Genomic DNA, 43961 nt, shown 5'->3' with positions numbered 1-43961 from the left:
GGTCAACTCCGCATAATGCGCCCCGCAACGCCGATGAAGGTAACGCGAAAAAAAGATGGCTACGTAGCTCAGCTGGTTAGAGCACAGCACTCATAATGCTGGGGTCACAGGTTCGATTCCCGTCGTAGCCACCATCTTTTTTGCGGGAGTGGCGAAATTGGTAGACGCACCAGATTTAGGTTCTGGCGCCGCAAGGTGTGCGAGTTCAAGTCTCGCCTCCCGCACCATTTCCAAAACGGTTTTGCACGGATGGGGTATCGCCAAGCGGTAAGGCACCGGTTTTTGATACCGGCATTCCCTGGTTCGAATCCAGGTACCCCAGCCAGTTTTTTCTGATGGTTTTTGTGCTTTGAAACGGACATTGGGATATCGCCAAGCGGTAAGGCACCGGTTTTTGATACCGGCATTCCCTGGTTCGAATCCAGGTATCCCAGCCAGACTGAAAGAACAAAATGTACAGTTAGACGCAGTAAAATTAGGCTACTTAGCTCAGCTGGTTAGAGCACAGCACTCATAATGCTGGGGTCACAGGTTCGATTCCCGTAGTAGCCACCAATTTTATTGGGGTGTCGCCAAGCGGTAAGGCACTGGTTTCTGATACCAGCATTCCGGGGTTCGAATCCCTGCACCCCAGCCATAAAAAAGACGATTTGCAGCGCAGATCGCAACACCACAATTGGGGTGTCGCCAAGCGGTAAGGCACTGGTTTCTGATACCAGCATTCCGGGGTTCGAATCCCTGCACCCCAGCCAGTAAGTGAAGAAGCCCGCTAACGCGGGCTTTTTTACGTCTGGAGTTTGTAGATCTTCAGCGGAAGCTTACCTGCACAATGTGATGATGGGGTGACAAGCTGCCACCCCATTCCGTTTCATCCCGCCTGATACTTACAACCCTAGTGCGTACTTCAGCGCCTGACGCTTCAATACGCCTGATCGCTCCGCAACCATCAGTCCCAGATTGCGCACAATCCGCAATGGCGCTACGGGTGTACTGAAGGCGAAATAGAACAAATCCATGCCGCTTTGCATCAGCAGATTATCTTTCTGACGCTTGCGTTGATAACGCTGCAGCACCCCTTCAGAAGCCCAGTCTTCAGCCCGGTCACGCGCTGCCACTAACGTATCAATCAGCGCATCCACATCCCGGTATCCCAGATTGACGCCCTGCCCTGCAAGCGGGTTGATGGTATGAGCAGCGTCACCTACCAGCGCCAGACCCGGCTGCACATAACGGGTGGCATGGCGGCGAACTAAGGGGAAAGAACCAGCAGAAACCGGTGTTACCTGTCCCAGACGCTCAGGAAAATGCGCAGTAATCTGCTGGGCGAGTTGCGCCATCGTCATTGCCTGAAGCTGGCGGATCCTTGCCGGGCTGTCGTACCAGACCAGCGATGCCCAGCGATCGAACAACGGAAGAAAAGCTCTTGGGCCATCGGGCGTGAACTGTTGCCAGGTACAATCGCCAGCATCCTGTTCACAGCGTACGCTGATCAACATACAGGACTGGGCGTAATTCCAGCCCCGAATGCCCATTCCAGCCAGCTGGCGAACCTGAGAGTTTGCCCCGTCAGCCCCTACAACCAACCTCGTCGACAGCGTCTGGCCGTTTTCTAAGGTTAATTGCCAGGCGCCGTTGCAAGACTGCATGGTCTGCAATTTGGCCGGAGAAATCAACGCCACACCTTGCTGCTGCAAACGCTGCCATAAAGCCCGCTGCAGGACGCTGTTCTCAACCATATAGCCCAGCTCTGGCAGACCAAGTGACTGCGCATCAAAACTCACTTGCGCCCTGTGCCACTCCCAGGTTTCCAGCTTGCGGTAAGGCGTACACCGCATCGCCTGAACTAACGGCCAGACTTCCAGCTGTTTTAACAGTGCTACAGAGGCTGCACCAATGGCGGAGATCCTCACATCTGGCTGACTGTTGGCATCAAACTCAGCGGGCTCCTGTTGCTCCAGCACCGCTACTTTAAATCCCTGCGCTGCCAGCCCGCTGGCTAAGGCTGCCCCAACCATACCGCCACCAACCACGGTGACATCCCATTTCTCTGTTATTTCTGTCATAAAATTCCTGTCGTTTAGGCCATCCCTACGCCCTTCGCCTGGCCTTGCCTGGCCTAATTCTGTTACCCTTAGTGTACCGGATTTTTCCAGGCCTATTAGCGGTTACGAGCAGATGACAAAAAAACTTCTTATTAAAACCTGGGGCTGCCAGATGAATGAATATGATTCATCAAAAATGGCGGACCTGTTAAACAGCACGCATGGCTATACCCTGACAGAGGTTGCTGAAGAGGCCGATGTCCTGCTGCTCAATACCTGCTCGATTCGTGAAAAAGCTCAGGAAAAAGTGTTCCATCAGCTTGGCCGCTGGAAACTGCTGAAAGAGAAAAACCCTGAGTTGGTGATCGGCGTTGGTGGCTGCGTGGCTTCGCAGGAAGGCGATCTGATTCGCCAGCGTGCGCCTTGTGTAGATATCGTCTTTGGTCCCCAGACGCTTCATCGTTTGCCAGAGATGATCAACACCGTGAAGGGCACCAAAAGTCCGGTAGTTGACATCAGTTTCCCGGAAATTGAGAAATTTGATCGCCTGCCAGAGCCGCGTGCAGATGGCCCTTCCGCCTTTGTCTCGATCATGGAAGGCTGCAACAAATATTGTACGTTCTGCGTGGTGCCCTACACCCGTGGCGAAGAAGTCAGCCGTCCAAGTGATGATATCCTGTATGAAATCGCTCAACTGGCGTCTCAGGGCGTGCGTGAGGTCAACCTGCTTGGTCAGAACGTGAATGCCTATCGTGGGGACACCTTTGACGGCGGCGTCTGCTCTTTCGCCGATCTGCTGCGCCTGGTGGCGGCGATTGATGGCATCGACCGCATTCGCTTCACCACCAGCCACCCGATTGAGTTCACAGACGACATTATTGCCGTTTACCGTGATACGCCTGAACTGGTGAGCTTCCTGCATTTGCCGGTGCAAAGTGGGTCAGACCGCATTCTGACCTTGATGAAGCGCTCCCATACGGCGCTGGAATACAAGTCCACTATCCGTAAGCTGCTTGCCGCACGCCCGGCAATGCAGATGAGCTCCGACTTTATCATCGGCTTCCCAGGTGAAACCCAGCAGGACTTTGAGCAGACCATGAAGCTGATTGGCGAAATCAACTTCGATACCAGCTTCAGCTTTATCTACTCTGCCCGTCCAGGCACCCCGGCTGCGGATTTACCGGACGACGTCAGCGAGGCCGAGAAAAAAGAGCGTCTGTGGTTGCTGCAACAGCGCATTAACCAGCAGGTGATGAACTGGAGCCGCAGCAAGCTGGGTACGGTTCAGCGCATCCTGGTGGAAAGACTCTCCCGCAGAAACGTGATGGAGCTTGCCGGGCGTACCGAATGCAACCGTGTGGTTAACTTCGAAGGAACGCCGGAAATGATTGGTAAATTCGTCGATGTGGAAATCGTCGAGGTCCACACTAATTCGATGCGCGGCGTGGTGGTGTTGAAAGAAGAACAGATGACCCTGCGTTCGGTTGAAGCCCCTGCCGCCGTTATTGCCCGCACCCGCAAAGAAAATGAGCTTGGCGTCGGGACTTTCCAGCCTTGAATCCGCGAATAATTGCGGCGGGCCTCGCAGGTTCGCCGCAACAAATCATCGGCTTACCCTTGCTTTCCGCAAGCGGAGCCCAAATATGTTCTTCAGTGCTTGCGCCTTTTGGCTGCGCCATAAATACTTTCGTTATGGTCCGAAACCTGAAGACGTTGATAGCGCCTGATTATCCTCCTCAACTGGCCCTGCGCGACCCAAAGGATTAGTTTGAATATTGAAACACGCGAAATTACGTTAGAGCCAACAGACAACACCCGTCTGCTGAGCCTGTGTGGCCCTTTTGACGACAACATCAAACAGCTTGAGCGACGTCTGGGGATTGAGATCAACCGTCGTGACAGTGCCTTTAAGCTGGTTGGCAAAGCACTGATTGTTGATGCGGCTGCGCGTATCCTGCGAGATTTATATGTGGATACCGCGCCGGTGCGGGGTCATATCCCGGATATCGATCCTGAGCAAATTCATCTGGCGATCAAAGAAAGCCGCGTGCTTGAGCAAACTGCAGAGAGCATTCCGGAGTTTGGCAAAGCGGTCAATATCAAGACCAAGCGCGGTGTGATTAAGCCTCGTACGCAGAACCAGGCTCAGTATGTAGCCAGTGTCCTCGACCACGATATCACCTTCGGCGTGGGCCCAGCGGGAACAGGGAAAACCTATCTGGCGGTGGCTGCGGCGGTAGATGCGCTGGAGCGCCAGGAAGTTCGCCGTATCATGCTGACTCGTCCAGCGGTTGAAGCGGGTGAGAAACTGGGCTTCCTGCCTGGCGATCTGAGCCAAAAAGTCGATCCTTATTTGCGCCCGCTTTATGATGCCCTGTTTGAAATGTTGGGCTTCGAGCGCGTAGAGAAATTGATCGAGCGAAACGTGATTGAGGTCGCCCCGCTGGCTTATATGCGTGGCCGTACGCTGAACGATGCCTTCATCATTCTGGATGAGGCTCAGAACACCACCATTGAACAAATGAAGATGTTCCTGACCCGTATTGGGTTCAATTCCAAAGCGGTCATCACCGGTGATGTCACCCAGATTGACCTTCCACGTAATCTGAAGTCTGGCCTGCGTCATGCCATTGAAGTGCTTTCTGATGTAGAAGATATCAGCTTTAACTTCTTCCACAGTGAAGACGTGGTCCGTCACCCCGTGGTGGCGAAAGTGGTTATTGCTTATGAAGCCTGGGAAGCCGCCGATCAAAAACGGCGTGATGCGCAGGCCGAAGAGCGAAAACGTGAAGCGCTGGCCCTGCAACAGGCTGCGCAGGAGCAGAAATGAGCACCGTAATTCTCGATTTACAACTAGCCTGCGAGAAACCCGCAGGCTTACCGGCAGAATCTGATTTTCGCCGCTGGCTGGAAGCGGTTTTGCCGCAGTTCCAGGAAGAGAGTGAGGTTACCGTTCGCGTAGTGGATGAAGCCGAAAGCCATGAGCTGAATCACACCTATCGCGGCAAAGATAAACCGACCAATGTGCTCTCTTTTCCGTTCGAAGCCCCGCCGGGTATTGAGCTTCCGCTGCTGGGCGACCTGATTATTTGTCGCCAGGTTGTGGAGAAAGAAGCCGCCGAGCAGGAGAAGCCCGTGCTGGCGCATTGGGCCCATATGGTGGTGCATGGCAGTCTGCATTTGCTGGGCTATGACCACATTGAAGATGACGAAGCTGACGAGATGGAATCGATCGAGACCGAGATAATGCTTGCTCTTGGTTATGACGATCCGTACATTTCGGAGAAAGAGTTACCCTAAGCAGGCCCCTGGCCTGATATGTCCCTGGCCTGTGCAACCGGCAGGCAGGGATATCCCATCACACGACAAGAGTGACCAAACCAAAACGCCATGAGCGATGACCATTCACAGAACAACGACAGTCCCAGTACTAAAAAGGGATTTTTCACCCTTATCCTCAACCAGCTGTTCCACGGTGAGCCCAAAAACCGCGACGAACTGCTGGAGCTGATCCGCGATTCTGAACAGAACGATCTGATCGATCCGGACACCCGCGACATGCTTGAAGGCGTGATGGATATTGCCGATCAGCGCGTGCGTGACATCATGATCCCTCGCTCGCAGATGGTTACCCTGAAGCGCAACCAGTCACTTGAAGAGTGCCTGGACGTGATCATTGAATCCGCTCACTCCCGTTACCCGGTGATCAGCGAAGATAAAGATCATGTTGAAGGGATTCTGATGGCCAAAGATTTGCTGCCTTTTATGAGCAGCGGATCTTCTCCCTTCAGCGTGGAAAAAGTGCTTCGTCCGGCTGTAGTTGTGCCAGAGAGCAAGCGCGTTGACCGTATGCTGAAAGAGTTCCGTTCGCAGCGCTACCATATGGCGATTGTGATCGATGAATTTGGTGGCGTCTCAGGACTGGTCACCATTGAAGATATTCTGGAACTGATCGTTGGCGAAATCGAAGATGAGTATGACGATGAAGAAGATCGTGATATCCGTCAGCTGAGTCGTCATACCTATACCCTTCGTGCGCTCACCCCCATTGAAGACTTCAATGACGTGTTTGAAACCAACTTCAGCGATGATGAGGTCGACACTATAGGCGGTCTGGTGATGCAGGCCTTTGGTCATTTGCCTGCCCGTGGGGAGAGCATTGAGATCGAAGGTTATCAGTTCAAGGTCGCTATGGCCGACAGCCGCCGGATCATCCAGGTCCACGTCAGAATTCCGGAAAACTCGCCGCAACCGATACTGGAAGAATAATTTTCTTATGGCTATTGCCTCACTGTACCAGCGCCAGCGGGTCCGCCTGCTTTTAGCGCTGATAACGGGTGCCCTTGGCACCCTGTCGTTTTCGCCTTATGATTTTTGGCCTGCCGCGCTGGTCTCCCTGGCTGGTTTGCTGGCGTTGACCCTTGACCGCTCTACTCGTCAGGCAACGGCGATTGGTTTTGTCTGGGGAATGGGGCTGTTTGGCAGCGGTATAAACTGGGTGTATGTCAGTATCGCCACCTTTGGCGGTATGCCTGGCCCGGTAAATGTGTTCCTGGTCGTGCTGCTGGCGGCGTATCTGTCGCTGTTCACCCTGCTCTTTGCCGCCCTGCTCAACCGGTTGTTCCCTAAAACATCACTGGTGCGTCTGGTCGTAGCGGCGCCCGTTTTATGGCAAATCACCGAGTTCCTGCGTGGATGGATCCTGACTGGCTTCCCCTGGTTGCAGTTTGGCTACAGCCAGATTGATGGGCCGCTGAAAGGTCTGGGCCCGTTATTTGGCGTTGAAGGCATTACCTTCGTGCTGATGATCGTCTCCGGACTGGCGGTCTATGCGGCGGTAAAACGTCACTGGGTTGCCGGTATTATCGCGCTGGCGTTGCTGCTGCTTCCGTGGCCGCTGCGTCAGATCAGCTGGTATCAGGCAATGCCCGATCGTGAAGTGAATATCGCGCTGGTGCAGGGCAATATTCCGCAGTCGATGAAGTGGGATCCGAATCAGCTGATTAACTCGCTGAAAACCTATACTTCACTCAGCCGTCCTTACGTGGGTAAAGCGCCGATCATTATCTGGCCTGAATCCGCCATTTCCGATCTGGAGTCCAACCAGCAGCCGTTCCTCAAATCCATTGATCAAGAGTTGCGGGAAAATGGCAGCAGTCTGATTACCGGTATTGTGGACTCTCGTCTGGAGAATAATCGCTACCACGACTACAACTCGATCATTGTGCTCGGCGGGGAGACACCTTACGACTACAACAGTACTAACCGTTACCAGAAAAACCATCTGGTGCCGTTTGGCGAGTTTGTGCCGCTGGAAACGTTGCTGCGCCCGCTGGCACCGTTCTTCGATTTGCCGATGTCCTCTTTCAGCCGTGGCTCTTATATCCAGCCCCAGCTGAAGGTGGCTGGCTACAATCTGACAGCCGCTATCTGCTATGAGATTGTTCTGGGCCAGCAGGTCAGGGATAACTTCCGGCCGGACACGGATTTCCTGCTGACAATCTCTAACGATGCCTGGTTTGGCCACTCGATTGGTCCATGGCAGCACTTCCAGATGGCGAGAATGCGTGCCCTGGAATTGGGCAGACCTTTGCTGCGCGACACCAACAACGGCGTGACCGCAGTGGTTAATGCCGATGGCGATGCGGTAGAGATGATCCCGCAATTCCAGTCAGGGGTGCTTTCAACGAAGATCACGCCAACCCAGGGACTGACGCCGTATGCACGCTATGGTAACTGGCCTGTCTGGATCATCACCCTGCTCTTCGGGGCGGGTGCGGTGATTACAGGATTCAGAAACCGCCGTTAATCTCCTGTCAGATGTGACACCAGAACGCTGAACCTTCGGGTTTGGCGTTTTTTTTGCTCCCTTTCCGGCTGCTACCCTCAAGCAGATCCTGCTGGTAAATGATTCGCTACAAACATTTTGGCACGACGATTGCAAAACATTACGGCGAACTCGCTGATTAGTCTGCATAAAGCTTTGCATAAGCGTTCCCGCACCATTGTGGCTCAATGATTGCCCCAGGGCGGAGCATTGTTTTTAACAATGCCTTTATTTGGTGCGGCACGCTTCGCAAAAAAGAAACTTTCTTGTTTCATCGTTTTAACATTCGGCTATGTTATGACTATTCAGGGGGCGATTACGTCCTGGGATAAAAAGAAAAGCAGCAGTTAATAAACATAACATCACAATCGGCGCAATTTTATGACGCCCTTAAACGAAGGAGTTGGAGATGAAATTACGGAAATTAGGCTTGTGCCTGGCACTGGCTGGCCTTGCATCCGGTATCGCCCATGCAGAAGATGCACCACAATCTCCCACCTTAGACAAAATCGCTAAAAATGGCGTCATTGTCGTGGGACACCGTGAGTCTTCTGTTCCTTTCTCTTACTACGATAATCAGCAAAAAGTTGTCGGCTACTCGCAGGACTATTCCAATGCCATCGTGGCAGCGATTAAAGCCAAACTGAACAAACCCGATTTGCAGGTAAAAATGCTGCCGATCACCTCTCAAAACCGTATCCCGCTGTTGCAAAACGGCACCTATGATTTTGAGTGTGGGTCAACCACCAACAACGTTGAGCGCCAGAAACAGGCAGCCTTCTCGGACACTATCTTTGTTATCGGCACCCGTTTGCTGGTGAAGAAAGGCGGTCCAGTTAAGGACTTCGCGGACCTGAAAGGGAAAACCGTTGTCGTGACTTCAGGCACCACGTCCGAAATTCTGCTGAACAAGCTGAATGACGAGAAGAAAATGGAGATGCGCATCATTAGCGCCAAAGACCACGGTGACTCCTTCCGTACGCTGGAAAGTGGTCGCGCCGTAGCCTTTATGATGGATGATGCCCTGCTGGCTGGCGAACGTGCTAAAGCCAAAAAGCCTGATAACTGGGAAATCGTGGGTACACCACAGTCGAAAGAAGCTTACGGTTGTATGCTGCGTAAAGATGACGCCGGCTTTAAACAGCTGATGGATGGCACCATTGCCAAAGCACAGACTTCCGGTGAAGCCGCAAAGTGGTTTGATAAGTGGTTCAGCAACCCGATCCCACCGAAAAACCTCAACATGAATTTCGCCTTGTCTGACGATATGAAAGCGACATTCAAAACGCCAAATGACAAGGCACTGAACTAATAATGAAAATAAGGGCAGCCGCTGGTTGCCCTATGATTGTTGAAAACAGGCTCGGACAGACAACAGCCTGAATAATCTGTAGCAACAAGCTGCGGATAGTCAGGCGAAGGTACGAAGTGGTCGTTCCCCATAACGTGCAACAGAGCCTCTCATCAATCTTCAGGGTAGCCTCGCTACCCTTTTTTTCTTCCGGAGTTATTTATGTCAATCGATTGGAACTGGGGTATTTTTCTGCAAGAAGCCCCCTTCGGGAATACCACCTATCTGGGGTGGCTGTGGTCCGGTTTTCAGGTCACCATTGCTGTGTCAGTTTGTGCGTGGATTATCGCCCTTTTGGTCGGTTCGCTGTTTGGTATTTTGCGTACCGTGCCCAACCGTCTGCTTTCCACTCTCGGCACTTTATACGTTGAACTCTTCCGTAATATCCCGCTGATTGTGCAATTCTTTATCTGGTATCTGGTGATCCCTGAACTGCTACCGGAAAGTATTGGCACCTGGTTTAAATCCGAACTGGATCCGAATATTCAGTTCTTCACCTGCTCGGTGCTTTGCCTGGGCCTGTTTACCGCCGCACGCGTGTGCGAGCAGGTTCGCGCAGCGATCCAGTCTCTGCCTTCAGGTCAGAAGAATGCCGGGCTGGCGATGGGCCTGACGCTGCCACAGACCTATCGTTATGTGCTGTTACCTAACGCCTATCGCGTGATTGTGCCGCCGATGACCTCAGAGATGCTGAACCTGGTCAAGAACTCCGCTATTGCCTCAACTATTGGTCTGGTGGATATGGCCGCCCAGGCAGGCAAGCTGTTGGATTACTCCGCTCATGCCTACGAATCCTTTACCGCTATTACCCTTGCCTACGTTGGCATCAATATCGTGATTATGCTGCTGATGAGTCTGGTAGAACGTAAGGTTCGCCTGCCTGGCGGCATGGGAGGCAAATAATGTACGAATTTGACTGGAGCACGATTGTTCCGAACCTGCCTTATCTGATGAACGGCATGGTCATTACCCTCAAGATTACGGTTACCGCCGTGATTTTTGGCATCGTCTGGGGAACTCTGCTGGCGGTGATGCGCCTGTCGAGCTTTAAACCGATCAGCTGGTTTGCCCGGCTTTACGTTAACCTCTTCCGCTCCGTGCCGCTGGTCATGGTGCTGCTGTGGTTCTACCTGGTGGTGCCCAGCTTCCTGCAAAACGTGCTTGGCCTGTCGCCAAAAACCGATATCCGCCTGATCTCTGCGATGGTGGCGTTCTCTCTGTTTGAGGCCGCTTACTATTCCGAAATCATTCGTGCCGGTATTTTGAGTATCGCCGGGGGCCAGGGGAATGCCGCGCTGGCTCTAGGCATGACTCGCTGGCAGTCCATGCAGCTGATTATCCTGCCTCAGGCGTTTCGCGCCATGGTGCCGCTGCTGCTGACTCAGGGCATCGTCCTGTTCCAGGATACCTCGCTGGTTTACGTGCTCAGCCTTGCCGACTTCTTCAGGACTGCCGACACCATCGGCATTAACAACGGGACTGAAATTGAGATGGTGCTGTTTGCCGGTGCGGTTTACTTCGTTATCAGCCTTAGCGCTTCGCTGTTGGTCAGCTATTTAAAGAAAAAAAGGACGGTTTAAATGATTACCCTGAAAAATGTTTCGAAGTGGTATGGTCACTTTCAGGTGCTGACCGACTGCTCAACCGAAGTGAAGAAAGGCGAAGTAGTGGTAGTCTGCGGCCCGTCTGGTTCCGGTAAATCCACGCTGATCAAAACGGTAAACGGGTTAGAGCCGATTCAGGAAGGCAAGATTGAAGTTAACGGCACCGCCGTGAACGACAAAAAGACCAATCTGGCCCAGCTACGTTCTAAAGTCGGCATGGTATTCCAGCATTTTGAGCTGTTTCCGCACCTGACCATCGTTGAGAACCTGACGCTGGCGCAGGTGAAAGTGCTGAAGCGCAACAAAGAGGAAGCTCGTCAGAAAGGACTGAAACTGCTGGAGCGTGTGGGTCTTTCTGCTCATGCTAACAAGCATCCAGGCCAGCTTTCAGGGGGTCAACAGCAGCGTGTGGCTATCGCTCGTGCGCTCTGCATGGATCCGATCGCCATGCTGTTCGATGAGCCGACGTCTGCGCTTGATCCAGAGATGATCAACGAAGTGCTGGATGTGATGGTGGAACTGGCCAATGAAGGGATGACCATGATGGTGGTGACCCACGAAATGGGCTTTGCCCGCAAAGTGGCCAACCGGGTGATCTTTATGGATGAGGGGAAAATTGTGGAAGATTCGGCCAAGGACGACTTCTTTAACAATCCTCAGTCCGATCGTGCAAAAGACTTCCTCGCCAAGATCCTGCATTAATCTGTAAATCAGGGCGGAACGCTCCGCCCTGATCTTTAAGGTTCAAAAGGTTGCCGCTGGAACTGGTCGTTACCGCATTCCGGGCAGCGTGTCAGCGTTTCTGGGGTATAAATCGCCCGGGTAAACTGACACTGTTCACACACTAAATTCCCCAGACCGACCACCTCACCACTTTGATACACGCCATGATGATTCAGGTCCTGGAACACTTCGCGCCACTCTAACTGACTTTTGTCAGTGATATCAGCCAGCTCTTTCCACACGCTTTCCCGGATGATGCGCATAAACACGCTGTCGCCTGCATCATCCTGATTCTCGGTGTAGCTGCGGGCAAACTCCTCCAGATCCCGTCGGACGGCACGGGTGACATCCTCAATCTGGCTGCGGGTTAACTCCCCGCGATTGTTCATTCTCTGCCTGGCACTCTCTACCAAAGCATCAATATCATGCTCTCCCCGGTTGATCCTCTCGGTCAGCGAAGAGACCAGTTCACGATAGTACTGAGCGACCTTGTTCATTTTTTCTCCTTAACGTACCAATACGTTATGGAGTAATTCTAGCTTCGATCAAAAAATTGCACCTGACCAGCTGCCAAAATTGCCTGCTCTCTTCCAGCTTACAGAGAAATGCCGAATGTCTGGGCGGTTACTGTTGTTGCAGCAGGGGCGGATCAGCTATGCTATGCGGATCTGAACGAACTCATAAAGTTTACAAAGGACCACTGGCTGCCATGCAAGAGCAATACCGCCCGGAAGAGATAGAATCCCACGTCCAACAGCACTGGGATGAGAAGCAAACGTTCAAAGTGACCGAAGAGGAAGGTAAAGAGAAGTACTACTGCCTCTCCATGCTGCCCTATCCTTCTGGCCGCCTACATATGGGCCACGTTCGTAACTACACCATCGGTGATGTGATCTCCCGCTACCAGCGCATGCTGGGCAAGAACGTGTTGCAGCCAATCGGCTGGGATGCGTTTGGTCTGCCTGCGGAAGGCGCAGCGGTAAAAAACAACACGGCTCCAGCTCCATGGACCTACGACAACATTGCTTACATGAAGAACCAGCTTAAATTGCTGGGCTTCGGCTATGACTGGAACCGTGAGCTGGCAACCTGTCAGCCTGAGTACTATCGCTGGGAACAGTGGTTCTTCACCAAGCTGTATGAAAAAGGCCTGGTCTATAAGAAGACTTCAGCGGTTAACTGGTGCCCGACTGACCAGACGGTGCTGGCGAACGAACAGGTGATTGATGGCTGCTGTTGGCGCTGCGATACCAAAGTAGAACGCAAAGAGATCCCACAGTGGTTTGTTAAAATCACCGATTATGCTGATGAACTGTTGAATGACCTGGACACGCTGGAAAGCTGGCCTGAGCAGGTTAAAACCATGCAGCGTAACTGGATCGGCCGCTCTGAAGGGGTTGAAATCACCTTTGATGTGGCAGACAGCAGCGAAAAGCTGAGCGTCTACACCACCCGTCCTGACACCTTTATGGGCGTGACCTACCTGGCCGTGGCGGCGGGTCATCCGCTGGCAGCACAGGCCGCTGCGTCCAACCCGGCGCTGGCAGATTTTATCGCCGAATGCCGTAACACCAAGGTGGCCGAAGCGGAAATGGCGACCATGGAGAAAAAAGGCATGGCGACCGGCATGTTTGCCTTGCATCCGTTGTCCGGCGAGAAGCTGCCTGTCTGGGTCGCTAACTTTGTGCTGATGGAATACGGTACGGGCGCAGTCATGGCTGTTCCAGGCCACGACCAGCGTGACTGGGAGTTCGCCACTAAATACGCCCTTACTATCAAACCAGTGATCCTGAACGCGGATGGCAGCGAGCCGGACCTGACCGACTCGGCAATGACCGAGAAAGGCACGCTGTTCAACTCAGGCGAGTTTGATGGCCTGTCTTATGAAGACGGCTTCAACGCGATTGCTGAAAAACTGGCCGCCGAAGGCGTTGGCGAGCGTAAAGTGAATTACCGCCTGCGCGACTGGGGTGTTTCACGCCAGCGTTACTGGGGCGCACCAATCCCGATGGTGACGCTGGAAGACGGCACCGTAATGCCAACACCAGAAGATCAGCTGCCGGTTATCCTGCCAGAAGACGTGGTTATGGATGGCATCAACAGCCCAATCAAAGCCGATCCAGAGTGGGCAAAAACCACCGTTAACGGCCAGCCTGCGCTGCGCGAAACCGATACCTTTGATACCTTCATGGAATCATCCTGGTATTACGCGCGCTACACCTGCCCGGACTATGACAAAGGCATGCTGGACCCGGCTGCGGCTAACTACTGGCTGCCAGTAGACCAGTATGTTGGCGGTATCGAACACGCCATCATGCACCTGCTCTACTTCCGCTTCTTCCACAAACTGCTGCGTGACGCTGGCCTGGTTACCTCGAACGAACCTGCCAAGCGCCTGCTTTGCCAGGGCATGGTTCTGGCCGATGCCTTCTACTACCTTGGCACCAGCGGAGAGCGTAACTGGGTTTCCCCGGTGGATGTTACCCTGGAGCGTGATGAGAAAGGCCGCGTGACCAAAGCAACCGACGCAACTGGCCGTGAGCTGGTTTACGCCGGTATGAGCAAAATGTCGAAGTCGAAAAACAACGGCATTGACCCGCAGGTGATGGTTGAGCGCTACGGTGCGGATACCGTCCGTCTGTTTATGATGTTCGCTTCCCCTGCAGAAATGACCCTGGAATGGCAGGAATCCGGTGTGGAAGGCGCAAACCGCTTCCTGAAACGCGTCTGGAGACTGGCCTTCGAGCACAGCGAAAAAGGCCCGACCGTTGCACTGGATATCGCCAGCCTCAACGACGATCAAAAAACGCTGCGCCGCGAGCTGCACAAAACCATCGCTAAAGTGTCCGATGATATCGGTCGCCGTCAGACCTTCAATACCGCCATTGCGGCGATTATGGAGTTGATGAATAAGCTGACCCGTGCCCCGCAGGAAAGCGAGCAAGATCGCGCGCTGATGCAAGAAGCGCTGCAATCAGTGGTTCGTCTGCTGTATCCATTTACCCCTCATGCCTGCTTCTCGCTGTGGCAGGCTCTGGGTGGCGAAGGTGACGTAGACAACGCACCATGGCCGCAGGCGGATGAAGAAGCCATGGTGGAAGATTCTCTGCTGGTGGTGGTGCAGGTTAATGGTAAAGTGCGTGGCAAAATTACCGTTCCGGCTGATGCCACCAAGGAACAGGTTAAGGCTCGTGCATTGCAGGAGCACCTTGTTGCCAAGTACGTTGATGGCACCACCATTCGTAAAGAAATTTACGTACCGGGCAAATTACTTAACCTGGTCGTGGGTTGATGTCAGGAGGAATTGTGCGACATCCGATTTTATCTGTGATGCTGGGTCTTGCGGTGTTAGCCACCGCAGGTTGTGGCTTCCATCTGCGTGGGACCACTTCGGTCCCGACAGAAATGAAAACCATGATCCTGGACACCAACGATCCTTATGGCCCACTGACACGAGTTGTTCGTGAACAGTTGCGCCTGAATAACGTCACTGTCCTGGACGGAGCGACCGTAACGGCTGCGCAGGAAGGAACTACGGTAACGTCGCAAGATGGAACTGCCTCAGCAATGCAGGATGGGACCAACGTGCCTTCGCAGAGCAGCACTGAGGTACCTTCCCAGAGCAGTACTGAGGTTCCTTCCCAGAGCAGCACGACTGTGACGCCAGAAACCGATCCTGCACGCAAGAATATTCCTTCGTTACGCCTGTTGGGGGCGACTCAGGGCCGTGATACTGCCTCGATCTTCCAGGACGGGAAAACGGCTGAGTACTCAATGTACATGACCGTGCGTGCTCAGGTATTGGTGCCTAATAAAGGGATTTATCCAATCAGCGCGACCGTTTATCGTTCGTTCTTTGATAACCCGCTGGCAGCATTGGCGAAGGATTCTGAGCAGAACATTATCATTGAAGAAATGCGTACCCAGGCGGCTCAACAGCTGGTGCGTAAATTGTTGACGGTACATGCGGCTGAAGATGACCCTTCGATCAATACGCTCGACAATGCCCCGGCAGCCGTTGATCAGACCAACCCTGCTTCAGGCCTGCCAGACAGCTCACTGGCAAGATGATCAGGATTTACCCTGAGCAACTCAGCGCGCAGCTCCATGAGGGGCTGCGCGCTTGTTACATTCTGGCCGGTAACGAACCGCTTCTGTTGCAGGAATCTCAGGATGCCGTGCGGGCTGCTGCGCAAAAGCAGGCGTTTACCGAGCACTTCAGCGTCGTTATTGATGCTCACACAGACTGGAACGCGATCTTTTCTACGTGCCAGGCCTTAAGCCTGTTTGCCAGCCGTCAAACGCTGCTGCTGACGCTGCCAGAAAACGGCCCAAATGCGGCCATGGCAGAACAACTTGTCACCCTCTCCTCTTTGTTACATGCCGATATTCTGCTGATCTTGCGGGCGGCCAAACTGACCAAAGCGCAGGAGAACAGTGCCTGGTTCAAAGCGCTGAGCACCAGTGGCGTGTTAGTGCCCTGTCAGACGCCGGAACAGGCTCAGCTGCCACGCTGGGTGAGCACTCGCGCAAAGAGCCTCAAACTCAGCGTAGACGATGCCGCTGTTCAGCTGCTCTGCTACTGTTATGAAGGTAACCTGCTGGCGTTGGCCCAGGCGCTGGAACGGCTGTCGCTGTTATGGCCAGACGGAAAGCTAACTCTGCCAAGGGTTGAGCAAGCCGTCAACGATGCCGCTCACTTTACGCCTTTCCATTGGGTGGATGCGCTACTGGCGGGAAAAAGTAAACGGGCTCAACATATTTTGCGCCAGATGCAGGCGGAAGAGAGCGAGCCAGTGATCTTACTGCGCACCGTGCAAAGAGAACTGATGATGCTACTGACGTTACAACGGCAAATGGCAAAAACACCGATCAGAACCCTGTTTGACCAGCACCGCGTCTGGCAAAACCGCCGTCCTTTGTTCAGTGAGGCGCTGCAACGTCTTTCAACCCGGCAGTTAGCTCAGGCTATTCATCTACTGACCCGGATTGAGCTGACGCTGAAGCAGGATTATGGTCAGTCAGTCTGGTCAGATCTTGAAACGCTGTCGTTGCTGATCTGCCAGCCCTCTTTCCCCGAGCATTTCTGCGATGTCTGAGCCCGTAACCTTAGAAGCCTTGTTCGGTGGCACCTTTGATCCGATCCACTTTGGCCACCTGAGGCCAGTAGAAGTTCTGGCGACTCAGGTCGGGCTGAACAAGGTCACGTTATTGCCCAATAATGTGCCGCCTCATCGCCCGCAGCCGGAGGCCAGTCCTTCACAAAGGGTAGAGATGGTGAAACTGGCGATAGCGAACTCGCCGCTGTTCGCTGTGGATCTGCGAGAAATGCAGCGCGATACCCCGTCTTTCACCGTTGATACACTTGCGGAACTGCGCGCAGAACGGGGCGACAAACAGCCGCTGGCCTTCATCATCGGTCAGGATTCTTTGCTAACCTTACACAAATGGTCCCGCTGGGAAGAACTTCTTAGCCTGTGCCATTTACTGGTCTGCAAACGTCCGGGGTATGACAGCACGATGGAAACCCCTGCCTTACAGCGCTGGCTTGAAAATCATCAGACTCTCCGTGCTGAATCATTGCATCAGAAAGCCTGCGGTAAGATTTTCCTGGCTGAAACGCCGCTGGTCTCCATCTCCGCCACGGAAATTCGCGAGCGCCTGCACAGCGGGCAATCTTGCGATGATCTGATCCCTCCGGCAGTTTCGGCCTATATCCTTGCAGCAGGTTTATATCGCAAGCCCTGAGCTCGTGGTATACTTCGCCGCTAAATTTTCTGGAGTACTCCGGAAACATCATTTTTCGGTCATCCCCGCCGCAGGGCGCAGGACAACCGCTCCGACTAAAAAAACCCAAGGGGAACCTTTTGCAAGGTAAAGCACTCCAAGACTTCGTCATTGATAAATTAGACGATTTAAAAGGCCAGGACATCGTTGCTGTAGATGTTCAAGGCAAATCAAGTATCACCGATTGCATGATTATCTGCACCGGCACCTCCACTCGTCATGTGGCTTCTATTGCTGATCACGTTGTTCAGGAATCTCGTGCTGCAGGCGTTGAAACCTTTGCCGTTGCGGGTAAAGCCGCTGCAGACTGGGTTGTTGTCGATCTGGGTGAAGTGATTGTTCACGTCATGCAGGAAGAGAGCCGCCAGCTTTACGAACTCGAAAAGCTCTGGAACTAAGCTGTGAAATTGCAGTTGGTTGCCGTCGGCACCAAAATGCCGGACTGGGTGCAAACCGGATTCCTGGAGTATCTGCGTCGTTTTCCTAAAGACATGCCTCTGGAACTGACTGAAGTTCAGGCTGGCAAGCGCGGTAAAAATGCCGACATCAAACGCATTCTTGAAAAAGAGGGCGAAATGATGCTGGCAGCGACCGGCAAAGGGAACCGCATTGTTACCCTGGACATTCCAGGGCAGCCGTGGGAAACGCCCCATTTAGCCACTCAGCTTGAACGTTGGAAGCTGGATGGCCGTGATGTCAGCCTGCTGATTGGTGGACCGGAAGGTCTGTCTCCAGCTTGCAAAGCAGCCGCTGAGCAATGCTGGTCACTTTCCGCGCTTACCCTGCCCCATCCGCTGGTGCGGGTGCTGGTTGCGGAGAGTTTGTATCGTGCATGGAGCATCACAGCAAATCACCCTTACCATCGGGAATAGACCATAGGACCAACCGGATACACTTAAGCAGCGGATGAAATTACAACGTAACTCTTTTCGTGACTACACTGCCGAACAGTCTCTTTTTGTTCGTCGGGCGCTGATCGCTTTTATTGGCATTATCGTGCTTTCCGGTATCCTGGTGGTCAATCTGTACCACCTGCAAATTATTCGCTACACCGATTACAGTACTCGTTCCAACGACAACCGGATTAAACTGGTGCCTGTCGCTCCCAGCCGCGGGATTATTTTTGACCGCAACGGCCTGCCCCTTGCCCTGAACCGCACCATTTATCAGATTGAGCTGGTGCCCGAAAAGGTCGACGACCTTGAAAAGACCTTGCTTGCTCTGCGCCCCATTGTCGACTTAAGTGACGAAGACCTTGTCGCCTTTGAGAAAGAGCGTAAGCGTTCACGCCGCTTTACCTCTATCCCGGTTAAAACCGCGCTGAACGATGTGCAGGTCGCCCGTTTTGCCGTCAATCAGTACGCTTTCCCCGGCGTAGAAGTGAAAGGCTATCAACGCCGCTATTACCCTTATAACTCTGCCCTGACCCATGTGTTGGGGTATGTCTCCAAAATCAACGACCGTGATGTTGACCGCCTGGATAAAGAAGGCAAATGGCCAAACTATGCCGCCACGCACGATATCGGCAAGCTGGGTATCGAACGTTATTACGAAGATATGCTGCACGGCAAAACGGGCTATGAAGAAGTTGAAGTGAATAACCGTGGCCGGGTTATCCGTCAGCTGCACGAACAGTCCCCTCAGGCAGGCCAGGACATTTACCTGACCATTGACCTGAAACTGCAACAGTATATTGAAACACTGCTGGCTGGCAGTCGTGCTGCCGTGGTGGTTACCGACCCGCGCAATGGCGACATTCTGGCGATGGTTTCCATGCCAAGCTACGATCCCAACCTGTTTGTAGATGGCATCAGCAGTACCGACTACAACATGCTGCTGAATGACCCGAACCGGCCGCTGATAAACCGTGCGACTCAGGGTGCTTATCCCCCGGCTTCTACGGTAAAACCTTACATTGCGGTGTCAGCATTAACAGCGGGCGTCATCACCAAAAATACCAGCCTCTTTGATCCAGGATGGTGGCAGTTACCGGGCTCCGAGAAGCGCTTCCGTGACTGGAAACACTGGGGCCACGGTCGTCTTAACGTCACCAAATCTCTGGAAGAGTCTGCGGATACCTTTTTCTATCAGGTTGCTTACGACATGGGCATCGATCGCCTTGGCGAGTGGATGAACAAGTTTGGTTACGGGCACCTGACCGGGATTGACCTGACAGAAGAAACCCCAGGCAACATGCCAACCCGTGAATGGAAGCAGAAACGCTTCAAAAAGCCCTGGTATCAGGGTGACACCATTCCGGTGGGGATTGGCCAGGGTTACTGGACCGCTACGCCGGTGCAAATGAATAAAGCCATGATGACGCTCATCAACGATGGCGTGGTGAAAACCCCCCACCTGATGCAGTCTAACGTAGTGAATAACGTGCGCGTCCCTTATCGCCAGCCTGAATCGCCACCGATTGCCGACATTCATTCTGGCAACTGGGAAATCGCGAAAGATGGCATGTACGGCGTGGCGAACCGCCCGAACGGCACAGCCAGAAAAAGCTTCTCTGATGCGCCTTACAAGATTGCGGCTAAATCCGGTACTGCTCAGGTCTATGGCCTGAAAGCCAATGAAACTTACAACGCGCATAAAATCGCTGAACACCTGCGAGACCACAAGCTGATGACCGCCTTTGCTCCTTACGACAAGCCGCGTGTGGCTGTCACAATCATTTTGGAGAATGGCGGCGCAGGCCCGGCCGTAGGCACAATCATGCGCCAGATTCTGGACCATATTATGCTTGGTGATAACAATACCGACCTGCCGGACGCTGCCCCAGTGCCCTCCGGCTATGAGGGTGAATAGTCATGAACGATCGTCACCATAAACGCACCATCTGGACCAGGATTCATGTCGACCCGACATTCTTTATTCTGATCTTTGCCCTGCTGGTCTACAGCGCATTAGTGATCTGGAGCGCCAGTGGCCAGGATCCGGGCATGATGGAGCGTAAAATCGGCCAGATCGCCATGGGTGTGGTGATCATGCTGGTGATGGCGCAGATCCCGCCTCGCGTTTACGAAGGGTGGGCGCCCTATCTCTATATCATCACGGTGATCCTGCTGGTTGCCGTGGATGCGTTTGGCCACATCAGTAAAGGTGCGCAGCGTTGGCTGGATTTGGGCTTTGTGCGCTTCCAGCCCTCTGAGATTGCCAAAATAGCGGTTCCCCTGATGGTCGCGCGGTTTATCAACCGCGATGTCTGTCCGCCGACGCTAAAAAATACCGCTATAGCGCTGGTGCTGATCTTTATGCCTACGCTGCTGGTAGCGGCGCAGCCTGACCTGGGAACCTCCATTCTTATTGCCGCTTCGGGGCTGTTTGTTCTGTTCCTCTCCGGCATGAGCTGGAAGCTGATAGCGGTGGCTGTCCTAATGGTGGCGGCCTTTGTGCCGGTGCTGTGGTTCTTCCTGATGCATGACTATCAACGCGACCGTGTGATGATGTTACTGGATCCGGAGAGCGACCCGCTGGGCGCCGGTTATCACATTATTCAGTCTAAAATCGCCATTGGTTCTGGTGGGTTGCGCGGCAAAGGCTGGCTGCACGGCACTCAGTCCCAGCTGGAATTTTTACCCGAACGCCACACTGACTTTATCTTTGCCGTACTGGCTGAAGAATTAGGCCTGGTAGGGGTTCTGGTCCTGCTGTTACTCTACATTCTGGTCATTATGCGTGGCCTGATGATGGCGGCGCGGGCGCAAACCACCTTTGGCCGGGTGATGGCCGGTGGGTTAATGTTGATCTTCTTTGTGTATGTTTTCGTTAATATTGGTATGGTTAGCGGCATTCTCCCGGTGGTTGGGGTTCCCTTGCCGTTAGTCAGCTATGGCGGTTCGGCCCTGATTGTTCTGATGGCCGGGTTCGGCATTATTATGTCGATTCACACCCACCGAAAACTGTTGTCTAAGAGCGTTTAAGAGGCGTAAACATGCGTAAGGATTGGCTTTGGATTGGTCTGGCTTCAGTGTTGCTGGCAGCCTGTACAACCCCTGAACAGCAGCAGACAACTGCCCCGCAGCAGCCGGCTTATAACGGCCCGGTGGTGGAAATTGGCGGCGCAGAACCCCGTTATGAACCGCAGAACCCGGGCACCAGCCAGGATTATTCGGTCAATGGCAAGACTTACCGTATCGTCAAAGATCCCTCTAACTTCAGCGAAACTGGCCTGGCGGCCTGGTATGGCGACGAGGCTGGCGGCAACCGCACCGCAACGGGCGAGCAGTTTGATCCAAATGCAATAACCGCAGCGCATCCGACGTTGCCGCTGCCTAGTTACGTTCGCGTCACTAACCTGGCCAATGGTCGCCAGCTTGTGGTGCGCGTTAACGACCGAGGTCCTTATACGCCAGGACGGGTTATCGATCTGTCCCGTGCAGCGGGCGATCGCCTGAATATCTCGAACAACACCAAAGTTAAAATCGATTACATCAAAGTCGCCCCGGATGGCACGCTCTCAGGGCCTGGTACGATTGGCACCACCGTCGCCAAACAGAGCTATGCCTTACCGGCTCGTCCGGACATTGCTGGCGGCATGACGACAATGGGCGGCGGCATGACCACGATGGGTGGCGCAGCCGCCAGTGCAGCTGCACAACCTGATGCCAGCCAACAGCAGGCAGTCGAGTCACGCCCGGTTGATAACGCCAATGTGAACAGCGATGACAGCCTGGGCGCACCGGTGCGCAGCAGTGGATTTTTAGGCGCTGCACAGCCATTACCCTCGGGTGTGCTGGAAGGCAGTGAGCCTGTAGCCGCTCCTGTTGCTGCTCCGGCAGCGGCGGCCGTTGTTGCTGCACCAGCGGCGGCGGCCAGCCAACCTTCAGCCGCCGGTACCACCTATGTGGTTCAGGTCGGTGCTGTAGGCGATGCGAATAAAGCCAAAACATGGATGAATTCACTGAGCAAGCAGTTCGGTGTGCCGGGCGCTGTAGACAGCCACGGCAATGTTTACCGGGTTCAGCTGGGTCGTTTCACCTCTCGTCAGCAGGCTAGCGCCTTGCAGCAGAGGTTGTCGAGCGAAGCTAAGCTCTCTTCATTTATTACAGTCGCACCTAACGAAATGTAATACTGACCGGCACGTCGTGCGGGCTAACAGACTGAAAGTGCTGTTAACCTTGATGGTAAAGACGAGTGCCGGTCAGGACTGCTTTTGCTATAGTGAGTCACTTTTTTTAACTTAGCCGATGGATGTTGTAGTCCTTAACATGAACAATCTGACCTCCTACAAACTGATCAAACGCCTGACGGCAGGTTCGCTGATTGCCCTCAGCCTGACCTCCTTCGCCCACGCCGACGACGTGAACATTAAAACAATGATCCCAGGCGTGCCGGATATCGATGCGGAAGCCTACGTGCTGATTGACTACAACTCAGGCAAAGTGCTGGCAGAGAAAAATGCTGACGCTCGCCGTGATCCTGCCAGTCTGACCAAGATGATGACCAGCTATGTGATCGGTCAGGCGGTCAAAGCCGGTAAGATCAAACAGGATGACATGGTGACCGTGGGCAAAGATGCCTGGGCAACCGGCAATCCGGTATTCAAAGGCTCTTCTCTGATGTTCCTGAAGCCTGGTGACCGCGTAGCGGTTTCCGAGCTGACGCGCGGCATCGTGCTGCAATCCGGTAACGATGCCTGTGTGGCGATGGCCGACTATGTTGCCGGCAGCCAGGATGCGTTTGTTGGTCTGATGAACAACTACGTTAAAGCACTGGGCCTGCAGAACACCCACTTCCAGACGGTTCACGGTCTGGATGCTGATGGCCAGTACAGTTCAGCGCGTGATATGGCGCTGATTGGCCGTTCGCTGATCCGTGATGTTCCGGATGAGTATGCGGTGTACAAAGAAAAAGAATTCACCTTCAACAACATCCGCCAGATGAACCGTAACGGTCTGCTGTGGGATACCAGCCTGCAGGTTGACGGCATCAAAACCGGCCACACTGAAGCCGCTGGCTATAACCTGGTTGCCTCGGCTACTGAAGGTCAGATGCGTCTGATCTCGGCGGTAATGGGCGGACACACCTACAAAGGCCGCGAAACCGAAAGCAAAAAACTGCTGACCTGGGGCTTCCGTTTCTTTGAAACTGTAGCGCCACTGAAAGCAGGTAAAGAGTTTGCTTCTGAGCCAGTCTGGTTCGGTACCAGTGACCGTGTACAGCTGGGTGTAGAAAAAGACGTCTTCCTGACCATTCCTCGTGGCCGCATGAAAGATCTGAAAGCCAGCTATACGCTGAGCAACACAGAGCTGCATGCGCCGCTGGCTAAAAATCAGGTTGTTGGCACCATCAACTTCCAGCTCGATGGCAAAACCATTGAACAGCATCCGCTGGTTGTGCTGAACGATATGCAGGAAGGCAACTTCTTCGGACGCATCGTCGATTACATTAAGCTGATGTTCCATCACTGGTTTGGCTAACCCCTTCACGCCGTTAAGCATCCGGGCAGCAATGTCCCCTTGATTTCGGCGTGAATGCACCCCATATTTGAGTCATCTGTAGACTCCCGCTACGTAGCGGGAGTCTTTGTTTTGGTGTTACCGGAGCCCCTATGAAAACCAATCTTAAAGAACTGCTCGAATTCCCAACTCCGTTTACTTACAAAGTAATGGGGCTGGCGCAGCCGGAACTGGTTGATCAAGTAGTTGAAGTTGTTCAGCGCCATGCGCCGGGTGACTACTCTCCGGACGTGAAGCCAAGCAGCAAAGGCAACTATCACTCCGTCTCAATCACCATTACCGCCACCCACATTGAACAAGTGGAAACGCTGTATGACGAGCTGGGCAAAATCGAAATTGTCCGTATGGTGCTGTAAAATCTCTTCCTGACAGAGGGCATGAATTTGCTCTTTGTCAGCGTTATACTGCCTCTCTGTTCTCAACAGGACTGACGTTTTGCCTCACGATACCCTACTCATCCGCCAGCTGGGCTTGCAGCCCTGGGCACCCATCTCTCAAGCCATGCATGACTTCACTGACCAGCGCGGTGAGACGACTGCCGATGAAATCTGGCTGGTAGACCATCAACCGGTCTTTACCCAAGGCCAGGCGGGCAAAGCAGAACATCTGCTGGGGCCGGGGGATATTCCGGTAATGCAAAGCGATCGCGGTGGTCAGGTGACTTATCACGGGCCGGGTCAGCAAATCATGTATGTGATGATCAACCTGAAGCGGCGGAAAATTGGCGTCAGACAACTGGTCACCGCGCTTGAAGACACGGTGATAGCCACCCTCGCCCATTTTGGCGTTGAAGCGGCAGCCAGAGCCGATGCGCCAGGCGTTTATGTCCAGGGTAAAAAGATCTGCTCACTGGGGTTACGCATTCGTAACGGCTGCTCTTTCCATGGCCTGGCGCTGAATATCGAGATGGATCTGTCGCCGTTTCTGCGCATCAATCCCTGTGGTTACGCCGGCCTTGAGATGACTCAGCTAAGCGAGTTAAAAGCAGGCGTGACGCTGGCCGATGTTCAGCCATTGCTGATTGAGCATTTCGCCAGACTGTTGAACATCAGTGATATTCGTTGGGAAGCAGCCTCTCCCCTCGCCGGAAAGTAACCGTCCGTGCGGATTTACAATTCCGTCACATTTAATCGGTCTGGCTGGCTGAAACTGTGGCGCTGAGATGATATAATTTTTGCGCTTTATCAAAAAAAGTTGAACACAAGATCACTTATTTGAGTTTTATGCGGATCGCGCATGCCAACCTGGAACTTGCAAGATTATGAGTAAACCCATTCAGATGGAACGTGGTGTTAAATACCGCGATGCAGACAAGATGGCTCTTATCCCGGTGAAAACCGTGGTGACCGAGCGCACGGAGATTTTACGCAAGCCGGAGTGGATGAAAATCAAACTCCCCGCGGACTCCAGCCGCATCCAGGGCATCAAAGCTGCGATGCGTAAAAATGGCCTGCACTCCGTCTGTGAAGAGGCTTCCTGCCCTAACCTTGCAGAATGTTTCAACCACGGTACTGCCACCTTTATGATCCTGGGCGCTATCTGTACCCGTCGCTGTCCGTTCTGCGACGTGGCACATGGCCGTCCGGTGATGCCGGATCAGAATGAGCCGCTGAAGCTGGCTCAGACCATTGCTGATATGGCTCTGCGCTATGTGGTGATCACCTCTGTTGACCGTGACGACCTGCGTGACGGCGGCGCTCAGCACTTCGCAGACTGCATTACCGCCATCCGCGAAAAGAACCCGACGATTAAGATTGAAACCCTGGTGCCAGACTTCCGTGGCCGTATGGACCGTGCGCTGGAAATCCTCACCGCCACGCCGCCAGACGTGTTTAACCACAATATGGAAAACGTGCCACGCGTGTACCGTCAGGTTCGCCCTGGCGCTAACTATGACTGGTCACTGAAGCTGCTGGAGCGTTTCAAAGAAGCGCATCCGGACGTGCCGACCAAATCCGGCCTGATGGTTGGCCTGGGCGAAACGAACGCCGAGATCGTTGAAGTGATGCGCGATCTCCGTCGCCACGGCGTTACGATGCTGACTTTAGGCCAGTATTTGCAGCCCAGCCGTCACCACCTGCCGGTTCAGCGCTATGTCAGCCCTGCTGAGTTTGATGAGATGAAAGAAGCGGCAATGGACATGGGCTTTACCCATGCAGCCTGCGGACCGTTTGTCCGTTCTTCTTATCATGCGGATATGCAGGCGAAAGGCCTGGAAGTGAAATAAGCTACCGGGGCGGGTTCACTCGCCCTGCGTTACAATAATTTACATTATTGCAACAGAAACAAAAAACGGATGACCTGGTCATCCGTTTTTTTATGCCTGTGCGGGCGATCAATCTTTGTGAACAACCTGCTCAACCGGCTTTTCGTCTACGACTGGCGCTTTTTTAGCGGAAGTGTCGTCGTCGCTCATTGCCTTTTTAAAGCCTTTGATCGCTGACCCCAGATCGCCACCGAGGGAACGTAACTTATTGGTTCCAAACAGCAACACGATCAGAGCACCGATAATCAGCAGTTTTGCAATACTGATACCTTCCATACACACCTTCTTTTTTAACCTGACCAATACCAAGGCCAATCACGATAACCTGTATTAACGCGCAGATCATCGGTCAATACAACCGCAATCTGTAACAGAGTTTTCTGTGCAGATTGCGGACGAATACGCTCAGATAAAGCGGCTAAGGAAAACCTGGAATCGGGGATGCTCAGGATTCACTAAGACCTTCTCAGGAGGCCCCTGCTCAACCACCACACCGCCATCCATAAAGACCACCCGATCGGCTGCTTCACGGGCAAAACCAATCTCATGCGTAACCACCACCATCGTTAACCCCTGGTCGGCCAGCGTGCGCATGGTTGCCAGCACTTCGCCCACCAGCTCAGGATCTAACGCCGAAGTCGGTTCATCAAACAGCATCAGCTTGGGACGGATAGCCAGGGCACGGGCAATCGCCACGCGCTGTTGCTGTCCACCCGACAGATGGCGAGGCCAGGCATCGGCTTTGTCAGTCAAGCCCACCGTTGCCAGCAGCTCTTTAGCGTGACGGGTAGCCTCTTCGCGCGACTCTTTATGCACGCCAATCGGCGCCTCGATAATATTCTGTAGCACGGTCATATGGGGATAGAGATTGAACTGCTGAAACACCATGCCTATTTCCTGACGCTGGCGGTCAATCTTACGGGCCGAAAGACGCTGTAAGATGCCCTGTTTCAGCTCATAGCCAATCTGCTGCCCGCCCACCATAATCGAGCCAGCATTCATATCTTCAAGGTGGTTAATGCAGCGCAGGAAGGTAGATTTACCCGATCCCGAAGGTCCAAGGATCACCACCACTTCACCAGGCATCACATCCAGATCGATGCCTTTGAGCACTTCATTATCACCGTAACTTTTTTGCACGTTACGCGCCCGAACCAGCGGCTGTACTTCGCTCATACATCCTCCTTACGGACTAACGGACGGTTAACCCTCGGCGTGGTTTTGCTGTCTGCAGCGGGCTGCCGACGTTTAGTAGCCGAAACAGAGCGACGAACGCCTCTGGAGTAATAACGCTCGATGAAAGACTGCCCCACGTTGAGGATTGAGGTGATAAACAGATACCAGATCACCGCTACCATCAGCATTGGGATCACCTCAAAGGTGCGGTTATAGACCGACTGAACGGAATACAGCAGGTCGCCCATCGCGATCACGCTCACCAGCGAGGTCGCTTTAATCATGCTGATTAACTGGTTACCGGTCGGAGGAATAATCGAACGCATCGCCTGAGGAATGATGATCCGGCGCAGTGCGCGAGCCCGGCTCATCCCAAAAGCCTGAGTCGTTTCGACCTGACCGTTATCCACTGACTGCAGTCCGGCCCGGATGATCTCCGCCATATAAGCCGCTTCATTCAGCGCCAGCCCGGCAATTGCAGCGGTTAACGGGGTGATCAAATCGTTGGTGTTCCAGCTGGCAAAAACCGGGCCATCAAACGGAATACCCAGCGTAATCTTCGGGAACAGCGTCGACATGTTGTACCAGAAAATCAGCTGAACCAGCAGCGGCGTGCCACGAAAGAACCAGATATACAGCCCGGAAAGGCCTCGCATAAGACGGTTATCAGACAGACGAGCTACCGCTAACAGCAGGCCTAAGAACGTCCCGAGGACCATTGAAACCACTGTCAGGCCTAGCGTCACTTTTAACCCGCTCAGCACCGAGCCCTCGGTGAACCACTGCAGCACCACCTGCCACTCAAAATTGGGGTTAGTGGCCACCAGCCAGCTAAAGTTGGCGGCGATCACCAGCACCACAATCCATGAGGCCAGGCGTCCGTAACGCGGTGCGCTGCGGGCAAAAGCCACGTCGCGCTGTTGCACGTCTGCCCTTTCCCTGGCTCGTGAATCCGTGGTGCTTTTTGTCATTTCGCTACCCCTTTCGCCAGGTTAACCCCCGGAGCGGTGATCATATTGCCCTCCAGCTTCCATTTTTTCATGATGGCGGCGTAGGTGCCGTTAGCGAACAGCGCTTTGTAACCGTCGAGTACCACTTTGCCCAGTTCAGAATCTTTCGGCACCACGGTGCCCTGGAAGATATCGCCAAAGCCATTTTTGTTGCCCTGACCGGTTAACTCCAGCTGGCCATGCGCCTGGTCTACGAAGTACACCAAAGGCGCCTGGGAAGAGAAGAAAGCATCTGAGCGCTTAGAGCGTACGGCCAGAATCGAAGAAGGCTGATCGGTGAACGACTGAACGGTCACCGCCGCTTTGCCAGCATCCGTACAAACCTGAGACTGCTTGCGGATCACCTGCTCAGCCGATCCGGCCGCCATTACCGCAATGCGCTTGCCACAGGTATCCTCCAGGCCATTGATTTTCGAGGGATTACCCTTCTGCACAGCAAACACCACAAACTCCTGCACGAAGTCGATAAAGTCATTTTTTGCCTGGCGATCCGGATAGTCGCCGATCGGACCGATAGCCAACTGATAGCGGCCCGATTTAATGCCAGCCAACACGCCTGACAGCCCACTTACCGTGGCATGTTCAATTTTGATGCCCAGCAATTGCGCCAGCGCTTCCGTCAAATCAGCGGAAGCCCCACTCATGGTGGTCGGCCCTTCAACGATCTCATAAGGCGGGAATGAACCGTTATTCACCGAGGTCATTTTTCCTGCTGATTTGATATCAGCCGGTAAACGGTCGTGTAATGCCTGATCGATTTTCTGAGCAAGAATGGCGTCTGCAGCCTGGGCAAAGCCAGCACTTAATCCCAAGGCCAGTGCAATGGCGGTCGCTGTCTTTTTCATTATAAATTTCCCCGGTGTCTTGTTTATTTGTTCAGTTCAGGACGAGCAAAACGGCGATTTTCCAACACCGGCAGCACGTGGCGCGCATGCGCAATACGGGCCGGATCTAAATCAGCAAAGACCAGCGCAGGGGCTTCGGACGCTTTCGCAATCGCCACACCGAGCGGATCAACAACCAGGCTGTTACCGATATTGCGTGGGCCACATTCACCCACCGCGACCATGTAACAGGTGTTCTCCAGGGCACGAGCAGTGACCAGCACTTCCCAATGCATCTCTTTCAACGGGCCTTTGACCCAGGCAGCAGGCAGTACCAGCACATCAGCACCGTCCAGCACCAGGCGCCGAGCCTGTTCAGGGAAACGGACGTCATAACAGGTCATCAGGCCGACTTTCATCCCGGCGACTTCAACCAGTGGCGGCACTTCATTGCCTGCCGTCACGTTGCGGGATTCCTGCATCGCAAAGGCATCATAAAGATGCAGCTTGTCATAACGGGCAACGATCTCGCCGTTACGGATGGCGATCAGCACGTTCAGCGCGCGGCCATCTGGCGTAGGCACATGGACGGTCATCATCGTCGTCAGGTGATTACCGCGGCTGGCGGCATAGACTTCGGTCAGGAACGGGCCATCTAATGGCTGGGCGGCTTTCAGCACCAAATCGGGATCGGCGATATCACGGGCCAGCACACCTTCCGGCAAAACCAGCAAATCTGCGCCGCCGGCCAGAGCCTTTGCCATTAAACCGGTACAAGTAACGGCATTTTCCTGCCACTCACGGCTGACCGCGAACTGTCCTAATGCAACTTTCATTCTTATGCTCCTTTCTTCACGGCCGGGAACAGATCCTCAGGCGTGAGGCAGTGAGAAGTGATTCCCTGCTCAAAAAGTTCGGTGCCGAAGTCGGCAATCATCTTCTTGTTAGCGTCAAAACCGTTCGCGTTCCAGTCGACAGGTAAATCCTGCGCGGTGCGTCGCAAATCATCCAGTAACCACGGGGTGGTGTCGGCATACTTTTCGCGTTTGTCGTTCCACATCTTCGCCGACAGATCGATCAGTTCGCTCAGCTGCTGAGGGAGGTCAGGATGGGCTTCGGCAAACGACGATTTAAAGGCCAGCAGGTGATGGCCAGGGATATAGCCAACACGGTTGAAGTAGTCCAGTTCTGCCTGGCGGAAATCAGTCTGCAACTGGCGCAGGCCAGACCCTTTCAGGAAGAAACCTTGTGGCATAAATGGCGTAAATACGGCATCCAGCTCGCCTGCACGCAGCAGGTCGATCAGCGGATGTTCGCCAGGTGCTGCCTCAATCCGGCCCGGACGACCGAAGCCGTTCAGACGGTCTACTATTGGGTGGTCAGCCGTCAGGCGGCCAGCAAACCAGTAAGCATCATCGATATCCACACCGGCTTCACGCAGCACTGCGCGGGTCCAGGTATTCCCGGAGTCCTGCCAGCCAGTCACGCCAATTTTGGCGCCCTTCAGCTGCTGCAGAGAAACAATTGGGTTGTCTTCCGTGGTAATGATGCAACGCTGACGGAAGCCGCGCATCAGCACATGGGGCAGTGCCAGCAAAGAGGTGTCACCTTTTGCCCTGCCCTGAGCATAGCGACTGAACGAAATCTCTGCCGCGTCATACTCGTTACTGGTCGCCAGGTCGCCTACCAGCGTGCCAACCCGATGAACCTCCAGGGCAAAGCCTTCCGGCTTGACGTCGCCCAGTGCCAGCGGCGTGAAGTAATCCCAATCTCTTACTGCCAGTCTGATCGTGACCATCTTGATTCTCTCTCTGCCCTGAACAGCGCGCCGGTACGGGGCGCATAATTTGTGTGCAATTACTGCTTGAATTCGATACTAGATCGATAATAATAGCTGTACAATAATTTCTTTGTTACTGAACAAACGGATTTCTTATGACCTCAACGCTGGACTTACAGTGGTTTGCTGAACGCCTTACAGATGCCTCGGTAAAAGGGATTGCAGGGGTAACGGCTGGTCTTATCCGCGAGGGACAAATTCCTGTCGGAACGCATCTGCCCTCAGTGCGTAACCTGGCTGAAGCCTTAGGCGTGAGTCCGGCAACCGTCTCCGCTGCCTGGGGGCAGTTAAAACGGCAAAAAGTGATAGCCGGTAAAGGCAGAAGCGGCGTGTGGGTTTGTGGTGATAACGTTACGCCAAGACCGGTGCGTTTTGAGAAGATAGGTAACTATGGCGACAATATCCGCGCCGATCTGGCTATGGCTTCGCCCGATCCCGCGTTGATGCCAGACTTGCAGGAAGCGATGCGGCAAGGGGTTTTGTGTCCGCAGCTCAACAGCTACCAGCGCGATCCCATCTCTCAACCGCTGCTGGAGGCGATCAAACCTGACTGGCCCTACGCTGCCGAAGCCTGGCTGGCGACCGACGGCGGGTTTGATGCGATGAACTGCATTATGCAGACGCTGTTTTCACCCGGGGAAAAGGTCATCATCGAGGATCCCACTGCCACCAGGCTGCTGGACATGCTGGACAATATTGGGGCGGAAGTGATGCCGCTGGCCTGCGATGAACAGGGCCCGTTACCGGGCGCATTGGCGATGCTGCTGAACAAAGGCGCCACCGCCTTCCTCTATCAGCCCAGAACCCACTCAGCTACCGGACACACGGTCAGTGAAGCGCGAAGTGAAGCGTTAGCGAAAGTGCTGGTCGGCACCAGAACGCTGATTGTAGAAGATGATGGTATTGGCGAACTGTCCGCGCATCCGGTCTGGAGCCTGGGACGCTATTTCCCGGAGAGAACGCTACATGTCCGCTCCTATTCGAAGGCTTATGGACCCGATCTGCGGCTGGCGGTGCTTTCTGGCCCGGCGGCCCACATAAAGCGCATTCAGTCATGGCGCAATTTTGGCGCAGGCTGGACCAGCCGCATTTTACAGCAGGCCGTGGCCTGGATGTTGAAGGATCCCGCCACTCAGCAACAGCTTCAGCAGGCGAAAACGATCTACGCTCAGCGTCGCCGCCAGCTGCTTACCGCTCTGGCCAAAAGAGGACTTGAACTGCCGGATCGCGATGGCCTGAGCCTCTTTATACCGGTGCAGTCAGAACAGTTTGCGATGATTACCCTGGCGGCAAGAGGCATTGCCGTGCTGCCTGGGGAACGCTGCCGCATCGGAGGGATTCAGTTTATCCGCGTCAGCATCTCAATGCTCCAGAGTGAACGCATTGAGAGTATTGCCGACGCTCTGCTACTGGCCTGTGGGCTGGAGCAGAAGATTACTCATTCAGGTCTTTGATCAGATACCGCGGAGATTCACTGTAGCCTTCACGGGCATAAAATGCGTTGGCTTTGATACGGTGCTCATTGCAGTGGACCTCCATCCGGTCACAGCCTCGTTGCTTTGCCACTTGTTCTGCATGCTGCAACAACTGCTGACCAGCTCCCTTGCTGCGCTCTCCTTCTGCAATGCAGAAATAGCTGACGCGCGCAAAGTCTCCGGCCAGTGCCAGCTGCGGGATAAAGTGCAAAGAAAGGAATCCGAGAACCGTACTGCCGTGCACGGCAACCAGCAGTTCTTCAGTCCGGTCATCAATCAGTTGGGTCAGGCGCCGTTCAATAAATCCCTCAGTATTCTCATAGCCCAGTTCGGCTAACAGAGCACTCAGGGCAAAACTGTCTTTGGCTTCCGCCAGACGGATTTTCATCACGCTTCCTCCACATATGGGCCTGTGGTTGGCCCTCTCGCCTATGTTTATAGCTTGCCCAACAGGATAAGCAAGTGTCAGAAAACAGGTCGATGTTACAGAGCGACAGCCGCGCTATCTGCCAGCAGGCTACCCGCTGCGATTCTGTCGGCCAAAACAGGTTTATTAATGTTTCCTTAATAATGTTTCGCCACACTCTTTGAAATAACCTGCCAAAGAGATGACCCGATGAATGCCTTACCAAAATCATTCAGTGAAGCTGTTGCCGTAACCGTCAGCCTGCTGGCTGTGGCCCTGTGGCTTGAGCAGTTTTTCGCCCGCTGAACGCTTAACCTGATCCTTCCCTTTCGCCAGCAGAAAGGGAAAAAAAGAGCAAAAAAAACCCGCCAGTCGGCGGGTTTTTAGAATTCTGTCTGGTAACTTAAATAGCGGCAACGTTAGCAGCAGATGGGCCTTTGGCGCCGTTGGTGATTTCGAACTCTACGCGCTGACCTTCAGCCAGAGTTTTGAAACCATTGCTCTGGATGGCAGAGAAGTGTACGAATACATCTTTGCTACCATCTTCAGGAGTAATGAAACCGAATCCTTTGGACTCATTAAACCACTTAACGCTACCTTTAATCTTAGACATCTATATTACCTTTACATGAAAAATGGACACTAAACTGTGTCGGCGGTTAGTACAGCAATTGCCGAGGCTTTTGTCCAGTCGCCCACTGCGAAAAAGTGATAAATATCGCCTTTTTGGAAGATACGTCATACTTTCGCCACGCTTCCCGCAGCTAAAACTGCCAGCGAAACCAGGCAAAGTAAACGTTCCCGTTGTTGTAAGTGCCTGGTATATAAGTCATCTGGAACGTCGCCTTACTGTAACCTATTGAAGCTAAGGGGAGCACTAAAGGGATCGGAATATAGTTCCAGTTATCACGCGCCGTAACCCCCGCGGTGTAGCCCAAACCGAGGCGAAAATTCTGGTCTTCCAGCGGTCGCCAGGTCTTTTCCCACCCGTAGCCCCCAATCGGCTCCCACTTGTTGAAAGAGTCTTTAAACACCATCAGATAGAGGCCGTTCCAGTTTCCCTTCTCATCGAAATGTGAGATCCCGCCACCGGCTCCCCAGGGACGCTCATTATACCGGTCTGTTTTTTCACTGTCGTAGGTCAGCCGGTTATGCCAGGTCACGGCTGGAATATATAAATCGTAGCTGTCCGGAGTGTTCCAGGTTTCGCTGACGTTATCACTAAATGCCGTCCAGGTATTTGAAATACCCGTAGCCAGGGAGATCGCCTGAGCGAGGGGAGCAAAAAACAGGCTGGACAGTGCCAGCAATACCAAGGGGAGTTTTAGTGACTTCACTGAATAATTTACCGTTCACGTGGTGTTAAAGAGACTCTGTTACCTGACGGCAAGGAGAGATCCCAAGGTCGTTCAACGTTTAAATATTCATTATACCGATCCCACTTAAACGCTTACTGAATATGCCGATTTGGGCGCCTGAATAGCTGGTTGAGTAGAGTAAAAAATAATTTTAACAATGAATGCCCCCGTTTTCACCAGGACGACTCCTGGGCAACGGCAGGGAATGTTTGACGTTACCCGCCCAAATCTCCTGGTCGACGCTGCAGGAAATCCCTCTTAAGAAAAATTAACTCCTTCTTAAGAAAAATTAAATGCTCTGGTTAAGAAAAATCCTTAATCGTAAAAAACCAGATAATCCCCTACCAACAGCATGGTCACCGTTTGTAATCAACTTCTTACCCGTGAATATCACTCAACTTTACTCATAAGGATAATTTATCAATGTCTGATTTTTTTTTGGTAGACTCAGAGAGCACTTAAGCAAGGAGGTGAGAGTAAGTGAGAATTTACTGCGACAGATGTGGAGAACATAGGATTGTCTTCACCACCAAAGGAGATCAGTTTGGTCAACATCATGGTGCACGTTGTGCAACCTGCAATAAGCCCATCAGCCTTAAGGATCTTTCTTTTAAAAATCCCGCGATGAGGAATGAAGAGGTGACAGCGCTCAGAACGGCACTGCCACCAGAGTCTTAGAACAAAATTTTGAATACGCCTGTGATGGTCAATAAACCTACAATAAAAATGATCGCAATAATCCAGAGTATAATCTTCATTCCATTTTCCTCAGCCACAATAAAAAGTCACTACGATGTAGTGGCTTGAGTATAGAAGAAGATTTTTTTCTTTGCTTACTCTCACCTCGTCGTTAAGTCAAAATGCCCCGTCAGTCGCTTACTAACCAATCCTTTATTTATATATTTAATATCAACAAGTTAGGTAAAAACAGCACAACTACTGCCTGCAGGTTTTTTTTCGCGATGGCGATCACGCTCTGCGTTTTCTTTACGTTTCTGGTTTAGATGTGAGTGCGCGGGCGGACTAAACTTAAGACTGTCTTTTGCTATGGACTCACTTGCTAAGATTTTTTCATGACGTTAACAAGGAGATCTTATGAGCACAATCAACAGCAGCATGGGCCGTTATAGCCTGAAAGCCAGACATACAGGCCGTGACATCAAAGGCACAATTGCCATCAATGACGAAGGCGGATCTCAGCTCACGCTTCAGGAGTTTACTGAACACTATCTGGACGACGTGGTGAACAATGTCATTTATCCCGTTACCGGCGGTAACCGGGTCATTGCCAATGCCTTCCGGGATGAGATGGTGAAAGCAGGATTTGTTCAGCCGCATTAACGCTGATATTAGTGATTAAGGGCCCTTTTCTCAGGGCCCTTTGCTTTACGCTAAGGTCTTCACTTTACCCGCAGTTCCTCGTAAGAAACCATCACATGTTCGACAAAGGCTGGCCGTTGCTGAAGACGTTGATAGTAAGCTTCAATAGCCGGGAAAGAACTACGCGCTATCTCAATCTCAAAATAGCGAAACAGAAGGTGACCAAACTGAATGTCGGCCAGAGTCAGCTGGTTTCCGGCAAGAAAGAGATGCTTGCCCAGTTGAGCCTCGGCAATCTTCAGTGTCGTATTCAACACGGAGAGTGCTGCTTCGATTGCCGGATAATCTCGATCTTTTTCCGCCGTTCTGACCACTCGCCAAAACAAAGGAGCCGTAAAACTGTGGGCTACAGTGATCTTTGCCCATTCCGCCCATTTATCCACCCCTGCACGCTGCTCAGGGTCTTCAGGCCAGAACGGGCCGTCCGCATAGCGACCGGCTAAATAACGAAGAATCGCGCCAGTCTCCCAGAGCGGCTCCCCTTCCCCATCACGGATCACCGGCACAGTGCCGTTAGGGTTCATCGCCAGAAAGTCAGCCGTATCGTTGCCACCGTACCTGTGGCCAATATCTACCCGTTGGTACGGCAAACCTAATTCAGCGATGCACCACATCACGGCCTGCACGTTGGAGGAGGTTTTTCTGCCCCAGACTTTCAGCATACATTTCTTCCTTTAGCGGTTAGTTAGGGCTCTTAATAACAGAGAGCCTGTTGATTAAAAGACCTTACCGTTATCTGGCTTGAACTTCACTCCTCTTAAGACTACTGAGGATGAGCTCATCCTCAGACCACCGGTGTTTGCACCTCAACCGCTGGCGGCTGGTCTTCAGACACGTCCTCAACCTGACTGTCCGCCTGATAGTTTCTGCGTAAGCGCTTACTCACCAGGAACACTGGCGTGGCAAGGAACAGCAGTAGACTGCCTGCCATGCCACAAACCAGCAGGCTGATACACCCTGCTACGCCTTCCCCAGCGGTTAATCCAGCCACCACCAGCGAGAGAATAAAGAAGAAAGACAGCGTCAGGCTGACGGGCCAGATATTGGTGATATCCATGTCACTGAGCGCCATTTTCACCGGTTTTTTTGCTGATTTTTCTGCCAACGCTTCCGCTTTAATCGCCTCATTCACCGCAGTGAGATCGACACAGGGGGCGACAAAGTCTTCCGCAGGCAAAGGATGGTAAAGCTCGGCGAAAATACGCTCGACCGGCGGGAATGACACGGGCCAGCCGCCGCTGTGTACACCATAAGTGGCCAACGCTGGCAAGGTGATGCGTGGCCACTGAACCGGTTGAAGGTAGCGATCGTTAAACACTACCCAACTCTGCCGCGTTTGCCCTTTGGTCACGTGATAAAGGCGCAAACGGTCAGCCTGAGGATAATTAAGATTGCTGACGCGCGCGGTGATATACGGAATATGCCGCTGGCGGCAATAGTTAACCCGGCTCTGTCCCTGAGCAGCCAGCAGCAGCCCAAGCGAAGGAAGGAAATACCATGAGGTGCTTTCCGCCGCCATCGGGCCTTCAAGATGCTCGACGAGTTTCGTTTCACTGGTGGCGCTCAAATGATCCGGCCACCAGCGCCAGCTGCGCCCAATCACCCTCTCGGTGGGCACGCGGAAAATCCCCAGCGGCTCGGTTTCCGCCGGGAGGATGGCAAAGGGAAAGATTTTGCTGAAAAACGTCAGGGCGTCGTCCGGCCCGTCCCATTCGCCGCTGGCTTCCAGGCCATGAAGGTTAGCTGTCAGCTCTGCCCAGCCATTTTTTCCCAGCATATCAATCTGATATTTGGTGTCCGCAAGGTGTTTCCCCAACCGCAGTATTTCCTGCGGGATCCCTTTAAGCGGTAGCTCGGGGATCGTGGGCACCTGAATTTGTTCATTTTCCATACTGCATACATCCCCAAAGGCAACTGCCTTGCAGACCTGTTAAATAAAAAGGATAAATAACCGCCAAACGCAGAAAGCGTTATAGAAAGGTGTTGGGTGGCCTGCGCCGAAAAGGGGGCAAACTGTCGTCAGGTCGTTGTTTTTTTTATGGCCGAGCTAAATTTGGCTTTAGTCAAAAAACCAAATACTATCAAGGTGATAGTATACTTAGCAACGGTGTTTTTTGGCAACTCCCTTGAAGGAATTTCCACATCGCCAGCGAGAGAGGATTCTTTGAAAGGAGCAGATACACTGCTGCAACTTACTGAGATTTCAGCAAGGTAGAGTGAAAATCAGGCCTGGCGTTAATGCCATTTGACGACTGAATTCAGCACCCGACAGTCTTTCCCCCGCCGAATGCTGAGCAGCAATGATCTCCAGCTGCCCCTCACCGCAGGCAATAACTAACGGATTGGTGCTGATAACCGTGCCGGGCGCGTCACCAGAACGCCCGGTAAGGTAGCAGCTCTGCCACACAATGATTCGCTGCGCATTGGCAAAGGTGAAAGCACCGGGCCAGGGATAAGCCAGCGCACGCACCAGGTTATGAATATTCACCGCGCTGTCGAGCCAGTTGATCTGGCCATCTTCGGGCTTTCTTCTGCCAAATCGACTGGCGCGGGCTTCATCCTGTTCTCTCTCAGCAAGTTCCCCAGCCAGCAGTGCGGGAAGCCAACGGGCAAGCTGGACGCCTGCAGTGCTGACCAGCTTACTGTGAAGGGACAAGGCGTCATCCTCTGCGGTAATAGCGACCTTATGCTGAGCGAGAATGGGACCTTTATCAGGGGAAGCAATCATTCTGTGCAGCGTCACCCCCGTCTCGTTTTCACCTTTGATCAACACCCAGTTCAGATGAGCTCTGCCGCGATAGGCCGGAAGAAGCGACGCATGAACATTAAAGGCCCCGATTGTTGCGCTGTTAAGGATCTGCTCATCGAAAACTTGCCGGTATGAAAAACAAAAAATCAACTCTGGGGCTAACGCCTGGATCTGGCGGACTGACGAAGGCAGATTGACATCCGCCGGCATAAACACCGGAATGTTATGTTCACCCGCTGTCAGCGCTACAGAACCGTGGAAATGATTTTCACCGGCGGCGTCTGGATGGGTGAAGACAGCCTGGATCTCAATCCCCGCTTCGATCAACGCTTTCAGACCGGTACAGCCCATATCGTGATAAGCAAAAACGATCGCTTTCATCAATCATCGCGCCTTAAATGTTACGACAGCCAGACAAAATGTCATCAGACGGCACATATTCTTTGGTTTCGGTCCCCGTCAGCCCCAGCATCGTTGAGAACAAATTATCCTGAGAATAGGTGTTATTAGCCGCCGCTTTCTTCAGGCAGGTTTCATTGACAGCAAACCGTTTTTTATAATCTTCCGACAGCCAAATCAGCATCGGGATATGTTTTTGCTGAACCGGGGCGATGGCGTAAGGCATTCCGTGCAGATAGATCCCACTTTCTCCCAGAGACTCACCGTGATCGGAGAGATAAACCAGACTGGTGGTGAAGTTAGCATCGTTTTGCTTCAGCACAGTAATCGCTTTATCGACAATGTAATCGATATACAAGATGGTGTTGTCATAGGTATTGACTAACTGCTCGCTGCTGCAGGTCTGGATCTCGTTAGTATCACAAGTAGGCGTGAACTTACGGAAGCTGGCAGGATAGCGATGATAATAAGTCGGGCCATGGCTGCCTATGGTATGCAGGACAATCACCCCATTCCCTTGCAGATTTTTAATAAAATCATCCAGTTTTTGGAATAAGATCTCGTCGTGGCACTCCCCTCCTATACACATTCCCGGTAAATCCAGAGTAGAGACATCTTCATGCGGCACGCGGTCGCAAGCGCCCTTACAGCCGCCATCATTATCTCGCCACAGGACGCTAATCCCAGCCCGCTGGATCACATCCAACAAACCTTCCTGATGACTGGCCAATCCATCATCAAAATGGGTTCTTGGCATATTGGAGAACATGCAAGGCACAGAAACGGCAGTGGCAGTGCCGCAAGAGGAGGTGTGAGGGAAATAGAACACGTTGTCTTTTGCCAGCAACGGATTGGTATCCCTGGAGTAACCAGACAAAGAGAAGTTTTCGGCACGTGAGGTTTCACCGACGATCAAAATAGTCAGGGTCTTTTTAGGGCCCGCCAGCATCTTCGGATTTTGTCGGGCATCCTCACCTATTTTCACCAGCGGCAGATTATCCAGCTTATGATGAGAGTAGTAAGAATAGGACGCTACGATGCTATTTGAAGGAGAAAGCGACTTCACCAGCTCTTTGTTATTGCGGAACAGCGAGGCGTAATCTTTATAAAAGAACATCGCAACGAGGGCAATCAGCGCCACCGAGATCACCAGGCTGGCAAGACGATAAACGAAGCTTTTCCAGACAGGCTGCGTTTTTTTGATTTTTATCCAAAACGCAATGATAACCATCAGCAGACCAAGAACTAACAGAGAAAACAACAGCTGCGGAGTGACCAGGGCAAAGGTTTCAGAGGCGGTAGTATCCAGCATATTGGTTATCATCGAGCGATCGATGATAATCCCGTAATTAATAATGAAATACTGAGCTGAGGCAGAAATAAGGATAAAAATGGCGATCAGAATACGATCCAGCCATAAAAAAGAAGCCATCGTCAGCAGAATATTAATGACGCTGAAGGCAACAACCGGCATCGATAAAAAGACTAATACGTCATGGAATGACGTCAACGGCATGGCGGTAAGCACCTGCCGGTAATAAGCAATATTGAGGAATACGGCGATATAAACCGAAAACAATATCAGGAAGGCAACCCGACTGAGCGTGGGCCGTTTCAAAATCGAGGACAATGACATAAGCAAAGCTGGTCCGTTAGAGGTCAAAAAGTATTGCATTAATATTACATTTTTAAGATTAGGACAACCTTAAGCTTGCAAATTTGCTGGCACCCACTCCCCTTTAAACACCTTAAAATCAGAAGCTTAAAAAAAACAATCGATTGATTTAATTGTATTAAATTAGAAAAAACGAGGGAGTAGCGCAGAAAATACTCAGAATAAAAACTTAAACCATACTAATCATTCTGAATGGGATCGAGGAGAAGGGCCTGCCCTTACAGGCAGGCCACCGAGATTAAATAACCATCTGTAACAGCAAACACCCGATCAAGCCGCAAACGGCAATAACCGTTTCAAGACCAGACCAAGCACGCATCGTTTCGCCAATGGTCAGGTTGAAATACTCTTTAAACAGCCAGAATCCCGGGTCGTTAACGTGCGAGAAGATCACGCTACCGGAGCCAACAGCAATCACCATCAGTTCAGGGCTGACGCCTGTGGTAGCGATAATCGGTGCCACAATGCCACCAGCGGTAATCGCCGCTACGGTTGCTGAACCCAGCGCAATACGCAGTGCCGCGGCAATCGACCAGGCCATCAGGATCGGTGAAATGGTACTGCCTTCCATCATGCCGGCGATGTATTTGTCCACGCCGCTGTCGACCAGCACCTGTTTGAACGCCCCGCCGCCACCGATAATCAGCAGCATCATAGCGATGATTTTGATTGAGTCGGTCACCGTTTGCATCACTTCGTCCATGGTGCGACCACGGTTAAGACCGAAGGTGAATATCGCGATCAATACCGCAATCAGCGTTGCCATGATCGGGTCGCCAAAGAACTCGGCATATGCCAGCAGCGGATGCCCTTTAGGCAGTACCATCTCAGCGACGGCACGCAGCGCCATCAGCACCACCGGCACTAACGAGGTCCAGACGCTAACGCTGAAACTTGGCATCTCAGTTTCTGAGAAGGTTTTCTTGTTGTACAGGCCTTCAGGGATTGGCTTATCAATGCTCGTAAGGAAGCGGGTGTAAACCGGGCCCGCCAGGATCACGGTTGGGATCCCCAACAGCGTACCAAACAGCAGTGTTTTACCCATATCAGCATGGAACAGCGTGGCGATAGCCGTAGGTCCCGGGTGTGGAGGCAGGAAGCCATGGGTTACAGACAGAGCAGCGGCCATCGGCACGCCCACATACAGCAAAGGTACGCGGGCAGAGGCGGCAATAGTCAGCACCAGCGGTAACAGCAGCACGAAGCCCACTTCATAGAACAAGGCAAAGCCGACGGTGAAACCGGTCAGCACCACAGCCCATTGAATATGTTTAGTGCCAAACTTAGCAATCAGCGTGGTAGCGATGCGCTGCGCACCACCGCAATCTGCCAACAGTTTGCCGAGCATCGCACCAAAGCCCATGATCAGTGCCAGGCTGCCCAGCGTGCCGCCAACACCGGCTTTAATCGAGCCAATCACTTTGTTTACAGGCATTCCCTGCATCACACCAACCGCCAGCGCGACCAGGATCAGGGCGATGAATCCATTAAGTTTAAAGCGGATCATCAGCAGCAGTAACAGCACTACGCCAATCGCGACGATGACTAATGGCATAAATATTCTCCGGTGCGTGCCCCTGAAGTCAGGTCAGGGCCACATTAATTTTTTCCCGCCTTGCTCAGGGCGTGACGGGTATCAGTGTCAGGGCATTCAGGCAAAGCTCACAAGGTGTTACCGGGAACATGTTAACGGTAACATCGGGGGACTGATATGCCCCCGCGACGGGGAATTTACATTTTGAGATGAAGATCAAACTTTTGACACACTGCGTTCGCCAGGACTGGTTCAACTCAACGGGTGTTCACTCAGGTTATGTCATTGCTGGTAAGCTGTTTTTACTCTTCTACTGTCATGGAACGCTGAGTATGAAATTCCACCCCGCCACCCTTTCCGATGCAGCGCGTCTTTCATCCGTTGGCAAGCGTAGCTATCACCACCATTTTGCCCGTCTCTGGCATAGCCCTGAAGAAATGGACGAATTTGTTCAACGTCAGTTTTCCGTTGAATCGATAATAGCCAGCCTGACTAAACCGGATAGTGGCTGGTTCTGGATAGAAGTGGCAGGCGAGGCGGTTGGGCTTTGTCAGGTTAATTGGGCATTGTCAGTGGCTGAAAACCGGCCTGACGGTGCCTACCTCAATAAAATTTATATTCTGCCGGAGCATACCGGGAAGGGTTATGGCAGCGAGGTTTTTGCTCAGGTGGAGGCGTTTTGTCGCCAAAAGAAAAAAGCCTATTACTGGCTGGAAGTGTTAAAGGACAACCCCGGCGCCACGCAATTTTATCAACGCCAGGGGTTCACTCTTTTAAGAGAGGAGCTGTTCGCCAGCCCCAGTCAACAAAGTGTGATTTACGTAATGACCAAATCTTTGGCTGAAACTACTTCGACAGCAGCAGTTTGATGCCGGCTACACCAAAGAACAGGGCAAAGACGCCCTCAATCACCCTGCGTCCTTTTAAATAGATGCGGCTCATTGTCTGCGTGGAGAAAACCAGCGCATAGCTGCTAAACACCACCATGCCCAACGATGCGCAACCGGCGACAATCATTGGCAGCACAAGAGGCGAAGCATCAGGATGGATGCCCAGCGAGATAATGGCCAGCCAGACCAGAATGGCTTTCGGGTTAGCGAGATGCAGCAGTAACCCTCGTTTATACAGCACCCGTAGCGAGGTCTTAATCGCAGTCTGACCTGCCAGCGAGACAGACTCTCCCTTTCGCCGGGCGCTTTTAGCGGCTTTAAAGGCTAGCCATAACAGATAACATCCGCCAATAATTTTGAGGGCAATCAGCGCCTGAGCATAGGCGAGCAACACAGTTGAAATGCCTGTTGCCACCACCAACGCCCAAAAAACCGATCCCGTAATCACCCCGGCAGCCAGCGCCAGTGCAGGCAAACGGCCCTGTCGCATCGCCACGCCCATAATAGCCAGATTACTTGGCCCGGGACTGGCGGTGCCCAGCAGATAGGCTGCATAAACAGGCAATAAAGACCAAAAAAGTGCCATCCTGTCTCTCCCTTTAACATTCCGTGAGAACCATACAATAGCTGACTAAGTTTTGACCCAAGACAACAAAACGCAGTTATCTTGAGGTGTAAATGTAACCAAATGATTCTATATGAATCCAAATGAGAAATTAAGGTTTAACATTTACACGGTTTTTCACACCAACTGATGACGCAGGGAAACCAGACATCTGTTGATAACATTTCAGGGGTGATTATTTAATTCCAAATACCCCATAAAATAACAATAAAATAACAACCCCCTTTTTGGCGTGATGTTTTTTCTGATTAATTTCCCATTTGTGCGCTTGTTCGGAGAATTGCTTCTCTAAAAAGTGATAGCAACTGCTTTACTCATAAATAAAAGTAGCGCTCCATTTTACAATCCTCTGCCCTTCCCCACGCTCACCTACGGCTGCAAAAAGCCCTTACGGCCAGAAAGAAACAGTATTCTTACATTACGGCATCATTCAGCTACTCTTATTTAACAGCACGTCAAAATATTTTAACCTTGTGATGAAACAATTCATCGCAAAGATCCGCGCTGTTATAGGCAGATTACCGATTACTGTAGCTACTCCTTCACCTGATTTGGT

42 protein-coding genes and 7 tRNA genes are annotated in these 43961 nt (G+C 52.7%); 32 read left to right on the top strand and 17 right to left on the bottom strand.

What is annotated here, in order from left to right; genetic code table 11:
• The first annotated feature begins 57 nt into the window (after positions 1 to 57).
• From WCC56_RS12105 to WCC56_RS12075, 7 genes are all read left to right on the top strand, one after another.
• Positions 58 to 134 (top strand) — tRNA-Met (locus WCC56_RS12105).
• An 8-nt stretch (positions 135 to 142) separates the two neighbouring features.
• Positions 143 to 227: transfer RNA gene (locus WCC56_RS12100), tRNA-Leu, on the top strand.
• Positions 228 to 250: 23 nt separating this feature from the next.
• A tRNA-Gln gene (locus WCC56_RS12095) sits at positions 251 to 325 on the top strand.
• 37 nt (positions 326 to 362) lie between these two features.
• Positions 363 to 437: transfer RNA gene (locus WCC56_RS12090), tRNA-Gln, on the top strand.
• 41 nt (positions 438 to 478) lie between these two features.
• Positions 479 to 555, top strand: a tRNA-Met gene (locus WCC56_RS12085).
• A gap of 7 nt (positions 556 to 562) precedes the next feature.
• A tRNA-Gln gene (locus WCC56_RS12080) sits at positions 563 to 637 on the top strand.
• 40 nt (positions 638 to 677) lie between these two features.
• Positions 678 to 752 (top strand) — tRNA-Gln (locus WCC56_RS12075).
• A 132-nt stretch (positions 753 to 884) separates the two neighbouring features.
• Here the strand turns inward: WCC56_RS12075 and ubiF are convergent.
• Entirely contained in the window at positions 885 to 2063 is a 1179-nt protein-coding gene (gene ubiF / locus WCC56_RS12070) for a 3-demethoxyubiquinol 3-hydroxylase (protein ID WP_424692604.1), read from the bottom strand.
• A 112-nt stretch (positions 2064 to 2175) separates the two neighbouring features.
• Here ubiF and miaB point away from each other — a divergent pair, with 112 nt between their 5' ends.
• From miaB to WCC56_RS12025, 9 genes are all read left to right on the top strand, one after another.
• Positions 2176 to 3600 carry a tRNA (N6-isopentenyl adenosine(37)-C2)-methylthiotransferase MiaB gene (gene miaB, locus WCC56_RS12065; protein ID WP_424692603.1) on the top strand — a complete coding sequence of 475 codons (1425 nt, stop codon included), beginning with the start codon at positions 2176 to 2178 and terminating at the stop codon, positions 3598 to 3600.
• A 210-nt stretch (positions 3601 to 3810) separates the two neighbouring features.
• Positions 3811 to 4872 (top strand): PhoH family protein, encoded by a 1062-nt coding sequence (locus tag WCC56_RS12060; protein ID WP_424692602.1) that lies wholly within the window; start codon positions 3811 to 3813, stop codon positions 4870 to 4872.
• A complete protein-coding gene (gene ybeY / locus WCC56_RS12055; protein WP_013201287.1) occupies positions 4869 to 5342 on the top strand; it encodes an rRNA maturation RNase YbeY in 474 nt (157 codons plus the stop codon). Before WCC56_RS12060 ends, ybeY begins: the two co-directional genes overlap by 4 nt.
• A 90-nt stretch (positions 5343 to 5432) precedes the next feature.
• On the top strand, positions 5433 to 6311 hold the full coding sequence (gene corC, locus WCC56_RS12050) for a CNNM family magnesium/cobalt transport protein CorC (RefSeq protein WP_424692601.1): 879 nt from the start codon (positions 5433 to 5435) through the stop codon (positions 6309 to 6311).
• A gap of 7 nt (positions 6312 to 6318) precedes the next feature.
• Positions 6319 to 7851, top strand: coding sequence for an apolipoprotein N-acyltransferase (gene lnt, locus WCC56_RS12045; protein ID WP_424692600.1), 1533 nt, complete (start codon positions 6319 to 6321; stop codon positions 7849 to 7851).
• Positions 7852 to 8278: 427 nt separating this feature from the next.
• Complete coding sequence (locus tag WCC56_RS12040) at positions 8279 to 9181, top strand: amino acid ABC transporter substrate-binding protein (RefSeq protein WP_424692599.1); 903 nt, start codon at positions 8279 to 8281, stop codon at positions 9179 to 9181.
• Positions 9182 to 9382: 201 nt separating this feature from the next.
• On the top strand, positions 9383 to 10123 hold the full coding sequence (locus tag WCC56_RS12035) for an amino acid ABC transporter permease (RefSeq protein WP_424692598.1): 741 nt from the start codon (positions 9383 to 9385) through the stop codon (positions 10121 to 10123).
• Positions 10123 to 10800, top strand: coding sequence for a glutamate/aspartate ABC transporter permease GltK (gene gltK, locus WCC56_RS12030; RefSeq protein WP_424692597.1), 678 nt, complete (start codon positions 10123 to 10125; stop codon positions 10798 to 10800). The genes WCC56_RS12035 and gltK overlap by 1 nt, the downstream gene beginning before the upstream one ends.
• Positions 10801 to 11526, top strand: coding sequence for an amino acid ABC transporter ATP-binding protein (locus WCC56_RS12025; RefSeq protein ID WP_424692596.1), 726 nt, complete (start codon positions 10801 to 10803; stop codon positions 11524 to 11526).
• A gap of 35 nt (positions 11527 to 11561) precedes the next feature.
• On the opposite strand, the gene WCC56_RS12020 is transcribed toward WCC56_RS12025, so the two are convergent.
• Positions 11562 to 12044, bottom strand: coding sequence for a zinc ribbon-containing protein (locus tag WCC56_RS12020; protein WP_424692595.1), 483 nt, complete (start codon positions 12042 to 12044; stop codon positions 11562 to 11564).
• Positions 12045 to 12256: 212 nt separating this feature from the next.
• Between WCC56_RS12020 and leuS the strand changes: the two genes are divergently transcribed.
• From leuS to lipA, 13 genes are all read left to right on the top strand, one after another.
• Positions 12257 to 14839, top strand: coding sequence for a leucine--tRNA ligase (leuS, locus tag WCC56_RS12015; RefSeq protein ID WP_424692594.1), 2583 nt, complete (start codon positions 12257 to 12259; stop codon positions 14837 to 14839).
• 38 nt (positions 14840 to 14877) lie between these two features.
• Positions 14878 to 15618 (top strand): LPS assembly lipoprotein LptE, encoded by a 741-nt coding sequence (lptE, locus tag WCC56_RS12010; protein ID WP_424692609.1) that lies wholly within the window; start codon positions 14878 to 14880, stop codon positions 15616 to 15618.
• Positions 15615 to 16646, top strand: coding sequence for a DNA polymerase III subunit delta (gene holA, locus WCC56_RS12005; RefSeq protein ID WP_424692593.1), 1032 nt, complete (start codon positions 15615 to 15617; stop codon positions 16644 to 16646). Before lptE ends, holA begins: the two co-directional genes overlap by 4 nt.
• Positions 16639 to 17295 (top strand): nicotinate-nucleotide adenylyltransferase, encoded by a 657-nt coding sequence (gene nadD / locus WCC56_RS12000; protein ID WP_424692592.1) that lies wholly within the window; start codon positions 16639 to 16641, stop codon positions 17293 to 17295. The genes holA and nadD overlap by 8 nt, the downstream gene beginning before the upstream one ends.
• 119 nt (positions 17296 to 17414) lie before the next feature.
• Positions 17415 to 17732, top strand: a complete 318-nt coding sequence (gene rsfS / locus WCC56_RS11995) for a ribosome silencing factor (protein WP_041691943.1) — start codon at positions 17415 to 17417, stop codon at positions 17730 to 17732.
• A 3-nt stretch (positions 17733 to 17735) separates the two neighbouring features.
• Positions 17736 to 18206, top strand: a complete 471-nt coding sequence (gene rlmH, locus WCC56_RS11990; protein ID WP_424692591.1) for a 23S rRNA (pseudouridine(1915)-N(3))-methyltransferase RlmH — start codon at positions 17736 to 17738, stop codon at positions 18204 to 18206.
• 34 nt (positions 18207 to 18240) lie between these two features.
• Positions 18241 to 20145 carry a peptidoglycan DD-transpeptidase MrdA gene (gene mrdA / locus WCC56_RS11985; protein ID WP_424692590.1) on the top strand — a complete coding sequence of 635 codons (1905 nt, stop codon included), beginning with the start codon at positions 18241 to 18243 and terminating at the stop codon, positions 20143 to 20145.
• Positions 20146 to 20147: 2 nt separating this feature from the next.
• On the top strand, positions 20148 to 21260 hold the full coding sequence (gene mrdB, locus WCC56_RS11980; RefSeq protein ID WP_424692589.1) for a peptidoglycan glycosyltransferase MrdB: 1113 nt from the start codon (positions 20148 to 20150) through the stop codon (positions 21258 to 21260).
• A gap of 11 nt (positions 21261 to 21271) precedes the next feature.
• Entirely contained in the window at positions 21272 to 22408 is a 1137-nt protein-coding gene (rlpA, locus tag WCC56_RS11975; RefSeq protein WP_424692588.1) for an endolytic peptidoglycan transglycosylase RlpA, read from the top strand.
• A gap of 139 nt (positions 22409 to 22547) precedes the next feature.
• Entirely contained in the window at positions 22548 to 23759 is a 1212-nt protein-coding gene (gene dacA, locus WCC56_RS11970) for a D-alanyl-D-alanine carboxypeptidase DacA (RefSeq protein WP_424692587.1), read from the top strand.
• 131 nt (positions 23760 to 23890) lie between these two features.
• Positions 23891 to 24154, top strand: coding sequence for a DUF493 family protein YbeD (gene ybeD / locus WCC56_RS11965; RefSeq protein ID WP_013201269.1), 264 nt, complete (start codon positions 23891 to 23893; stop codon positions 24152 to 24154).
• Positions 24155 to 24233: 79 nt separating this feature from the next.
• On the top strand, positions 24234 to 24893 hold the full coding sequence (lipB, locus tag WCC56_RS11960) for a lipoyl(octanoyl) transferase LipB (protein WP_424692586.1): 660 nt from the start codon (positions 24234 to 24236) through the stop codon (positions 24891 to 24893).
• A gap of 166 nt (positions 24894 to 25059) precedes the next feature.
• Positions 25060 to 26025 (top strand): lipoyl synthase, encoded by a 966-nt coding sequence (gene lipA / locus WCC56_RS11955; RefSeq protein ID WP_424692585.1) that lies wholly within the window; start codon positions 25060 to 25062, stop codon positions 26023 to 26025.
• Positions 26026 to 26133: 108 nt separating this feature from the next.
• Here lipA and tatE read toward each other — a convergent pair whose 3' ends face one another.
• The 6 genes from tatE to WCC56_RS11925 all read right to left on the bottom strand — a co-directional run bounded on the left by tatE (position 26134) and on the right by WCC56_RS11925 (position 30872).
• On the bottom strand, positions 26134 to 26340 hold the full coding sequence (gene tatE, locus WCC56_RS11950; protein ID WP_424692584.1) for a twin-arginine translocase subunit TatE: 207 nt from the start codon (positions 26338 to 26340) through the stop codon (positions 26134 to 26136).
• Between the two features lie 129 nt (positions 26341 to 26469).
• Entirely contained in the window at positions 26470 to 27240 is a 771-nt protein-coding gene (locus tag WCC56_RS11945; protein WP_424692583.1) for an amino acid ABC transporter ATP-binding protein, read from the bottom strand.
• Positions 27237 to 28211 (bottom strand): amino acid ABC transporter permease, encoded by a 975-nt coding sequence (locus WCC56_RS11940; RefSeq protein WP_424692582.1) that lies wholly within the window; start codon positions 28209 to 28211, stop codon positions 27237 to 27239. The genes WCC56_RS11945 and WCC56_RS11940 overlap by 4 nt, the downstream gene beginning before the upstream one ends.
• A complete protein-coding gene (locus tag WCC56_RS11935; protein WP_424692581.1) occupies positions 28208 to 29095 on the bottom strand; it encodes an ABC transporter substrate-binding protein in 888 nt (295 codons plus the stop codon). Before WCC56_RS11935 ends, WCC56_RS11940 begins: the two co-directional genes overlap by 4 nt.
• Positions 29096 to 29118: 23 nt before the next feature.
• Positions 29119 to 29910 (bottom strand): deaminated glutathione amidase, encoded by a 792-nt coding sequence (locus WCC56_RS11930; protein ID WP_424692580.1) that lies wholly within the window; start codon positions 29908 to 29910, stop codon positions 29119 to 29121.
• Positions 29911 to 29912: 2 nt separating this feature from the next.
• Positions 29913 to 30872, bottom strand: coding sequence for a nitrate ABC transporter substrate-binding protein (locus WCC56_RS11925; protein ID WP_424692579.1), 960 nt, complete (start codon positions 30870 to 30872; stop codon positions 29913 to 29915).
• Positions 30873 to 31009: 137 nt separating this feature from the next.
• Here WCC56_RS11925 and WCC56_RS11920 point away from each other — a divergent pair, with 137 nt between their 5' ends.
• A complete protein-coding gene (locus WCC56_RS11920; RefSeq protein ID WP_424692578.1) occupies positions 31010 to 32368 on the top strand; it encodes a PLP-dependent aminotransferase family protein in 1359 nt (452 codons plus the stop codon).
• On the opposite strand, the gene WCC56_RS11915 is transcribed toward WCC56_RS11920, so the two are convergent.
• The 3 genes from WCC56_RS11915 to pagP all read right to left on the bottom strand — a co-directional run bounded on the left by WCC56_RS11915 (position 32349) and on the right by pagP (position 34087).
• Positions 32349 to 32777, bottom strand: coding sequence for a GNAT family N-acetyltransferase (locus WCC56_RS11915; protein ID WP_424692577.1), 429 nt, complete (start codon positions 32775 to 32777; stop codon positions 32349 to 32351). The genes WCC56_RS11920 and WCC56_RS11915 overlap by 20 nt on opposite strands.
• A 421-nt stretch (positions 32778 to 33198) precedes the next feature.
• The gene (cspE, locus tag WCC56_RS11910) at positions 33199 to 33408 is read right to left on the bottom strand and encodes a transcription antiterminator/RNA stability regulator CspE (RefSeq protein ID WP_004156612.1); all 210 of its coding nucleotides are present in this window, start codon (positions 33406 to 33408) and stop codon (positions 33199 to 33201) included.
• A gap of 151 nt (positions 33409 to 33559) precedes the next feature.
• Positions 33560 to 34087 carry a lipid IV(A) palmitoyltransferase PagP gene (gene pagP, locus WCC56_RS11905; protein ID WP_424692608.1) on the bottom strand — a complete coding sequence of 176 codons (528 nt, stop codon included), beginning with the start codon at positions 34085 to 34087 and terminating at the stop codon, positions 33560 to 33562.
• Positions 34088 to 35248: 1161 nt separating this feature from the next.
• Between pagP and WCC56_RS11900 the strand changes: the two genes are divergently transcribed.
• On the top strand, positions 35249 to 35494 hold the full coding sequence (locus WCC56_RS11900; RefSeq protein ID WP_424692576.1) for a hypothetical protein: 246 nt from the start codon (positions 35249 to 35251) through the stop codon (positions 35492 to 35494).
• Positions 35495 to 35553: 59 nt separating this feature from the next.
• On the opposite strand, the gene WCC56_RS11895 is transcribed toward WCC56_RS11900, so the two are convergent.
• The 5 genes from WCC56_RS11895 to gntT form a co-directional block, all read right to left on the bottom strand.
• Entirely contained in the window at positions 35554 to 36195 is a 642-nt protein-coding gene (locus tag WCC56_RS11895) for a glutathione S-transferase family protein (protein ID WP_424692575.1), read from the bottom strand.
• Positions 36196 to 36317: 122 nt separating this feature from the next.
• Positions 36318 to 37424 carry a hypothetical protein gene (locus WCC56_RS11890; RefSeq protein ID WP_424692574.1) on the bottom strand — a complete coding sequence of 369 codons (1107 nt, stop codon included), beginning with the start codon at positions 37422 to 37424 and terminating at the stop codon, positions 36318 to 36320.
• A gap of 312 nt (positions 37425 to 37736) precedes the next feature.
• Positions 37737 to 38663, bottom strand: a complete 927-nt coding sequence (locus WCC56_RS11885; RefSeq protein WP_424692573.1) for a formyltransferase family protein — start codon at positions 38661 to 38663, stop codon at positions 37737 to 37739.
• 13 nt (positions 38664 to 38676) lie between these two features.
• Positions 38677 to 40317, bottom strand: coding sequence for a phosphoethanolamine transferase EptA (eptA, locus tag WCC56_RS11880; protein ID WP_424692572.1), 1641 nt, complete (start codon positions 40315 to 40317; stop codon positions 38677 to 38679).
• Between the two features lie 277 nt (positions 40318 to 40594).
• Positions 40595 to 41911 (bottom strand): gluconate transporter, encoded by a 1317-nt coding sequence (gene gntT / locus WCC56_RS11875; protein ID WP_424692571.1) that lies wholly within the window; start codon positions 41909 to 41911, stop codon positions 40595 to 40597.
• Between the two features lie 188 nt (positions 41912 to 42099).
• On the opposite strand from gntT, the gene WCC56_RS11870 reads away from it, so the two are divergent.
• Complete coding sequence (locus WCC56_RS11870) at positions 42100 to 42759, top strand: GNAT family N-acetyltransferase (protein WP_424692570.1); 660 nt, start codon at positions 42100 to 42102, stop codon at positions 42757 to 42759.
• Here the strand turns inward: WCC56_RS11870 and WCC56_RS11865 are convergent.
• Positions 42737 to 43366, bottom strand: coding sequence for a LysE family translocator (locus WCC56_RS11865; protein ID WP_424692569.1), 630 nt, complete (start codon positions 43364 to 43366; stop codon positions 42737 to 42739). The genes WCC56_RS11870 and WCC56_RS11865 overlap by 23 nt on opposite strands.
• Positions 43367 to 43961 lie beyond the last annotated feature (595 nt).

Source organism: Erwinia sp. (assembly GCF_049696395.1).
Classification (GTDB): domain Bacteria; phylum Pseudomonadota; class Gammaproteobacteria; order Enterobacterales; family Enterobacteriaceae; genus Erwinia.
Note: the sequence above shows the minus strand (reverse complement) of the source record. Positions and strands in the feature narration are given on the sequence as shown.

Excerpts from the sequence above, each read along its gene's own strand:
- ubiF (WP_424692604.1), bottom strand. The coding sequence starts at position 2,063 with ATGACAGAAATAACAGAGAAATGGGATGTCACCGTGGTTGGTGGCGGT.
- miaB (WP_424692603.1), top strand. The coding sequence starts at position 2,176 with ATGACAAAAAAACTTCTTATTAAAACCTGGGGCTGCCAGATGAATGAA.
- ybeY (WP_013201287.1), top strand. The coding sequence starts at position 4,869 with ATGAGCACCGTAATTCTCGATTTACAACTAGCCTGCGAGAAACCCGCA.
- corC (WP_424692601.1), top strand. The coding sequence starts at position 5,433 with ATGAGCGATGACCATTCACAGAACAACGACAGTCCCAGTACTAAAAAG.
- lnt (WP_424692600.1), top strand. The coding sequence starts at position 6,319 with ATGGCTATTGCCTCACTGTACCAGCGCCAGCGGGTCCGCCTGCTTTTA.
- WCC56_RS12040 (WP_424692599.1), top strand. The coding sequence starts at position 8,279 with ATGAAATTACGGAAATTAGGCTTGTGCCTGGCACTGGCTGGCCTTGCA.
- WCC56_RS12035 (WP_424692598.1), top strand. The coding sequence starts at position 9,383 with ATGTCAATCGATTGGAACTGGGGTATTTTTCTGCAAGAAGCCCCCTTC.
- gltK (WP_424692597.1), top strand. The coding sequence starts at position 10,123 with ATGTACGAATTTGACTGGAGCACGATTGTTCCGAACCTGCCTTATCTG.
- WCC56_RS12025 (WP_424692596.1), top strand. The coding sequence starts at position 10,801 with ATGATTACCCTGAAAAATGTTTCGAAGTGGTATGGTCACTTTCAGGTG.
- WCC56_RS12020 (WP_424692595.1), bottom strand. The coding sequence starts at position 12,044 with ATGAACAAGGTCGCTCAGTACTATCGTGAACTGGTCTCTTCGCTGACC.
- leuS (WP_424692594.1), top strand. The coding sequence starts at position 12,257 with ATGCAAGAGCAATACCGCCCGGAAGAGATAGAATCCCACGTCCAACAG.
- lptE (WP_424692609.1), top strand. The coding sequence starts at position 14,878 with ATGCTGGGTCTTGCGGTGTTAGCCACCGCAGGTTGTGGCTTCCATCTG.
- holA (WP_424692593.1), top strand. The coding sequence starts at position 15,615 with ATGATCAGGATTTACCCTGAGCAACTCAGCGCGCAGCTCCATGAGGGG.
- nadD (WP_424692592.1), top strand. The coding sequence starts at position 16,639 with ATGTCTGAGCCCGTAACCTTAGAAGCCTTGTTCGGTGGCACCTTTGAT.
- mrdA (WP_424692590.1), top strand. The coding sequence starts at position 18,241 with ATGAAATTACAACGTAACTCTTTTCGTGACTACACTGCCGAACAGTCT.
- mrdB (WP_424692589.1), top strand. The coding sequence starts at position 20,148 with ATGAACGATCGTCACCATAAACGCACCATCTGGACCAGGATTCATGTC.
- rlpA (WP_424692588.1), top strand. The coding sequence starts at position 21,272 with ATGCGTAAGGATTGGCTTTGGATTGGTCTGGCTTCAGTGTTGCTGGCA.
- dacA (WP_424692587.1), top strand. The coding sequence starts at position 22,548 with ATGAACAATCTGACCTCCTACAAACTGATCAAACGCCTGACGGCAGGT.
- ybeD (WP_013201269.1), top strand. The coding sequence starts at position 23,891 with ATGAAAACCAATCTTAAAGAACTGCTCGAATTCCCAACTCCGTTTACT.
- lipA (WP_424692585.1), top strand. The coding sequence starts at position 25,060 with ATGAGTAAACCCATTCAGATGGAACGTGGTGTTAAATACCGCGATGCA.
- tatE (WP_424692584.1), bottom strand. The coding sequence starts at position 26,340 with ATGGAAGGTATCAGTATTGCAAAACTGCTGATTATCGGTGCTCTGATC.
- WCC56_RS11945 (WP_424692583.1), bottom strand. The coding sequence starts at position 27,240 with ATGAGCGAAGTACAGCCGCTGGTTCGGGCGCGTAACGTGCAAAAAAGT.
- WCC56_RS11940 (WP_424692582.1), bottom strand. The coding sequence starts at position 28,211 with ATGACAAAAAGCACCACGGATTCACGAGCCAGGGAAAGGGCAGACGTG.
- WCC56_RS11935 (WP_424692581.1), bottom strand. The coding sequence starts at position 29,095 with ATGAAAAAGACAGCGACCGCCATTGCACTGGCCTTGGGATTAAGTGCT.
- WCC56_RS11930 (WP_424692580.1), bottom strand. The coding sequence starts at position 29,910 with ATGAAAGTTGCATTAGGACAGTTCGCGGTCAGCCGTGAGTGGCAGGAA.
- WCC56_RS11925 (WP_424692579.1), bottom strand. The coding sequence starts at position 30,872 with ATGGTCACGATCAGACTGGCAGTAAGAGATTGGGATTACTTCACGCCG.
- WCC56_RS11920 (WP_424692578.1), top strand. The coding sequence starts at position 31,010 with ATGACCTCAACGCTGGACTTACAGTGGTTTGCTGAACGCCTTACAGAT.
- WCC56_RS11915 (WP_424692577.1), bottom strand. The coding sequence starts at position 32,777 with ATGAAAATCCGTCTGGCGGAAGCCAAAGACAGTTTTGCCCTGAGTGCT.
- cspE (WP_004156612.1), bottom strand. The coding sequence starts at position 33,408 with ATGTCTAAGATTAAAGGTAGCGTTAAGTGGTTTAATGAGTCCAAAGGA.
- WCC56_RS11900 (WP_424692576.1), top strand. The coding sequence starts at position 35,249 with ATGAGCACAATCAACAGCAGCATGGGCCGTTATAGCCTGAAAGCCAGA.
- WCC56_RS11895 (WP_424692575.1), bottom strand. The coding sequence starts at position 36,195 with ATGCTGAAAGTCTGGGGCAGAAAAACCTCCTCCAACGTGCAGGCCGTG.
- WCC56_RS11890 (WP_424692574.1), bottom strand. The coding sequence starts at position 37,424 with ATGGAAAATGAACAAATTCAGGTGCCCACGATCCCCGAGCTACCGCTT.
- WCC56_RS11885 (WP_424692573.1), bottom strand. The coding sequence starts at position 38,663 with ATGAAAGCGATCGTTTTTGCTTATCACGATATGGGCTGTACCGGTCTG.
- eptA (WP_424692572.1), bottom strand. The coding sequence starts at position 40,317 with ATGTCATTGTCCTCGATTTTGAAACGGCCCACGCTCAGTCGGGTTGCC.
- gntT (WP_424692571.1), bottom strand. The coding sequence starts at position 41,911 with ATGCCATTAGTCATCGTCGCGATTGGCGTAGTGCTGTTACTGCTGCTG.
- WCC56_RS11870 (WP_424692570.1), top strand. The coding sequence starts at position 42,100 with ATGAAGATCAAACTTTTGACACACTGCGTTCGCCAGGACTGGTTCAAC.
- WCC56_RS11865 (WP_424692569.1), bottom strand. The coding sequence starts at position 43,366 with ATGGCACTTTTTTGGTCTTTATTGCCTGTTTATGCAGCCTATCTGCTG.